Genomic DNA, 57,671 nt, shown 5'->3' with positions numbered 1-57,671 from the left:
GCCCAGATCCGGCGGCCGGTCTCGGCCAGGGCGTGACTGAGCAGGGCCATCCGGACCGCGGGGTCCAGGTCGGGGCCGGGGGCGGTGGCGGCGGTGAGGGCGTGCACGGCTTCGGTGACCGCGGCGGTGCTCAGGCCGGGCAGGTCGACGGTGCCCGCGATGGCGCCGGTGTCGCCGCCCACCGCCTGGCGCACCGCGACCCCGGCGCTGGGCCCGGCCATCAGGTACAGCAGGGTGCGCCGGGCCGGTTCGGCGATCTTGGCTCGCCCCGGCCGGAACCACGACACACCGGTCCCCCTCCACCTCGACTGTCCACTGTGGACACACATTCGATCTGGTCCGCGTTTCGCCGCCAGCATCGGCGAGGGTGGCCGAGATCCGCGACGGCCGGACACCTCATCGGTATGCCACGCGGGGTTTCCTGCCCTCATCGCCGCCCCATCGGGCAGGCGGTTCACCTGTCCGGTCCCGGCCATTAGCTTTGATTACCCCGATCCGGCTCCGGTAGCTGTTCAGGACATGTCCCGCGGAAGCGTCCTCGCCCTGCTGCTCAGCGCCGCGCTCGCGGCCAGTCCGGTCACGCCCGTGGTCGCCGCCCCGGCGACCGACCTGTCCCGCGCCGTGGTGGATTCCACGATGCGCCGTCACTCCCCCGCCACCCTGGGCGGCTGGGCCTACACCCAGGGCCTCTACCTGCACGGGCAGTACCTGGTCTACAAACGCACCGGCGACCGCCGTTACCTGGATTACCTGCGTGCCTGGACCGACCGGTTCGTCAATCCGGACGGGGAGATGAGCATCCGGTTCGACAACCTGGACGCCATGCGCGCGGGCACCCTGCTGATCGTGTTGCACGCCGAGACCGGGGACCCGCGCTACAAGCGTGCCGCGGACCGGATCCGGGGAGCCATCACCGGCTATCCCAGGACCGGCGACGGCGGCATGTGGCACAACAACGGCTTCGCAGGCCAGCTCTGGGCCGATGGGGTGTACATGGCGCAACCCTTCCTGGCCATGTACGGCAAGGCTTACGGCGACGAGACGTACGCCTACACCGAGGCCCTGGACAACCTGGCCGTCTACTTCCGGCACCTCAACGCGCCCAACGGCCTGCTCTTCCACGCCTACGACGAGCAGGGCGACACCTCGTGGTCGCAGAACCCGGCCAAACGTTCCGGGGAGCACTGGGCGCGGGCGATCGGCTGGTTCGGCATGGCCGCGGTGGACCTCCTGGACATCCTGCCCGGCACCCATCCCCGCCGCGGTGAGCTGATCGGCTACGTGCGCCACCTCGCCCAGGGCTTCGCCCGCTACCAGGACCGGGACACCGGCCGCTGGTTCCAGGTGGTGGACAAGGCCGCGGATCCCCGGAACTGGACCGAGACCTCGGCATCGGCCATGTACACCTACCTGCTGTCCAAGGGAGTTCAGCAGGGTTACCTGGATCGCCGTCACCTGGACAACGCGCAGCGTGGGTACCGCGGGGTGCTGGCGAAGGTGGTCGTGGACTCGCGCGGGGTGGCCGATGTGCAGGACATCGTGGAGGGCACTGGCGTGGGCGATGCCGGGTACTACTACCAGCGCAAGCGGATCACCAACGATCCGCACGGCCTCGGCGCGTTCCTGATCATGAACGAACAGCTCGCGCCCGGTCGATGATCGCCTTGACCTCCAGTCCGGCGGGCAGGGTGCCGAAGGCGTGGCCCCAATCGCCGCCCAGCCTGCTCGCGCAGAACGCCTCGGCCACCGCCGGGCTGCCGTGCCGAACCAGCTGAACTCCTTGTAGCAGCAACGCCATCCGCTCCACCACGCGCCGGGCGCGGGCCTCGATGTCGGTGAGGTCCGTCAGCTCGGCGCGCACCTTGTCGGCGAAGGCGTCCAGACGTGGGTCCAGGCCGTGCGCGGTGTCCACCTCGGCGAAGAACGCGTGCACGGTCTCGGGCTGGCGGCCCATGGCGCGCAGCGCGTCCAGCGCGGCCACGTTGCCCGAGCCCTCCCAGATGGAGAGCAGCGGGGCCTCGCGGTAGAGCCGGGGCATGCCGGACTCCTCCACGTACCCGTTGCCGCCCAGGCATTCCAGCGCCTCGGCGGCATGGGAGGGCCCGCGTTTGCACAGCCAGTACTTGGCCACCGCCAGCCCGATCCGGCGGAACAACGCCTCCTGCTCGTCGCCGCGCTGGGCCCGGTCGGTGGCCCCGGCCAGCCGCAGTGCCAGGCTGGTGGCGGCCTCGGACTCGACCACCAGGTCGGCCAGCACGGTCGCCATCAGCGGCTGGTCCACCAGGGCTTTGCCGAAGGCCCAGCGGTGGGTGGCGTGGTGCACGGCCTGGACCACCGCGGCCCGCATCCCGGCCGCCGCGCCCAGGCAGCAATCGAGGCGGGTCATGTTGACCATCTCGATGATGGTGCGGACCCCGCGGCCCTCCTCGCCGACCAGCCAGCCCGCCGCCTGGTCGTACTCGATCTCGGCGGAGGCGTTGGACTTGTTGCCCAGCTTGTCCTTGAGCCGCTGCAACTGGATCCGGTTGCGGGAGCCGTCCGGCAGGACTCTGGGCAGCACGAAGCAGGACAGGCCGCCGGGGGCCTGGGCCAGGGTGAGGAACAGGTCCGACATCGGCGCGCTGGTGAACCACTTGTGCCCCACCAGGCTGTACTCGCCGCCGCCGGACGGGGTGGCCCGGGTGGTGTTGGCCCGGACGTCGGAACCACCCTGCTTCTCCGTCATCGACATGCCCGCGATCAGCCCGCGCTTGCCGGACGGTTCGCGCAGCCCGAAGTCATAGACCGGGGCGGACAGCAGCGGCTCATAGCGGGCGGCCAGTTCCGGGGTGGCGCGCAGCGCGGGCACCGCGGCGTAGGTCATCGAGATCGGGCAGCCGTGCCCGGCCTCGACCTGGCTCCAGGCCAGGAACTTGGCCGCACGGGCCACATGCGCGCCCGGCCGCTGATCGGCCCAGGGCGCGGCGTGCAGGCCGTGGCCGACCGCGACGGTCATCAGCTGGTGCCAGGCCGGGTGGAACTCGACCTCGTCGATGCGGTGCCCGTACCGGTCGTGCGTGCGCAGCACCGGCGGGTGCTCCTCGGCCTGACGGCCCCATTCCTGGGCCTGCGCACTCCCGGCCAGCTCGCCCAGCTCGTGCAGTTCGGGTTCGGCCCAGCCGGCGCCCTCCCGGTGCAGCCCGTCCAGCAGCGCCGGGTCGGCGGCGGTGTCGTGGCCGGTCAGCGGCGGGACCTGGTTGGTGACCTCATGGGTGGACGGCATCGTCGACTCCGATCGCGCGTAAGCAGAAGGAGATCAGGTTCGGGATGGTGTCGGGGGTGGCGTGTCCGGCGGCCAGGGGGCCGACCAGGACTTCGCCGACCGCGCCGACCAGCGCGGCCGCGGTGACCGCCGGGTTCTGCGGCGGCAGCTCGCCGTCGCGGACCGCCCGGTCCAGGACCTCGGCCACGATGTCCCGGAAGGCGATCCGGAAGCGCAGCCGCTCCCGTTCCACCGCGGCGTCAATGGGTTCGGCCAGCAGCGCGTAGGCCAGCCGGGGTGCTTTCAGCGCGCGGCCGGCGAAGGTCTCCACCACCGCGATCACCCCGGCCCGGTGGTCCGGGGCGGCCAGCACCGCCTGCGCCACCGCCTCGACCTCGTGCCGCACCACCAAACGGAACGCCTCGGCGAGCAGGTCGGCCTTGGTCGGGAAGTGCAGGTACACCGAGCCCGCCGCGACCCCGGCCCGCTTGGCCACGGCCGCGATCGAGCACCCGGCGTACCCGGACTCGGCGAGGAGTTCCCTGGTCACGCCGAGGACGCGGTCCCTGGTCGCGGCGCGGCGCGCGTCGACCGAGGGCGTGCGGCGGTAGGCCATGCAAGGAGTGAACCGCGATTCAGTCCTTCACGCAAGCCAGTCCCAGGGAGGTCCACACGACCACGCCGCCGTCCCCGGTCGGGGTGTGCCCGGACACCGTGTCCTGCCAGGCGGGCACCGTCAGCTCGGCGTCGCCACGCAGCAGCCCGCGCACCGAGACCACCATCCGCTGCACATCCGTCCAGAACTGCAGCGTCACGCACTCGCCGCGTTCGGCGGCGATGTGCGCGATCAGGTCCGCGGCCACCGGCGGCAGCACTTGAGTGAGTCCGGGCAGCCGCCAGCTGTGGCAGACCTGCTCAGCCGCGGCCCTGGCCAGCAACTCCCCCGAGGGCGAGGCGGGCACCGGTAGTCGCAGTCGCCGGGCGCGCGGACCGGTCTCCAGCGCGGCCATCGCCTGGGGCACGCTGTCGCAGACCAGCACCCGCTCGGGCAGTCCGGCCGCGGCGAAGATCAGTCGCACCGCGGGGCTGGAGATGACCAGCAGCACCGGCACGCCAGGCCATTCCGCGGTCTCGGCCGCGACCACGTCGAAGACCACCAGCAACGCGGGCGAGACCACCCTGATCTCGCCCAGCTCCACCACCAGCGCCCGCGGGCGCTCCACCGCCAGCCCCAGTAGCAGCTCGCGTACCTCGTAACACGCGATCCGGTCCAGCTCGCCGCGTAGTCCGACGACCCGTACCCGCGCCTCGTCCCGAACCTCGACATCCAGAAAACCGGTGCCGTCCACCGGGCGCCTCCTGTGAGTTGCCCTGCCTTGCGGTACCGGAACGGTCACACGGAGTCGCCGACCGGCACATCGGGAGTACTACTGCATTTTGTGATATTTGCAGTTTGCATGTATCTGGAACCAACCACAAGAAAATGATCTTCTACGGAGAGTGCCGTAATGTGCACGCAATGTCCTCGGCGGCTCCGCTCGGCAACCTGCCGGTCGACATGACCAGCTTTGTGGACCGCACCCGGGAGACGGCCAGGGCCAGGCAGCTGCTGCACGACCACCGTCTCGTCACATTCACCGGACCGGGCGGGGTGGGCAAGAGCAGGCTCGCGGTGCGGGTGGCCGCACAGAACCGGCGGGCCTACCCCGACGGCGTCTGGCACGTCGAACTGGCCCCCCTGGACGATCCGCGGCTGCTCGCCCAGACCGTGTCCGACCGCCTGGGCGCCGAACGCTCCAGCGAACCGCCGCTGACCGCGATGCGCGAGTTCCTGCGCACCCGGCGGTTGCTGCTGGTGCTGGACAACTGCGAACACCTCATCGACGCCTGCGCCGAACTGGTCAGCGCGCTGCTGGCCTGCGCGCCCGGCCTGACCGTGCTGGCCACCGGCCGCCAGCCGCTCGGCATCGACGGCGAACACCTGCTGCCGGTGCCACCACTGGCCGTGCCGCCCGCGGACCGGCGGCTGACCCTGGCCGAGTTACGCGAGTACGGCGCGGTCCGGCTGCTGCTCATCCGCGGCGGACTCACCGTGCACGCGGCCAACCGGGAGCCGATCGCCCAGCTCTGCCGCCGCCTGGAAGGCATTCCCCTGGCCATCGAACTGGCCGCGGCCCGGCTGCCCGGCTGCGGCCCCGAAGCCCTGCTGGACCGCTTGGACCAGCGCTTCGAACCGCGCGCGGGCAGCGGCCCGGCCAACCCCCGGCAGCAGACCATGCTGGCCACCGTGGCCTGGAGCTTCGGGCTGTGCTCGGCCGCCGAGGGCCTGCTGTGGGAACGGCTCTCGGTCTGCGCGGGCGGGTTCGACCTGGCCGCCGCCGAGCAGATCGCCACCGGCCCCGGCCTACCCGGATCACAGGTGCTGGACACGCTCACCGGGCTGGTCGACAAATCCGTGGTGACCAGGGAGAACGACGGGCACCGCACCCGCTACCGGATGCTGGAGACCATCCGCCAGTACGGCCGGGACCGGCTGCTCGGCCGCGCGGAGCTGACCGGCAGGCGGCGCGCGCACCGGGACCACTACCTGGCCATGGCCCTGGACTTCCAGTCCGAATGGCACGGCCCCGACCAGGCCCGGTGGAGCCGGCGCTGCGACGCCGACCTGGGCAACCTGCGGGCCGCCCTGGAGTTCAGCCTGTCCGAACCGGGGGACGCGCCCGAGGCGCTGCGCCTGGTCACCGCGCTCGGCTGGTACTGGGCGGCCTGCGGGGCCGTGCAGGAGGGCCAGCTGTGGCTGAACCGGTGCCTGGCCGCCGCGCCGGAGCCGACCGAGCTGCGGGCGGGCGCGCTGTGGGTGGCCGCGCTGACCGCGCTGGTGTGCGGCGATCTGCCCACCGCGCGACTGCGGGTGGACGAGGGCGAGGCGCTGGCCCGCGGACTGGGCTCGGCGGCCACCCTGGCCTACGCGATCCAGTACCAGGCCACCATGGCGATGTACCAGGGCGAGACCGCCCGCGCCCTGGACCTCTACCGCGAGGCCCTCGACCGGCACCGGCGGGGACAGGACGCACTGGCGATCTGCCTCACCCAGATCAAGGCCGCGCTGTGCCACAGCACGCGCGCCACCCCCGGGTCGGCGGACCTGACCGCGGCGATCGCGCTGAGCCGGGCGGCCATCGCCGACGCCGAGGCGGCCGGCGAGGTGTGGCTGCGGTCCTGGGGCCAGACCCTGATGGGCCTGGCGCTGTGGGTGTCCGGGCGGCCGGCCGAGGCGGGACCGTTGCTGCTGGAGAGCATCCGGGCCAAACGCGCCTTCGCCGACCGGGTCGGCCTCGGCATGAGCCTGGAGGTGCTGATGTGGAGCGCCGCCGCGGCCGGGCGGGCGGCCGAGGCGGCCTGCCTGACCGGCGCGGTGGAGTCGGTGCTGACCCCGATCGGCACCAGCTTCTTCGCCATCCCCACCATGGTCCGCTACCGCGACCAGGCCACCGCGCGGATCCGGAAGTCCTTGTCCGCCAGGGAGTTCGACGCGGCCCGGCGGCGCGGTCTGCGGTTCGACCTGGCCCAGGCGGTGGCCTACGCCGAGGAGCTGCTCAGCACGCCACCGGCCCCGCAGGCGCTGACCCGGCGGCAGCTGGAGGTGGCCGAGCTGGTCGCGCTGGGGTTGAGCAACAAGGAGATCGCCCGCGAGCTGACCATCGCGCAGCGCACCGCGGAGGCGCACCTGGAGCACATCCTGGCCCGGCTGGGACTGCGGTCGCGGTCCCAGGTGGCGGCCTGGGTGGCCCAGCGGATCAGGCGGTGATCACCCTGGCCTTGTTCTCCCCCACCGCGACCACGTCGCCGTCGTGCAACTGCGCGCCACGCCGGGTCTCCAGGCGCCCGTTCACGGTGACCTCTTCCTCCTCGATCAGCGTCTTCGCCTCGCCGCCGTCCTCGGCCAGCCCGGCCAGTTTGAGGAACTGACCGAGCCGGATCATGTTGTCGCGGATCTCCACCGTGCGGATGCTGCCCATGTGCCCATCATTTCAGGTGCTCAGCCATTCGGCGGCAGCGCGGGCGGCTTCCAGGGTCAGCTGGTGCCCGCCTGGGTGGCGGAACGGGGTGACGGCGGCGCCGCGCGCCCGGAGCAGCGTGTCCAGGCGGTCGACCGAGTCGAGTGGGGCCATCTGGTCGGCGGTGCCGTTGGCCAGGAACACCCGGCTGTTGCCGAGGTCCGTGCCCGGATCGTCGGGCAGCGGGCACATCCCGGCGAACAGGGCGGCCTCGGACAGCACCTCCGGGCGCAGCAGCGCGGTGGCGGCGGCGATGTTGGCGCCGTTGGAGAAACCGACCGCGACCAGCCGTCGCCCGCTCAACCCGTACTCCTGCTGGGCGGCCAGGATGAACTCGGCCAGGTCGTGCGCGCGGCGGCGGACGTCCTCGTGGTCGAAGACGCCCTCGGCCAGCCGGCGGAACCAGCGGGCCATGCCGTGTTCGGACACGGGTCCGCGCGGGGCGAGCACCGCGGCCGCCGGGTCGAGGTGCCCGGCCAGGCCGAGGAGGTCGTCCGGGCCGCCGCCGGTGCCGTGCAACAGCAGCAGCACCGGTGCGGCCGGATCGCCCGAGCGGAACTGGTGTTCGAGGTTCATGCCGGCAGCCGCAGGGTCGGTAGCGCGTGCTGGATCTGCTCGCGGCTGGGCTCCAGCCACGGCGGCAGTTTCAGCGCGCGACCCAGTTCCAGCAACGGTTCGTCGGCGGCGAAACCGGGTCCGTCGGTGGCGACTTCGAGGAGGGTGCCGCCGGGTTCGCGGAAGTAGATGGAGCGGAAGTACTGCCGGTCCAGGATCTCGGTGACCCGCACGCCGCGGTCGAGGAGTTCGTCCCGCCAGGACACCTGGGTGGCCTCGTCCGGCACCCGCCAGGCCACGTGGTGCACGGTGCCCACCGCGACCACCCCGCGCTCCCCCTTGGGCTGCACGAGCACGTCGACGAGTGCGCCGGGACCGCCTTCGCCGGCCTCGAACCGCAGCCGATTGCCTTCCTGGCCAAGGAAACGCAGGCCGAGATCCTCGGTGAGGGTGCCCGCGGTGGCCTGTTCGGCGGTGACCGACAGGGTCACCGAGTGCAGGCCGCGAATGGCGTGCTCGGGCGGCACCAGGCCGTGGTCCCACGGATCACGCGGGTCTTCCTGGGGGTGCGCGACCAGGGACAGCTCCAGGCCGTCGGGATCGCGGAAGAGCAACGCCTCCTCGCCATCACGCCCCTTGATATCGCTGACCTGGGCGCCCGCCGCGGCCAGATGCTGCCGCCACCAGCCCAGCGAGGACTCGGGCACGGAGAACGACGTGGTGGTCGCCTGGCCAGTGCCGATCCGGCCCTGGGGAGCGTCCTTCCACGGGAAGAAGGTGATGAGCGAGCCCGGCCGGCCGGAGCCGTCACCGTAGTAGAGGTGGTAGGTGCCAGGGTCGTCGAAGTTGACCGTGGTCTTGACCAGGCGCAGACCCAGTGCGCGCAGGTAGAAGTCGACGTTGCGCTGGGGGTCGCCACCGATCGCCGTCACATGGTGCAACCCGCTGGTCTGGATGCTCATGGCGGCAACGCTACGCCCTATTTATCTTCCATGCAAGATACTTCTACGGAAGCTGTTCCCTGGCTAGACTGGCGGGCATGAGCAAGCCGGAGGACATCGCCGACGACGAGATCATCACCTGGTGGGGCTTGGTGATCGAGGGTTACCTGGCCACCCAGGAGCGGCTGATGAGCGAGATCGCGGCGAAGTTCGGCCTGCAACCGGCGCCCTTCGACATCCTGCTGCGCCTGGTCCGCTCCCCCGGCCACCGGATGCAGATGACCCGCCTGGCCACCGAGGCCGCGCTCACCAGCGGCGGGTTCACCAAGGTGGCCGACCGCATGGTCAAGGCCGGGCTGATCCGCCGGGAGCCGTGCGAGAACGACCGCAGGGTCACCTACGCGGCGCTCACCGAACACGGCCTGGAGGTGGCGGCGGCGGCCCGCCAGACGGGCGCGGACAACCTGCGCCGCACCGTGCTCACCCCGCTCGGGTCCGAGCAGGCCGCCGCCCTCGCCGAAGCCATGCGCACGCTGCGCGAGACCAACAGCACGCGCTCGACGGTGAGCTGAGGGGAAACGTCTCCCAGGACCGGGCCGGGCCTCAACGGGGTGGGGGCGCGGCGCTGGTGCGCGGGATCACCGCGTCAGCGCCTCGATGCCGTGCCACACCGGAAATCACCCGGTCGGGGAGCTTAATACTGTCTGCCCGTGGTCCCTGAGATCGTCGAGACCGGGGCGTTATTACGAAACGAGTCAGTCCAGTCCGCGGACAATGTGCGGCTCGAACGTGTCGTCGTCGATCAGCCACTGCGGGATCGGGCTGCGGCCCCGTCCCCCTGACCTGGGCGCACGCTCGGCCTGGACCGGGAGTCCGACCGTAGGCGCCGGCTCGGTGCGTTCTCGGACCTGTTCCATCATCTCGGCTACCGCCTTTCGTGTGTGTCGGCTATCACGTTAGAGGAAGAGTGGCCTTTCGCGCGCGGGTATATGCAGAACACTGGTCGAAATACGGATCGTTTATCACTCCTTCCGCCGCACGAGGTGGAGTCGGTTGATCATCTTCCGCGGGCACCCCATAGGGTGTTCGCGCAGACACGGAAGGTGGGCGGGATCGTGGGCGCGGTCGACTACTACGAGCTGCTTGGCGTCGGCCGGACCGCGACCGCGGCGGAGATCAAAACCGCCTACCGGGCGCTGGCCAAGGTCATGCATCCGGACGCCGGGGGCACCTCCGGCTCGTTCCGGTTGCTGCGCGAGGCATACGAGACCCTCAACGACCCGGACCGGCGCGCGGACTACGACCGCGGCGAGACCGAGGACGACTGGGACGAAGAAGAAGACTGGATCGACGAGTCCGACATCGAGGTCACCGTCGAGACCCCGGAGCCGCCGCGCCGCGGCACCCGGCAGCGCGCCCGGCCGTGGCCGCGCACCGGATCCACCCGGCGCACCAGGACTTTCGGCCCGGATCCCGAGTTCACCCCCGGCATGCCGCGGCTGGACCCGGACACGATCCCGTGGTGGCCCGAGGTGGACCCGGTGGAGCGGATCCGCCTGGTGCCGCCCACCGGTCCCGGCCACGGCCCCGCGTTCGGCTCGCTGGCCGTGTGGCTGCTGATGTGGGTGCTGTTGCCGGTGCTGACCGGGTCGGCGTGGCTGATCGGGTTGTGGCTGGCGGTCTTCGCCGTGGTCACCGGGGTCACCCTGCACCTGTGGCGCAACCAGCTGGCGGCCAGCCGCACCGACCGGGAGTTCACCGCGGAGTTCGGCATCCGCACCGTGTTCGGCCGTCCTGGCGCGGAGGAGGGCGATGTCGCCGAACAGCTCACCGCGCGGCTGCTCGGCCGGTATCTGACCCGGCTGCCCGGGGTGCGCATCTTCCACGGGCTGGCCTGGCCGGATTCGGTGTTCGCCGACATCGACCACGCCGTGCTGTGCGGGCGGCGCCTGGTGCTGATCGAGTCGAAGCTGTGGCTGCCGGGGCACTACACCGCCGATGACACGGGTGGCCTGCGGCGCAACGGACATGCCTACCGCGGTGGCGGCACCCGGCTGCCCGAGGGGGTGGAGGCATTCCGCGATCTGCTGCCCGAGGTGGAGGTGCGCGGCGTGCTGGTGCTGTACCCGAACCGGGCCGGGGAGATCACCACCGGCGAGGCGCCCGAGGTGCCCGCGCCGCCGATGAGTCCGGAGCAGTTCGTCACCGAGATCGGGCAGTGGCTGGCCGCGGAGCCGAGCACGGTGGACCGGGACCTGTTCCGGGTGGTGCTGGGTCAGGTCGTGCGGCCGGAGGGCGTGGCCGCGCCGCCCCGGCCACGGGAGGAGCCGTGACCGGGGCGGGCGGTCAGCGCACGGCTTCGGCGCGCCGGCGGGCCACCCCGGCGGTGTAGCCGGCCTGCTCGGCCTCGGCGACCGAGGCGAACCAGATGTCGCCCTTGGTGCGGTTGAAGTAGGGCGAATCCTCGGTGTGGTACCGCTTGGTGCGGGTGTTGCCCTTCACCGTCGCCTGGACCGGCTCGGGGATCACCTGGGCCGGGATCGCCTGCTCCGCCAAGGACAACGGCGGCTCCGGCGCGGGCGCCGGTTCCGGTGCTGCGGCGGGTGCGGCGGCGGGTGCGGCGGCGCGGCGTTCGGCGAGCGGGCGGACCAGGAGCAGCCAGCTCACCAGCCCGCCGATCAGGAAGGCGGCCAGGCACAGCAGGAAGACCTGCCAGAACAACCACATCATCGTTGCAGCTCCTAGCTGACGGTGACCCGCGCGCGGCGCAGGTGCGGGACGAAGGTCTCGGGGCCGGGCTCGACCCTGGCGACCGTGCTGACCAGTTCGCGCGGAACCCCTTGGGCCACCACGAGATCGCGCACCAGGTCGGCCCGGCGGCCGGCCAGGCGGCGCGGGTCCACGCCGGGCGGCTGTTCCTCGGAGGCCCAGGCGGTCACCGTGATCAGTGATTTGGGCGCCACCCGCAGCAGCCTGCCGATCCGCTCGACCAGGGCGGCGCCGTGGCCTTCGCCCCAGCGCACGGTGGCGGCCTCGAAGTTGACCCCGCCACTGCCGTCGATCATCCGCCCCACCGCGGCATCGAGGGCTCGAATGTCCACAGTGGACGGATGTGGCGGCGGTCCGACGGTCAGCCCGCCCGCGTGCACCGGGCCGAACTCGCTGCCGCGCAACCGTTCCAGGAGCACGTTGCGCTGGTCGGCGTCGGCGACCACGCCGCGTACGGTGACGCCGTCGGGCCGGATGGCCACGGTGAGGTCCGCGCCCCTGGCCTCGGCGGCGGCCTGGGCGACCGCGGCCAGCGCGGTGGTGGCGTAGGCGGGTCCGGTGCCGGGGACGGCCAGGGTCAGGTCGGTGACGCGGTGGCCGGGGCAGCGGGCGCTGATCTCCTCCAGCAGCCTGCCGGTGGCCAGCACGCTGTGCCCAGTGGCCGAGACGAGCAGTTCGCCGTCGCGGACCCGCAGCAGCACCGGGGTCGGCGCGAGTTCGCGCACCACCACCGAGTCCACCCCGGGCAGGTTGGCCACCATGGTGCTCACCGCGGCCAGCCGGTCGCCAGGTAACCCGGCCAGGCTCAGCTCCCGGCCCACCGCGGACACCTGGGCGTCCGGGTGCCCGGCGGTGCCGAGGGCGCCCTCGGCGGTGTGGGTCAGTTCGGCTTCGATCCGGGGGCCGGCCACCGCCACGCCGAGTCCGGCCAGCAGCGCGGGCACCGTGACCGCGGTCAGGGTCCAGCCGATCCACTGTGGACGGGGATGGTGCGGTGGCGGGTCTGCTGCTGTCTGGTCCATGGGGACCGGGTTGTAGCGAAACGCGCCAGGATTGCGCCAGCTCGCTCCGGGCTATCCTGGTGACACGCCGGAGAGTTCACCTGGTTCAGCGATCAGTGCGCCGGGAACCGTTGTCCGGTCAAGGAGTGGGGGAGGTCGGGTGCTCGTTCTCGGGGTGGCGCTGCTCGCACTGGGCGGACTGGCGTTCTGGCGGCTGGATTCCACCGTGCTGTGGATGGCGCCGAACACGGTGGGCATCGTGCTGACCGTCCTGGGCGGACTGGCCCTGATCGGTGGGATCATCCGCACAATCCGCCGTCGCAAGGGCCTGGGTTCGCCGAGCACGGTGCAGCGGGTGCGGGCGTTGCCGCGGATGCTGCGCGCGATGCGTCAGCGCCGTTATCCGGCGCCGCCGTGGTCCAAGCGGTTGTTCTGGATCGCCGGGATCATCTACATCATCTCCCCGATCGACCTGTTGCCCGAGGTGTTCCTGCCGATCATCGGCCTGACCGACGATGTGGGCCTTGGCGCGTTCCTGCTGGCCCAGTTGCGGGCGGAGACCGGCCGGTTCGTCGAGGTGGAGCGCGGAGGGCCCGTCCCCCCACTGAATTGAGGGAACGGGCCGCGCCCTGGGTCACCAGCCGGTGCGGCCGGAGCCGAACTGGTAGAGCGGGTTGCCGTACACCGGCGGCACGGGCCGTCCGGCGTCGATGTGCGCCCGGATCTCGGCGCGCTGGGCCGGGGTGGCGCCCAGGTCGTACGGGAGGTCCCAGGCTTCGTTGGCGTCTTCGAGGATGTCCTGGCCGCCGGGGCGGAGCACGTCGGAGAGCAGTCGGGGCAGCTGCCACGGCAACTTGCCGCTGGGTTGGAAGTCGCCGAAGAGCAGACTGGCCAAAGCCGGGCCCATCTCCTCGCCGCCGCGGTAGGTGAGCACGATCGCGCCGACCTGGTCCTGCCATTCGGTGATCACGTACGGCCTGGGCATGACCAGCGCGACCACCACCGGGATGCCGCGGCGCCGGAAGTCCTGGATCAGCGCGAGCTGGTCCGGGGGCAGGAACGGCTGTTCCTTCACCCAGTTCGTGCCGTGTGTGTAGGAGGTCTCCCCCACCGCGACCACGGCGAGTCTCGGGTTGGGCGCGGTGTCCAGGTGCACGGTGACCCCGGCCGCCTCGGCGCGGGCGCGGATCGCGGCGAGCATGGTCTGCGAGCCGTACTCCTCGTGGAAGAAGCTGGTCCAGATGCAGCAGGCGGCCTCGTCGTCGGCGCGGGGTCCGGCCACCACGATGTTGTCGCCGCGGGTGAGCCGCAGTGGCAGCACGCCGTCGTTCCTGAGCAGGGTCAGGGCTTCGCGGGCGGCTTGGTTGGCCAGCTGGACGTGGCCGGGCTGGTGGAACCGGTACGGGCCGTTGACCGGATCGCCGTAGGGGGCCTCGAAGATGCCGAGCCGGAACTTCAGCGACAGCACCCGCCGCACCGCGTCGTCGATGCGGGCCAGGGGCACGCCGGCGATGAACTGGCCGATGGAGTAGCCGGGTGCGCCGGGGTCGGCGCCGCCCATCACATCGGAGCCGGCGTTGGCCGCGCCGACCCAGGAACCGGACGGCAGCCAGTCGGTGGTGATCAGTCCGGTGTAGCCGAGTTCGCGCCGCAGGTAGGCCAGGATCTTGGCGCTGTCGCCCGCGCCGGGGCCGCCGGGATCGAGGAAGGAGCTGCCCGCGTAGCCGGGCATGATGTTCACCGCGCCCGCTTCCAGCGCGGCCCGGAACGGGATCAGGTGGTACTTGATGGTCACCCCGTCGTAGACGATCAGCGCCTCCCCACCCGCGCCCTCGCCCGGCCAGTGCTTCACGGTGGCCAGCACCGAGTTCGGGTTCAGTTCGGGGCCGCCCTGCAGGCCGGAGACGAGCGCGCGGACCTGGGCGGCGGCCACCTGGGCGTCCTCGCCGTTGCCCTCCTGGATCCGTGGGTAGAGCACCTTGGTGCCGACCTCGGCGATCGGTCCGAGGGTGCCGCGGGCGCCGACCTCCAGTTGTTCGCGGCGTTGCATATCGCCGAGCCGGTGGGTCAACAGGTGGTTCCCGGCGGCGGCGAGTCCGCTCTGGGTGGGGTAGGTGGTCTGGTAGCCGCTGACGGTGTCCCCGGCGGTGACGAACGGGATACCGAGGCGGGTTCCGCCGGCCGCCAGGAGGGTGTTGTGCAGATCCTGGGCGTCGGCGGGCCCGAAGTGCCAGCCGGAGTTGGGGAAGCGCTGGGCGTTGTAGAACAGCTGATACGCCTTCTCCTCGGTGGTCATCCGGCCGAGCAGGTCGTCCACCCTGGCCTGCACCGGCAGCCGCCAGTTCTCATACGGCTGGATCGCGCCGTCCCGGTTGAGGTCCCGGCTGCCGCCGATCAGGCCGATGCCGTCGGCGACGGTTTCCAGGGCAGGCCGGTAGAGGCTGAAGGTGTGCGTGGCCGAGACCTGGGTGCCGCCGCCGGTCACCGCGAGGACGTGCCAGCGGTAGGTCCAGCGGTCCGGGATGTCCCAGGCCGGGGTGTAGTTCGGCGTGGTGGTCTCGGCGACCTTGGTGTGCAGGTCCAGGAGGTTGCCGGGGGCGGTGTAGTCGTAGTCGGCGCGGCTGACGTTGAGCCACAGCTCATAGCGGGTCGCGCCGGGCACCGCGGCCCAGCGGAACTCCGGGCGGCGGGTGTCGGTGATCATGGCTTGGTCGCCGGGGGTGTGCAGGGCGAACCGGGCCGGGCCGCCGGGCGGGCGGGTCGGCGGGGACAGCAGCGGCGGGGTGCTGGCGGTGTTGTCCACGGTGCCGAGCACCTGGAGTTCCCACAGCGAATAGCCGTACCCGGTCGCCCTGGTGACGCCGGTCCAGCGCAGGTACCGGCCACTGCCCGCGGCGCTGATCCGTTCCACGCCGCCGGTGCCCTCGGCCGTGCTGTGCAGGGGCCGCCAGGCGTTGCCGTCGTCGGAGAGTTCGAGGCGATGTGCCTTGGCGTAGGCGCCTTCCCAGTGCAGCACCACGCCGGTGAGCTGGGCGCGGCCGCCGAAGTCGATCCGCAGCCACTCGTGGTCGTTGCCGAACTGACTGGACCAGCGGGTGCCCAGGCGTCCGTCCAGTGCGGCGGCCGGGGCGTTGCCGCCCTCGTGCGAGGAGGCGCTCACCTGGGCGTAGGCGGCGATGTTGGCACTGGGCGCGGCGCCGTAGACCTGGAACTCCCACAGCGAGTAGCCGTACCCGGTGGCGCGGCTGAGCCCGACCCAGCGCACGTACCGGGCCACGCCCGCCACGGCCAGGTTCTGCACGCCGGGGGTGCCCGCGCCGGTGTGCGGGCTGGTCCAGGCCGAGCCGTCGGTGGAGAACTCGATCCGGAACCGGGTGGCGTAGGCGGCCTCCCAGTGCAGGGTGATCCGGTCCACCGTCACCGGGGCGCCCAGGTCGACCTGGAGCCACTGCGCGTCGGCGGCCTGGCTGGACCAGCGGGTGCCCAGATCGCCGTCGGTGGCCGCGGCGGCCACCATGACCGCGTTCTCCACCGAGGAGGCGATGGTCGGTTTCCCTTGGGAGACAAGGACTCCCTCGGCTCGGGCGGCCCGGCCGCCGGCGAGCAGCCCGCCGCCGATCAGGGCGAGCAACAGGGTGAACACCAGCGCGGGATGACGGAGTGACCCGGGATGGGGTGCGGGGGGCATGGCGACTCCAGGCGTTCGACGACGATGTCGGCACACTGCTGAGAGCGCTCTCTCCGCGATTCTGGGCCGTGCTGAATCGAGTCGTCAACCGGTTCCGCCAAGGTTGCCGCGTTTGGCCGAAGTGCCTACGGCCGGGCGTCGAACTCCGCGCGGTGGCGCTCGATCCGCGGCGCGGTGCCCACGGCCCAGTCCGAGAGCGCGGACAGCGGGATCAGGAGGCTGCGACCCAGTTCGGTCAGCTCGTACTCCACCCCCGGCGGCACGGTCGGGAACACGGTGCGGGCCACGAGTCCGTCGCGTTCCAGGGCGCGCAGGGTGCGGGTGAGCATGCGGCGGCTGAGGCCTTCCATGGCGCGGTGCAACTCGTTGTACCGGTGTGGGCGCTGGTTCAGCAGGACCAGCACCAGCACGCTCCAGCGGTCGCCAATGCGCTGGAACACCTCGGAGACCGGACAACTCGCCTGCTCGTCCAGGGGCACCGGAGCGGGCAGTCGCGCGGTGAGCATCGAGGGCGGGACGGACATGGCTCCAGGTTAATTCACCGAACAAAAAGTAGACTGACCAGTTTCTGTTTTCGGTGCGCCGATTAGCCCGAAGGGACGCACCCCGGCCGCGTCCGCGGTGCGTAGAGTCGATCGGCGGATCATCGATTGCACTTGCGGTTTCGTGTCCTGACGTCGTACGCGGGGTCGACAGGACCCGGAACCGATAAGTCCGGTGACCACTTCACCCCTCCAGGGTACGGACCGGTCCGGACCAGGCGCCGGTCCCAGCTGCCCCCTTGGGCAGCGGAATGCGACCAAAGGAGCACCCACTGCCCCGAACGACAACGTTCGTAGGGACTTGAGGGGGCCGAAAGGCGTTTCTCTCACCTGAACCGACCATCCAGTCAGTACCGTTCTCGGTGTGCAGGCACCTTCCCGCCGGCCATGGTGGCCACCGCGCCGGGCTAGACCCGTGGACGCGGCGGCCGCGCTTGCCCTGCTCGCCATCGGACTGCTCCCCCCACTACTCGGTTCACTGTGGTGGCCCGCGGACGCCTACCCGCCCGCCGGGGTGCTGCTGCAGGCCGTGGCCAGCGTGCTGGTCTTCGCCCGCGCCACCACTCCCGCTGTGGCCACTTTCGGCCTCACCGGCGCCGCGGTCGCCGAACTGGCCCTCCCCGGCCTGCTCCTCCCACCCGACCTCCTCGCGGTCCCCTGGCTGGCCGCCGCCCTCACCGTCGCCGCCGTCACCATCCCCCGCCCACTCCAGGCGTACTGGTGGCCCCTGGTCGCCGCGGCCGCTGTACTGGCCGCCCGCCCGTGGCAACCGGAACTCGCCGAGATCACCACCGGCATCCTGCTCACCCTGGTCCCCGTGCTCCTGGGCAGGCACCTGCTGGCTCGCCGCGCCCTGGCCCGCGCCGAGTCCGAACGCGCCGAACGCGCCGCCACCGAGTCCCGCCTGCTGGCCGAACAGGCCCGCGCCGACCAGCGCGTCCGCCTGGCCGGCGAGATGCACGACGTGCTGACCCACCGAGTCAGCCTGATGGTCCTGCAAGCGGGCGCCCTCCGGATGACCGCTCCCGACGAGGCCACCCGCCAGGCCGCCGAAGACCTCCGCGCCGCGGGCTGCCACGCCCTGGACGAACTCCGCGACCTGGTCGGCGTCCTGCGCACCCTCCCCGCCAAGAGCGCCAACGGCGAAGCGGCGGTAGAAGCCCCCGCCACCGCCCTCCCCGACCTGTCCGCCCTGGTCGCCGAAACGGTCTCGGTGGGCATCGGCGTCGACCTGGTCCAGGACGGCTCCCCCGTGCACACCTCCCCCGTGGTGGGCCGCACCGCCTTCCGCATCGTGCAAGAGGCCCTGGCCAACGTCCGCAAACACGCGCCAGGCACCCAGGTCCGCGTCCAGGTCCGCTACGGCGCCGACCGGGTCTGGCTCAGCATCCGCAACAGCGCCCCACCCCGCCCGCCAACCCCGATCCACCTGGCCAAATCCCCCGGCCCCGCCACCGGCGGCGGCCTGCTCGGCCTACGCCAGCGAGTAGCCCTGGTCAGCGGCACCATCAACGCGGGCCCTCGCCCCGACGGCGGCTTCTCGGTAGACGCCATCCTCCCCGCCTACATGCCCTCCGGCTCCCACGCCGACCTAGCCCGCCACGTCCGCTAACCCCACCCCACCCCACCCGGCGTGTTGGCCGTTGTCGTACGGCGAGTTGGCCCAACTCGTACGCCCGGTTGGCCGAAGTGGGCGTACGAGTTGGGCCAAGTGGCACGGCCAACACTCGGGTGGCGGGCTGTCGGGCGGGCTGGGACCGCTCGCCCGACAGCACGCGATCAGCGGATTTCGCTGCGCAGGATCCGGTCGGAGCCGGGGCCCTGGCCGCCGTTGCCGTCGGCGTTGGTGGTGCCGATCCAGATGGCGTTGGCGCCCGGCACCTTCACCACCGAACGCAACCGGCCGAAGGTGGTGAAGTGGGCCGTGGTCGCGCCGGCGCTGGTGCCGTTCAGCTCGACCCGCCAGAGCCGCTGCCCACGCAGTGCCGCGACATAGGCTGTGTCGTTCACGATCGCCAGGGAGCTGGGCGAAGCCTCGGCGGTGGTCCAGGTCCGCTTCGGGTTCTCCATCCCGGCGACCCCGCAGTTGCCCTCGCACTGCGGCCAGCCGTAGTTGCGACCGGGCAGGATCAGGTTCAGCTCATCCGTAGAGACGTTGCCCAGTTCCGCCGACCACAGCCGACCTGCCGAGTCCCAGGCCAGGCCCTGGGCGTTGCGGTGCCCGTAGCTGTAGACCAGCGAGTTGAACGGGTTGCCGGGCGCGGGGGCGCCGGTGCGGGTGAAGCGCAGGACCTTGCCGGCCGGGCTGTTCAGGTTCTGCGCCAGGCTGGTGTTCTGCGCGTCACCGGTGGTGGCGTACAGGAACCCGTCCGGGCCGAACTTGAGCTGGCCGCCGTTGTGGAACCGGCTGGACGGCAGGTTGTTGACGATGATCTGGCGGTTGCTCAACGTGGTGCCGTTGAAGCTCATCCGCACGATCCGGTTCGCCTGCGCGCCACCGTCGTTGGAGGTGTGGAAGAAGAACACGTCCTGATCGCTGGCGCCGTTCCAGCCGGGCGAGACCGCCACGCCCATCAGGCCGCCCTCACCGCCGGTGGTGGTGCTGTTGGGCACCGTGCCGACCTGGGTCTTGCTGCCGTTGAGCCCGGCCCGGAACACCCGGAACGTGTCCCGCTCGGTCACCAGCGCCGACTGGCCGTCGGGCAGGAAGGAGACCGCCCACGGGATGGACCAGCCGGTGCTGACGTTGGCCGGGGGCTGCGGGTTGCCGCGGCCGGGCACCGGCGCGGTGTCCACGTCCAGGGCGTCCAGGTTGGGGCCGCCGGTGGCGGTGGCCCCGGTGGCCCGGATGGTGTTGGCCCCGGCGTTGAGCGCGGCGTTGACCGTCACGCTCTGGTAGTTCGTCCAGCCGTTGCTGGGGAAGGCCAGATCATTCGACACCAGGTTGCCGTTGACCGTGATGTCCAGTGGCCGGTTGGCGCCGCTGCCGTTGGCGTAGCGGAAGGCGAGCACCGCGTTGCCGGTGGCGGACGGGGCGTTCACCGTCCACTCGACGTAGCTGCCCGCCACGTTGTCGTTGTTGACGAAACCCGCGCCGCTGAACCCGGCGTGGTTGGACTCCACCAGTCCCTGGGAGATGGTGGCGTTCTCGGCCTCGTACCGGACCGGCGCCGCGCCCGCGGACAGGGCAGGCAGGACCAGGCCACCCGCCAGGACCACCACCGGCAGCGCCACTCTGGTAAGCGCTTTCAAGCCAGTTCTCATAACCGTTCCTCTCAAGGTGTGCAGTGAGGGAAAGCGGTTTCCCGTGGCGGCGGGAGTGTGCGGGAGAACCGTGCTACATGGTGCGGCAGCCGGACCGGCCGCCGCACCCGCCATTCGTCAGGTACCAGACCGGATCTGACGGATGGTGTCCCGGTACCAGAGCGCGCTGCGCTTGGGCGTGCGCTGCTGGGTCTGGTAGTCGACGCGGACGATGCCGAAGCGCTTGTCGTAGCCGTAGGACCACTCGAAGTTGTCCATCAGCGACCAGGCGAAGTAGCCTCGGATGTCCGCGCCCTGGTTGCGCGCGGCCGCGACCGCGCCGATGTGCGAGCGGAAGTAGTCGGTGCGGCCCTCGTCCTCGACGAAGTCCTCCGCGTCCGGCACGTCCACGAAGGCCGAGCCGTTCTCGGTGATCACCATTGGCACGCCGGGATAGTCCTTGCTCAGTCGCACCAGCAGTTCGGTGAACCGCTCGGGCACGATCTCCCAGCCCATCGCGGTGACCGGTTTGCCTTGCGGGATCTGGCGTTCCACCGGGTTGCCGTCGGCGTCGCGGGTGTTGCCGTGCTCGTCCCGGCCGGAGAAGACGTGGCCGGAGTAGAAGTTCACCCCGAGCACGTCGATGGGCTGGGCGATGATCTCCAGATCACCGTCCCGAACCGGCAGTTCGATCTTGCGCTCGGCCAGGTCGGCCACGATGTCGGCCGGGTACTGCCCGCGCAGCAACGGGTCCAGGTAGATCCGCGCGCCGAGGCCATCGGCGCGGCGGGCGGCCTCCCGGTCCTCGATGGCGTCGGTGGCCGGGGTGGCGGTGCCCATGTTGAGCGTGATGCCGAACTCGTGTTCCGGCTTGCCCGCGGCGCGCATCCGTTGGGTGGCAAGGCCGTGGCCGAGCAGCAGGTGGTGCACGGCGTGGATGGCGTCGGGGAAGTTCTGCCGTCCCGGCGCCTGGCGGCCTTCCCAGTAGCCGAGCATGGCCGAGCACCAGGGCTCGTTGAGTGTGGTCCACTCGCGCACCCGGTCCTGCAGTTTGTCAAAGACCAGCATGGCGTAGTCGGCGAAACGGTAGGCGGTGTCGCGCACCGGCCAGCCGCCCGCGTCCTCCAGCTCCTGGGGCAGATCCCAGTGGTACAGCGTCACCCAGGGCGCGATGTCCTTGGCCAGCAGCTCGTCGACCAGGCGGTCGTAGAAGCCGAGTCCCTTGAGGTTGACCGGGCCGGTGCCGCCGGGCTGGACGCGGGGCCAGGACACCGAGAAGCGGTAGGTGTCCACGCCGAGGGAGCGGATCAGCTCGACGTCCTCGGGCATCCGGTGGTAGTGGTCGCAGGCGACGTCGCCGTGGTCGCCCTCGTGCACCATGCCGGGGGTGCGGCAGTAGGTGTCCCAGATCGAGGCGGTGCGCCCGTCCTCGAACGCGGCCCCCTCGATCTGGTAGGCCGAGGTGGCCACGCCCCACCGGAAGGACGGCGGCAGGGTCCGGATCTGCTGCTCCGCCAGGCTTCCGGCCGGGGCCGCGGTGGTGATGTCCACGCTGTCTCCTTCTCGCTCAGGTCGGAACTCGGTCGCCCACGTGCACATGGCACGCCACGGTGCGTTCGGCGGTGCCGGCTGGCGGGCCGAGCACGGGAACCCGTTGCGCGCACGGCTCGAACGCCTGTGGACAGCGGGGGTGGAACGAGCATCCGCTGGGCAGCGCCCGGGGGTCCGGTGGCGAACCCGGGATCCCGGTCAGCTCCCGGCGCGGTCCGCGCAGGGCGGGGAAGGAGTGCAGCAGGCCGTCGCTGTAAGGGTGCAGCGAGTCCCGGTAGAGCTGCGTCGAGGGGGCCTGCTCGACGATGCGTCCGCCGTACATGACCGCGATCCGGTCGGCGAACTCCACCAGCAACGACAGGTCGTGCGTGATGAACAGGACGGAGAAGTCGAGTCGTTCGCGGAGGTCGACGAGCTGGCGCAGGATCTGCCGCTGGGTGACCACGTCCAGCGCGGTGGTCGGCTCGTCCATGATCACGATCTGCGGTTGCAGCGCCAGCGCCATGCCGATCATGACGCGCTGGCGCATGCCGCCGGAGAGCTGGTGCGGGTAGGCGTCGAGGCGATCCGCCGCGATGCCCACGAGATCCAGCAGTTCTTTCGCGCGGGCCCGGCGGGCGGCACGGGTGCTGCCCGGGTCGTGCGCCTTGATCACGTCGGTGAGCTGGGTGGAGACCTTGTGCACGGGGTTGAGCGAGTTCATCGCGCCCTGGAAGACCAGCGAGGTCTCCGCCCACCGGAACCTGCGCAGTTCGGGGACGGAGAGCCGCAGGATGTCCACGGGTTCGCCATCAGGGTCGTGGTAGATCACCTGGCCGCTGCGCACCACGCCGGGCGGGGGCAGCAGCCGGGTGAGTCCGTAGGCCAGGGTGGACTTGCCGCTGCCGCTCTCCCCGGCCAGGCCGAGCACCTCGCCGCGGTGCAGGGTCAGGCTGACCTCGCGGACCGCGCGCACGGCGTTGTCGCCCACGCCGTAGTCGACGTTGAGATCCTTGATCTCCAGCACCGGTTTGCTCATCGCGCACCGTCCTTTGCAGACTCCCCGAGGACGGGGGTGAAGCCGACCCGCATCCGGACCACCTTGCCGTCGGGCCCGCGGGCGCGCCGGCCGCCGGAGCTGCGCAGGCGGGGGCTGACGAACTCGTCGATGCCGAAGTTCAGCAGCGACAACGCGGTGCCCAGCAAGGCGATGGCGAGTCCGGCCGGCACGAACCACCACCAGGCGCCTTGGGCCAGGGCCTGCTGGCTCTGCGCCCAGAACAGGATGGTGCCCCAGTTCCACTCGGAGATGCCGGCGACGCCGATGAAGGCCAGGGTGATCTCCGACATCACCGCGAAGATCACCGTGCCGACGAAGTTGGAGGCGATCACCGCGGACAGGTTGGGCATGATCTCGAACAGGATGATCCGCCAGGTCGGCTCGCCGGTGGCGCGCGCGGCTTCGACATAGTCCCTGCGCCGCAACGACAAGGTCTGCGCGCGCAGCACTCTGGCGCCCCAGGCCCAGGAGGTGCAGCCGATGACCATGGCCACGGTGATGTCGCCGGTGCCGGGCAGGGTCGCGGTCACGATGATCACCAGGGGCAGCGCGGGCAGCACCAGGAAGACGTTGGACAGCATGGACAGGCTTTCGCCGACGGCGCCGGAGAGGTAGCCGGAGGTGACGCCGACGAGCACGGCGAGCACCGCGGCCACTCCCCCGGCGAGGAAGCCGACCAGGATGACGCTGCGCGCGCCGACCAGGATCTGGCTGAAGATGTCCTGGCCGATGTGGGTGGTGCCGAACCAGTGCGCGGCCGAGGGCGGTTCCAGCAACGCCGAGCTGCGCTGGGACGGGTCGTACGGCGCGATCCACGGCCCGATGATGGCCAGCAGCACGAAGAAGCCGAGGATGGTGAGGCCGATGAGGGTTTTGCTGTTGCTGGCGAAGCGGAATCGGCGCTTCTTACCCGCGAGGAGTCCTTCGCCCGGTGGCTGCGCGGCCGCGGCGAGCAGGTCGGTGGTGGGCATGGCCATGGCTCAGCCCTCCTTGCGGGTGCGCGGGTCGAGGGCGAGGTAGGCCAGGTCGGCGAGGAGGTTGGCGACCAGCACGGACAGCGTGATCACCAGGAAGATACCCTGCAGCAGCGGGTAGTCCTTGGCGCCGACGGCCTGGAAGAGCTGGAAGCCCACGCCGGGGTAGGAGAAGACGATCTCGACCAGCAGGGTGCCGCCGACGATGAACCCGAGGGACAGCGCGAGGCCGGAAACGTTGGGCAGCACCGCGTTGCGCGCGGCGTAGCTCAGGGCGACCCGGCTTTCGGAGAGGCCCTTGGCGTGCGCGACGGTGACGTAGTCCTCGGCGGCCACGGTGACCATCATGTTGCGCATGCTCAGGATCCAGCCGCTCATCGAGGAGATGATGATCGTCACCGCGGGCAGGATGCTGTGGTAGAGCGCGCTGCCGAGGAACTCCAGATCCCAGCCCGGCACCAGTCCCGCCTCGAATCCACCCGAGGCCGGGAAGGCGCCGTCGATGCCGGCGAAGAGGGTGATCGCGATCAGGCCGAGCCAGAAGTAGGGCACCGAGGACAGGAAGGTGGTCACCGGCAGCACCAGGTCCACCCAGGAGCCGCGCCGCCATCCGGCGAGCACGCCGAGGCCGGTGCCGATGAGGAAGCTGGCGATGGTGGTGATGCCGACCAGGATCACCGTCCACGGCAGGCTTTGCGCGAGCACGTCGGAGACCGGGGTGGGGAAGAAAGTGAAGGACAGGCCCAGGTCGCCGCTGAGCAACTGGGCGACGTAGTCCAGGTACTGCTCGAAGATGCTCTGATCGCCGTCGAGTCCAAAGAGGACATACAGCGACTGGATGTTCTCCGCGCTCATCGCGCCCTGCTGGCGGGAGATCAGCGAGGTGACCGGGTCGCCGGGGATGAGCCGGGGGATGAAGAAGTTGATGGTCACCGCGGCCCAGGCGGTGAACAGGTAGAACGCCAGGCGCTGGAGCACGAATCTCACGAGACCGGCTCCCCCGCGGGTTCCCCGGCCGATTCACGGGCCGGATCGTCCACCGCGTACAGCCAGCAGGCGGCCCAGTGACCGGCACCGTCGCCGATGTCGAAGCGGGGCGGGACCTCGGTGCGGCAGCGGGCCATCGCCTGCGGACAGCGCGGATGGAACCGGCAGCCCGCCGGCGGGTCGATCAGGCTGGGCGGCTCACTGCGCGCGGTGTCCTTGCCCAGTGCGGCCAGCGAATCCACCTTCTCCGGCACGTCCTGCTCGTGCACGCCGCGGTCCGGGTCGGGGGCGGAGTCGATGAGCAGCCGGGTGTAGGGGTGCGCGGGGCGCTGGGTGAGCGTCTCGCTGTCCCCGCCCTCCACGATCCGGCCCGCGTACATCACCAGGGTCTCGTCGGCGAAGTAGCGGGCCGAGGCGATGTCGTGGGTGATGTAGAGGATGGCCAGCTGGAGGCGTTCTTTGAGGTCCCGCAACAGGTTCAGCACGCCGAGCCGGATGGAGACGTCCAGCATGGACACTGGTTCGTCGGCAAGCAGCGCGTCCGGGTCAGCGCCCAGGGCGCGGGCGATGGCCACCCGCTGGCGCTGGCCGCCGGAGAGTTCGTGCGGGAACTTGTCGAGGTAGCGTTCCGGCGGGGTCAGCGAAACCCGGGTGAGCAGTTCCCGCAACGCGGTCTCCAGCTCGGCCCGGTTCGCACCGCCGTTGCCGTGGATCTTCAGGGCCCGGCCGAGGTGGTAGCGCACGGTGTGCACCGGGTTCAGCGAGGCGAACGGGTCCTGGAAGATCAGCTGCACTTTTTTGCTGTAGGCGCGGAACTTCCGGCCGCCGCGCACGGTGACCGGCTCGCCGTGCAGCCGGATCTCGCCGCTGGTGCGCGGGTAGAGCTGGGCCAGCAGCCTGGCCACGGTGGACTTGCCCGAACCGGACTCGCCCACCAGTGCGGTGACCCGGCCCCGGCGCAGTCGCACCGTGACCTCATCCACCGCGTGCACGGTTCGCGCCGTGCGGGTGAGCACCTCCCTGGCCGCTCTGCGGACCGGGAAGTGTTTGGTCAGGGCCTCGGCTTCCAGCACCACCGCCGTAGTGCCGGAAGCCGAGGCAATCGTGCTCTCACTCATCCCCGTGAGTCCTCCTGTCCTTCCCAGGCGCCGCTCAGGAGGCGGGTTTGAGGTGGAGCACGACATCCAGTGAGGTGCGCAGGCTCGGCTGAGCCGGCGCGTAGGGGTTGCTGTCCTCGGGCCAGCCGACCCAGTTCTTGGTGCTGTACATGCCACCCAGGTTGGCCGCGCCGGTGACCGCGACCGGCTGCTGCTCGATCATGATGCGCTGCACGGTGTTCAGCGCGGCCGCGCGGGCCGCGTCGTCACTGGCGTTGGCGTACTGGCGCAGCGCGGCGGTGGCCTCGGCGTTGCGGAAGCGGCCGTAGTTGCCGATGGTCTGCCCGGTGCCCAGCGGCTTGTACAGCTCGCTGTCCATCATGTAGCGGTAGGCCTGGTACGGGGTGGGGCCGTCCTCGGTCCAGTGCATGACGGCGTCGAAGTTGCCCGCCTCCACCGCCTCGGTCCAGGCGTCCTGGTTGGTCTTGTCCACGGTGGCGGTGACGCCGAGCCCGGACAGGTTGTCCTTGATGATCTCCAGCGTGGTCACGTAGTCCGACCAGCCGGAGGGCACCGACATGGTCAGCTTGACCGGCTTGCCCGCCGGGTCGAGCAGGGTGTTGCCGTCATAGCGGAACCCGGCGTCGGTGACCAGCTTCTTGGCCTCGGTCACGTTCGGGATCAGCGTCTTGCCCTTGTGCTCCGGCGCGATGAAGGAGTCCCCGTTGGGCGTGGGGATGCCGGTGACGTTGTCCACCTTGGGGTAGAAGTACCCGGCCTCGGCCTGGGTGAAGATGTCCTCGCGGTTGATCACCAGGTTGATCGCCCGGCGCAGCGCCGCGTTGTCGAAGGGCGCCTTCTCGGTGTTGAACCACAGGCCGTGGATACCGAGGGAGGCGGGGAACCACAGCTTGTGGTGCTGCGGGTTCTTGCTGGTGTAGACGGCCTTGTAGTTCGGGATGAACACGAAGGCCCACTCCGAGGCGCCGGAGGCCAGCGCGGTGGTCTGCGCGTTGTTGTCGTTGTAGGAGGTGTACCGGAGTTCCTTGACCTTGGGCAGTTCCTGCCAGTAGCTGTCCCGCGCGGTGAGCGTGACGGTCTGCTGGGTGAAGGACTTCAACGTGTACGGGCCGGTGCCGACCGGGTTCTTGTTCAGCTCCTGGGAGGGATCCTTGACCTGCTCCCAGATGTGCTTGGGCACCACCGCGGCCTCCAGGATCATCACCTGGTTGGTGTACTGGGACCGGGGGAAGGTCACCGTCACCGTGTTGCCGCTGGGGGTGATGTCGCCGAAGGGGATGGCGTGCAGGTTGAACGCCGGGTTCTTCTTGAGCAGCCCGAGGCTGAAGGCGACGTCCTCGGCGGTCATCGGCTTGCCGTCGGAGAACTTGACGTTGTCCCGGACGGTCAGGGTGAGCTTGGTGAAGTTGTCCGCCCACTCCCACTTGCTGGCCAGCCACGGCTTGCTGGGGTCGGTGGGGCGGACCTTGTTCCGCATGCCGAGCGGCTCGTAGATCATCCACCGGTAGCCGAGCGAGCCGGCCGCGGAGGTCTCCAGGAACGGGTTGTGGTTCTCCGGCTGCGGCCCGTTGGGCGCGCCGATGTTGAGCACCGCGCCCGGGTTGCCCCCGGCGCCGCTGTTGCCGGTGCCGCAGGCGACCAGGCCCAGGGCAAGGATTCCCGTGAGGGTCAAGGCCGCGATGCGCTTGACTCGCATGGGACCTCCTTCGACGTCGGTGGCGGTAAGCCGTTGCCCGCCAGTGGTAGAGCGCTCTCGCAGGTCAGCTTGTGCGAGGAGTCAACCGGCCGCACCCGGCCACGTCAATAACGAGAACATAACGTATCCCGTCTAAATTTAAGCCATGAAGTAAGCAGGACGGCGTGCCTGGGCGCGGGAGTTCCCCGTTTGGCCCACACTGGGCGCAGAGGTTGTTCACATACTTGGTTCATGTCGTGACAAATGGTCACGGCCCAGGTGCGGGAGGGGGGGATGAAGTCATCATGACGGCACGACGTTCCACGGTGCGGGATCTGCGCCGCAGCAACCGGTCGATGCTGCTGTCCAAGCTGTTCTTCGACGGTCCGCTCAGCCGTCAGGAGCTGAGCCAGCAGACCGGTCTGAGTGCGGCCACGGTCAGCAACGTCACCGCGGAGCTGGCGGAGGAGCGGCTCATCGTCGAGGCGGGACTGGTCGAGTCCGACGGCGGCAGGCCACGGGTGTTGCTCCGGGTGGACCCGGAATACGCCCATGTGGTGGGCATCGACGTCGGCGAGACCGGGGTAAAAGTCGAACTGTTCGACCTGGCGATGACCAGGCTGGCGGCGGTGGACCACGCACTGCCGTCCTCCCGGCCACGTCCGGCCGCGGTGGTCACCCAGGTGGTCTCCGGCCTGCGCGAGGTGATGGCGGCGGCCGGGGTCGGCGCGTCGAGCATGCTCGGCGTGGGCATCGGGGTGCCCGGCACGGTGGAGCAGGGCAGCACCCTGCGGGTGCACGCCCAGACCATCGGCTGGGACGGCGTGGAGCTGGTGAACCTGTTGCGCGCCAAGGGGGTCGAGCTGCCGCTGTTCATCGACAACGGCGCCAAGACCCAGGGCCAGGCCGAGCTGTGGTTCGGTGCGGGCAAGGGCGCCCGGCACGCGGTGATCGCGCTGCTGGGCTCCGGCGTCGGCGCGGCGGTGATCACCGACGGCGCCACCTACCGCGGTTCCACCTCCAGCGCGGGCGAGTGGGGCCACACCACCATCGTCTACAACGGCCTGGAATGCCGTTGCGGGGCAAGGGGTTGCCTGGAGGCCTACGTCGGCGCCGAGGCGATCCTGGAGCGCTACCGCAAGGCCAGGGGCGGCCGCGCGGTGCCCGGCGCGGATGAGCAGAGCAGCCTGGCCGCCCTGCTCACCGCGGCCGAACGCTCCCGCACCGCGGCCAAGGTCCTGGAGGAGACCGCGGGCTACCTGGGCGCGGGCATCGCGAACCTGGTCAACCTGTTCAACCCCGAGCGCATCGTGCTCGGCGGCTGGGCCGGCCTGTCCCTGGGCGCGGCGCTACTGCCGTTGATCGAGCAGTCCACCGCCGCGCACGCGCTGCGGCATCCCTACGGCCAGACCACGATCGAGGTCGGCCAGCTGGGCCCCGACGCGGTGGCGGTCGGCGCGGCCACCCTGCCGGTGGCCGCGATGCTGGATCAGGGCAGCGATCCACGGGAGGCGGCGGGCGACGACGCGGCCTGAAGCAGTTCCAGTCCGGTCGCGAAGGCGTCCTCGGCGCTGGTCTCGACATCCGGGAGCACGCCAACCCCTTCCCAGTTCGTCCCGGTGACCGGGTTGACCGCACGGGCGACCGGCACGGTCACCTCCAGGTGCGGATGCACCCGGAAACCCTCCCGAGGGTGCGCGCCGCCACGCGTACGCTCGCCCACCACGGTCGCCCGCCCCAGGTGCTTGAGGTCATAGGCCAGCTCCTCCCCGCCGGAGAAGGTCGCCGAACCGGTCAGCACCACAACGGGTTTCACGCCACCGAACCGCGGCCCCGGCACATGCGGCAACGTCCAGGACTGGGTGATCCGGTCCCCCGCCCGCTCGTGCATCGAGTTCAGGTGCGTCCGCTCGTCCAACAGGTAACTGCACACCAACGCCACCCCGTCCGGCGACCCACCCCGAACCCCACGCAGATCCAGCAACAACCCCCGCGTCCCCGCGACCAGATTCATCGCCGCCACCAACTCCTCCGCCCTGATCCCCGGATCCATCAGCAACGGCCCCAACTCCACATGCCCCACCACCCCCGGCAACAACCGCACCCCCAGCACGCCACCCATGGTCCGCTCCGCCTCCCGCCGGACCACCACCTCGAACAACTCCCCCGGTTCCGCGGGCAACTCCTCCCCGTGATGCAACAACCGCAGATGCAGGTCCTGGTTGCCTGCCTGGAGGTCCCTGGTGACCGCCGCCGCGAGCCCTTCGGCGCCGTCCACGTCGTCATACCGCCCCGCCGCGAGATTGCCGGTCAGCCGTTCACTCGCCGCCTGCCCCACCTCGGCGAACACGTAGTTCCGCGCCACAAGCCGAGCGGTCTCGGCCACGATCCGATGAATCTCATTGGTCTCCACGGCCCGGGAGTGAACCAGCCCCCTCGACAAAGCGTCAAGAACATTAGACACTTTCCCCCGTGCCCCGCCTCCCCCAGGACGAGGTGCTGGCGGTATCCACCCCAGCCCAGTTCAAAGCCATGGCCCACCCACTTCGCCAGCGCCTGCTGTTCGCGCTCGTACAGACCCCGGCGACGATCAGCCAGCTGGCCGGGTCGCTGTCGGTGGCCAAGGGCAGCGTGGCGCACCATCTGAAGGTGCTGCGGGAGGCCGGCATGGTGCGGATCGTGGAGACCCGGCAGGTCCGGGGCGGGACCGAGCAGTACTACCAGCGCTCGGCGCGGCGGCTGGAGGTGCCGGACGGGCTGGCGGGGCCGACGACGGCGTTGCTGCACGCGGTGGCGGAGGAGGTGGTGAGGTCACCGGATCCGATGCTGACGGTGCGGCACCTGCGGTTGACGGCCGAGCAGGCGGCGGAGTTCCGGGGGCGGCTGGAGGGGCTGGTGGATTCGTTGCGGGATGCGGGTGACGGGGAGACGGGGTACGGGGTGCTGGTCACGATGTACGAGAGCGGCTGACCCAGCTTCCACTTTGCCCATCAGGAAGCCAGGAGCCGACAACCCGATGCCCGTACTCGGCAAGGAGTACGGGCATCGGTCGCTGCTCACACCAGGTCGGCCTCGAACGTGAGGCTATGACTTCGTCGGTGCCCAGTTTCCAACGAAGAAGTACTCAATCTGCCTATCTGCACTCTCGTGCTCAAGCCCGACACCTTCCGTCATGGACAATAAGAAATGGACACACCTGACGAAGGCATGCAGATCTCCAGTCAGAGCATCATCAAGCCCGTTGATCACGATGGCAATCGGACCTCGATCCTCCGAGCGCTGCAGATCCCAAAGTCGACCACTATAAGCTGCCCAACTTCCGGCACCCAGTTCAGAAAATCCCAACACCCTACTTAGCTCAACAAGTAGAGCCCTCTCGATGTTTGTGTGTCTATCGGGGACCTCAGCCACGAAAACATGGAAGCCGAACCCAGGCAAAGCTTCGATCAAACGACCGCCGTCGGCAGTGTCGACGAGATACGGACGGGACCCCAGCCACGGCAGACTCGCCTCAAGGTCTACCCACAAGCTTGCGCTACCCGACTCTCTAACAACCACAGCACGGCCCTCAATTTGCGCGAATCCATCATCGTAGTGCCTAGCGTACCAAATTTCACCTCGACCACTGAAAACTAGTCGACCACTCGACTCCCTTGTTTCCCCAGGTCGAGTCGACAGAATGTCTGTCCTCACGTAGCGTTTTGACGAAACGGCAGGAAGACATTGCCGTCCATAGATGCCTGGATTCTTTCTCCTTCCACCTTGCCATACTCCAGAGGATAAGAAGCCGTCCTTGTCCATTAACCAGCCGACGACCGACTCTGTACACCGAGCGCTCGACCCAGGTTTCCGGGCGTGCCGAACAGTTGCCACAGAGGCGACCAGACCCAGAAATGAGCGGGCACCCGTCAAACTACGGATGCCCGCTCATCTGCTACTCAAATGGTCTCGCTCTTTTCGCTCGCTTCGTTTGCAAAGCGGCCGCAATCCACTAGCCGTGTCAGGAATTCCTCAAAGGATCCTGCGATTCGACGTGGGACTCGATCCTCATCGACGTATACAACAGCCGGCTCGCCATCAGGACCAGATTCTGAGTAGTCGAGCATCACCGTGTCATGACCAGCCGAGGGGGTATCGCAAATGACAACGCCGATTTCCGGTTAACCCCACTCGGCAATCATATCGGGACTCCCCTGGCCGGACGAGGAGTTGATTCCCCACTCGCCCTCTATGCCAAGAATTGCGCTGATCTGAATGTGGTCAGGAGCCCAGGAAGTCCCGAACTCCGTAGGACAGCAACGACTACGAGGGACTCCGCCGTTACGCTGGTACAGCACCTCAACGTAGCTACTGGGCAGGCGTGCACCCAGGTCATCCTCAGCCCTACGTATCATGTCGGCTTCCAAGGGTGGGCCCGTGTAGTAGTCATCATCCTCGAAGAGTCCAGTCATGATCTACCTACCTCCAGAGAACCCGCTGGTGTGCCCCGTTAGCCTATGCGGCCCTCTCTCAACGATTTGCATCAGGCCAGCATCTTGGTAATGATTCCAAGTGTAGCCGGCTGGAGTGCCACTTAATCTGGCTGCCCGATTAGCAAGAGTCTCATCTCTTGTACGGTTACCCGTCAGGTTGGTCCGAACGTCAGCCACACAAGGATGCCGAATACTTGAGAAGTCGGGGAGCCCGTTGTTATCGAAGGGAATACCAGTCTTCGGGTGGACACTCCCTGCCAGAGACCCGTTTCGAACATCCGGCACCCCATTCGACGCACAATTACACTTTGTCGGATGCCCTTGAACCGCCCCACCATAGTTGTGCACCAGCACCGACGTGGTACCAGTCACCACATAGTACGTCACGATGTAAGAAACCCGCTGACTCAGGCTACACAGACACCTAACTGCACTACACCGAATGCTCACCGGACCGAAATTCTTCAACCTCGGCCCATTCCCAGCGGACAATGTCTCCGAGATTCTGAACAGTTGCCCAAAGGAATTGCGCCGACTCGCCCACTGGAACATGCACGGCAACATGACGGTCGCCACTCCACTCAGCAACCGCCCCAGACTCGGCCAACACGGACAGAACCTGCCCCCGGCCGGACTGGAAGAGTGAATCTACCACCGACACGGGGAAAAATATCCGCAGAATTCGATTCCCAGAAGCGCGCACCAGTCGCACTACATGCTTACCGTCCTCGTCAAGGGAAACAATATCTCCCAACGAAAGTCCGTAAACCCTGAAAGGAAGGCAACAGACTTCATACTCACCATCACCGACAGGGCGAAGCCAAAGCTGCTCCATCATTCCCGCGAAGCCGAACGGGGCCAGGTCAACCATCGCCGCATACCCCTGCTCAGGCCTATTAGCAGGGTCATCATGCACGATATAGGCGATATCCGGGCTCATCAATACCTCTCACAGTGCCAGGGGTGCAGATCTGTCACTATACTGGACCGTCGCAACAGATCCACACCCCAGTCATTAAGCTACCTTCTTTGCACGTGCGGCGGCCAGTGCGGCGGAGGCCAGGGACCATGATAGTTCGGCGGAAAATTCAGCGGAGCACCATTATCCCTCTTGGAGCTGTTGCAATGCTTACAGACTGGCGTCAGGTTTAGATCAGTCCGGTCGCCGCCTCTAACACGTGGCTGCACGTGATCCACCGCCTGAGCCGGATTCTGTCTGCAATATGAGCACAACGGCGTCGGAAGACTCGGGTCCGCATTGACTCCAATGTTGTAATCCCGAAGATCACCTGGAGAAATGCGCTGCCCAGCCCCGAAACCGCCACTGGAACCCGCTGGGATGTCATAAATTGGTTCGCCGTTTGGACCACAACCACTTGGGGTGTTGACATTGTGCGACAAGATCGGCGTACTCGCCGCGAGAACGTAGTAGGTATGGATGCCATCCACTGTCAGGTTGTGCACCCGCTGAACGGCAGCCCGATACTGAGCCCCAACCACTGTGGCTCGCACGCCTTGCGAGTCAAGTACCGCATCGCCAGGTCGCAAGTCAGCCGCATCTGTCCAACGGCCCTGGTCGTCAACCCAGAACGGGTGCTTGTCCGTCGCAACGACCTTGCCCACCGCGTCACCGCTCGGGCCATCGGTGTCCACAGTGATCTCGACCAGATTCTTCAAACCCGCGCTGGTGAGCGTCGCTACGACTTCCCGTGCCTCGGTACGCCCGGTCTCCGGATCGGTCGCCAGCACCGTGTCCCCGAGCACCAGGTCCTCAATCGCCCGAGTAGTCCCATCCGCGAGCAACACCAGCGTCCCTGGCACAAAGCTGTGGCACGGCGGCTTGGCGCGTTTCCCCGCGCTGGCGGCCGCATCCGCGGCGGTGTCCAGCGTCTTGACCGCCGGGCCGAGTCCCCTCGTACCCAGAATCACCTCGGCCACGGTGCCCACCGTGAGACCCGCGAGCCTGCCGTACTCGCCGTTCTCCCACGCCATCTTGAACGGCTCGATCATCGTGTCGATGACCTTGCCCGGATCCTCGATCATCGCCACGACGCCCTCGGCCATCTGCGAACACGTGGTACCGCCGATCGCCGCGACCGATCCCGAGCCGGCGCCCATGCCACAGTCCGCCGCAGCGGTAGCTACGGCGTAAACCCCCTGGACCGCGTTCACCGCGACCTCGCCAACACCCTCCACGAAGTCGAGGGTGTGATCCCAGAAGGACTCCGGCTTCGGCTTGTAGACCATCATTCGGATCGTCTTGGGCGATGGCGACGGCGACGGGGCGGCGTCGCCGGGTCGGTAACGCGCGTTGCGCTGGGACCGGGCGATACGGGTGTTCTCCCCCGCGACTCGCTGAGCCCGGCTCACCCCCGGCGGGGTGACCACGTTGTGGTTGACCCCGCCCTCGTAGCAGTTCGGCCGGCAATCCATCGCCAGGCCGCTGGGGTCGGAGAAGGTCACCGGGTTGCCGTTGGCGTAGGAGTAGCCGTGCATCTGTTGCGGATCCGCCAGGTCCATCAGCGGGTCCACCGAGATGAACCGGCCCAGGGACGCGTCGTACTCCCGGGCGCCGATGTGGGTCAGTCCGGTGGCGTCCCTGGTGCCGCCGACGAATCCCTTGTCGTCGGGCCAGGAACCGGGTTCGGTGCCGCGTGGGATGCCGAACGGGTCCTGGTATCGCTTGTCCACCGCCAGGGTCGTGGCGTTCACCGACACCCCGGAGGTGCCCTGGTGGTCGTTGAACATCAACGACAGGCCCGAGACCGAGCCGCGGACCGCGACGGTGGCGCCGCCGTGGGAGTAATAGCGCTTGGCGGTCACCTCGCCGTTGTCCGGCAGGCTCAGCTCTGTTCCCGGCAGGTACAGGGTGGTCCGGCCGGGTTCGCGCTTCAGCAGCCGGCCGCCGTCCGGTCCGTACTCATAGGTCGAGGACTTGCCGTCAGCCTCGGTGACCTTGGCCAGCCGACCCTCCGCGGTCCAGTCCATGGTCTGGAGGGAGCCGGAGACCTTCCTGGTCGCCGTGTTGCCGGTGGCGTCGTAGGTGAACTCGTCCTTCGCCGTGCCGTTCGGGCCTTCCCTGGTGACGCCGCGCACGGTGTGCGGCTGCGGCTTCGTCGGGTCGGGGTGCTGGAAACGGCGGGTCACCGGGCCCTGCGCGGTGTGCTGGGTCTCGCTGGTGCGGTTGCCGACCACGTCGTAACCGAAGTCCGACCAGTACGGCGCGGCGCCGCCGAGTTCGCCGACCTGTCGCGGATCGGTGCGGCAGTCGCCGGTGCCCGGGGTGAACGCCTTGGTCATCCTGCGCAGGTGGTCGTAGCGGAAGCACTGCGTGTCCCACTTGCCGCCCTCGGGCACGTCGGCGATGCGGGTGATGTTGCCGACCGGGTCGTAGGTGTAGTTCCGGTCCGCCATCCGCGAGCCCGGCTTGGCGTTGCGGTCGAGCACCGAGCGTTCCAGCCGGTGGGTGCTCGGGTCGTAGAAGTTGGTCAGGAACGCGACGTTGGCGCCTTCGCCCAGGGTCACCCCCCGGGTTTCCCCGAAGGCCGTGTAGAGATGTTCCTGGGCGTAGGTGTTGATGCCGCTGGTCTCGGTCGGCATCCCGATGTCGTTGTAGCTGTGGGTGATGCGCTCCAGTGGCAGGCCGCCGGCCTCGGGCAGGATCGTGGCCCCGACCTGTCCGGTGACCGGCTTGTACTCGGTCCGGAAGGTGTAGTCGCCGGCGAGTTTGCCCTCCTGCGCGGGGATGTTGACCACGGTGCTCAGCGGTCTGCCGGTGTCGTCGTACTTGCCGACCCGGGTGGTGTACGCCTGGCCGCCGATGTAGCGGGTCGAACTGGTGGGCAGTCCCTTCTTGAGGGTGTCGTAGGTCCATTCGGCCTGCAGGACCGGACCGGACGCGGTCTCCTCGTGCAGCGCCCGCTTGCGGTTGACGTCGTCGTAGCGGTACGAGAGCGTCTTCTGCCGAGCGTCGGTGGTGGCGGCCAGCCGGTCGTACTGGTCGTAGCGGTAGATCGTCCGGCCGCGGTCGGGGTCGTGGTCCTCGGTCTTGCGACCGAGCTGGTCGAACTTGTACTCCCAGACGTTGCCCGCGGCGTCGGTGACCTTGGTCAGTTCACCGAAGGTGGTGTAGCCATAGGTCATGGCGTCGTAGCCGCCGGTGGGCTGCCCACCGTGGTACTGACGGCGTTCGACGATCTGGCCGCGGGCGTCGGAGATCACCGTCGTCGCCACGCCACCCGCCGGCGGAGTGACGTGGGTGCGATCGCCTTCGTAGCGGGTGGTGGTCTGCCACAGCGGTTCATCGTGCTTGCGCTGGACCGACGCGGTGACCCGCCCCAGCCCGTCGTACTCGGTCGTGTTCTGGTTGGGGATCAGGTTGTCCTTGACCCCGTGCAGGGCCTTCGAGACCGGATGCTCGTTGTGGTAGGCGCCGTTGGTCCTGACCACGAGCCCACGCGAGTCGTGCCAGGTGTCGGTGATGATCCGGCCGGTCTCGGTAGCCTGGTGCTGGGCCTGGCGCTCCCGGAGCAGACCGTCGTAGAGCTTGTAGGACTCGGAGTAGGACCCGTTCTCGCGAATGGCCTTGGTGGTCACCACCGTCGGCCCGTCGGTCCGCAACTCGTAGCTGAACTCGGTGCTCGGCTTGTCCGGGTTGGCCAACTTCGGCCGGATCGGCGTCCAGACCTTCAGCACCCGGCCGAGCGGATCGTGCTTGAGGTCCGACCGCTCACCATTGGCGCCGATCTCGGCGACCGGTGTGCCCCAGGCAGGCTCCAGGATTCGCTTGTTCTGGTGGCCCAGCGGGTTGGTGACCGTGATCTCCTTGACCGGCTTGCCCTCGGCCGGGCTGTAGCTGGTCCTGCTGCGCACCCCCTTGACGTCGACGGCTTCGGTGGACCGGCCGTAGACGTCGTAGGAGGTCGCGGTGAGCTGCTGGTACTTCGTTCCGTCCCAGCGTTCGGTCGCGGTGACCAGGCCGCTGGTCACCGCGACGCCGAAGTCCTTGTTGTCGTAGCGGGACCGCACGTCGCTGACCAGATCGCCGGGTTTGCCGGTGCCCGCGGCGCAAGGCAGCGCCACGGTGTGCACGCGAGAGGCCAGGCCGAGCACCCAGTTGCCCTCGTTGCGGGCGTAGCTGGTGCGGGTGCACCGTTCATCGCCGGTGACGGCGAGGTCGCCGCTCTCCTCGACCATCTCGGCGATGCCGAACTTGTCGAAGGACGTCGTGGTGCTCGTTCGTCGCCAGGTGCCGTCGCCCAGCAGGGTGCGGTGGCGCACCGCGCCGATGTTGACGATGAAGGACTGATCGTCGCCGTGGGTCGCGGTCGGCCCCTTCAGCTCGGGCACGTTGATCGACCCGGCCACGGCCTTGCCCTCGTTGTACTGGATCGCCTCCAGCACCTGTCCCTGCAGCAGATCGTGGTCCACGGTAGGGCGTTTCTCCGAGTCCAGCACCGAGACCTTGCGCTTGCCGCCGGGCTGGAAATCACCGTCCATGCCGCGTAGGTAGAAGGTGTCCGTGATCGACTGGGTCGTGCCCGGATCGCCGCTGATCGTGCGGATCTCGCCGTGCCCGCGCCAGGAGGACCAGGTGCGGTGCTCCGGTTTGGCGAACTCGTTGTCGTCGTAGTGCCAGGCGGCGTCGTTGTCCTTGTACCGGTACGCGGTCGTCACCGGCCTGGATCCACCGGTACGGTCGTCGTCGACGACGACCTCCACCACGTACTTGTGGAACCAGTCCAGGATCGGGTCGACCGCACCCGGTGGCGCCCACCAGATCGGGTAGCACCGCTGGGTGTTCGACTCGGGCTTGGCCGGCATTCGGTCGGCCCGGCGGCAGTCCGCATCGGTGTACTTGATCTCAGTGTGTCCACCGGCTTCACCGGTGATCGAGGTCAGGCGGTACCGGGTGAGCGGTGGAATGCCTTCGGTGGCGTCTACCCGGTTGGCCTTGGACGTGCCGCCGAACTTCACCTCCGGCTTGGCCACCGTGCCGTCGACGTGCCCGGTGTGGGTGACGCCGGCCAGCCACAGTGCCGGGGCAAGTCCGTCACCCGCGGCGGGGAAGGTGTGCCGCAAGGTCCAGGAGTCGACCGGCCGGTAGTCCTGCGGGCCGGTGGCATTGTCCTTGCGCAGTTCGGTGACGATCTTGGCCAGCCGTTTGCGGCTGAAGAACGAGGGCGCGTAGTTCCCCGTGCATTCCTTGCCAGGATCGCAGATCTGCTCGAACGGCACGTCCGGCCAGGACTTGGCGTTGTCCTTGTTCAGCTGGCCGGGGTCGCAGGTGATGGCGCCCTCGGGCACACAGCGCTCGGCGGGCTCGAACCGGATCCGCATGGGCGCGTCCTGGTACACGCCGCCTGCGCGCAACCCGTACTCGATCCGGTTGATGTTGCCGGCCCGAACGTACTTGGTGGGGGCGTCCAGCGACATATCGCGCGAGTAGTGGTTGATCTCGGTGTCGTAGTAGTAGGTGGTGACGTTGCCGAGCCGGTCCACCACGTAGTCGAGGTTCCAGCGCCAGGCCTGCTGGCAGAAGGACTCCGGGTAGGAGTTCCGGACGTGGCAGGGCTCCTTGTCGTGGTTGCCGTAGACCGGGGTGGTCCAGGTCGAGTTGGTCTCGTCCTTGCCCTCGGTCCAGCCAGGCAGCCGGTTGCGTCCGAGGAAGAACTGGGTGCCGTCGGTCGTGGTGACCTTCCAGTGCTCACCGTCATTGTCACCGTTGGTCGCGCCCTTGAGCAGCTCGACGTAGGAGCCGTCGTCCTTCTTGGGACGCCAGCGGTTGTTCGCCTCGTCCTTGACCAGTTCGGACGAGGTGCCGCCGAGCACCAGGGTCGCGTTGTCCTCCACCCAGCAGGAGTCCCCGGTCTCCCGGCTGCCCTGGTTGCCGCCCTTGTCCTCGAAACAGCTCTTGTACCGCCGTTCGATGAACCCGCCGGGACTGAGGTCCCAGCCGTCACCGGCCCAGGAACTCTGGTTGTTCGTGGCGCTGGTGCGCCCGTCCAGTGATCCCGACGAGTAGCCGAGGGTCACCTGCGGTGGGGCGCCGCCGATGGCCGGTGGCACCCGGATCGGCAGCGAGTAGCCGAAGTCACCGCTGGAGCTGCCGGCGGACCAGCTGCCGGAGGGCGCGAGCGAGGTGGCTTTGTAGGTGCCGGCCGAGCCCTTCGGCGCGGCGGTGGCCGCGAGCACGGATCCGCCCGCGGCGGCACCGGCCGATCGACCCTCCACAGTGGACTGATCGAGCGGAATCCGGGCGGTGACCTTGCGATCACTCGCGTGGTTGTCGGTGCGGACCGGGGTCACCACCCGGCATTCCCGCTTCTCCGGCGTGGTCAGCACACAGCCTGGTAACTGCACCAGGCGGAGCCGGGTGCCGTAGTCACCACCGAAGGCGTCGGCGAAGCCGCCGTAGTCGACCTGAACCGACACGGTCGAACCCGCGGCGCCCCCGGCGTCGGTGACCTTGAGCAGAACCCCGTTGAGACCGGCCTTCTCCGTCGCCTTCTGGTCGAAGGTCTCGACCTTGACCTTGCTCTCGACCGCGCTCCTGGCCTGCTGGTTCCGCTGCACCAGGCCGATCGCCACCGGTAGTGCGCCTGCCTTGCGATGTTCGATGCCCGAGGGCTGTGGTTCGGCGGCCCGCCCTTGCGGTGGCATGTCCGCGGGCAGCACGACCTCGGCGGCGCCGTTGGCGGGCCAGGTCGGTTTGGGCAGCGACTTGACGAGTTTCTTGTCCGACTCGCTGTGCGGCATCGGCCGCACCGGAACCGGGCCGCCGGGGATGGACACGTCCTTCTGGAGTTCCGGCCGGACGCCTTGCCCCGGCGCCGCGGCGGGCGCCGCGACTGCCGAGACCGTGGTGGAGAACAACACGAGGCCGAGCGCGACGCAGGTCGAGCGGCGGAACAAGGTTCGTCGTCCCATCAGGAACGCACCGCCAGCTGCCGCAGTTCATTGCGCGTCGGGATACCGGAGAAGATCTTCACGTCGTCCACGGAGCCCTTCCAGTAGTTGGTTCGCTGCCGCTCCCACTGGGCCCGGCCGATCAGTAGTTCGGCGCCGGCGCCATGCCAGCCGGTGACGTTCTCCACCGAGCCGACCGGATCGCCATTGAGGTAGACGTGTGCTTTGCCGCTCGCCAGGTCGTAGACACCGGCCACATGCACCCAGGTGTTCGTCTGTGCCTGTCCGGGGGCACTCAGGGCGTGCCACCCGCAGGCCCGGTCACCGGCGCAGGAGACCAGGAAGCCCCATTGCTTCTCCTCGTGCCGGTACTCCAGGACGAATGGCGAGAAATTCGGATCGCCCAGGCTGACCGCCGCCTGTGCGTGCTCGGTCAACTCCTCCAGGCGCACCCAGGCCATCACGGTGTACGAGCGGTCGGTGCGGATCGCCGGTCGCGGCGCGGTGATGTGCCCGCCGTTGGGGCCCGTTTCCCCGTTGAAGCGCACCTCGGTGTAGTCGTCGCTGACCCAGGTGGAGCCGCCGTGCAGCGTGCCGGTGCCACCGGTCACCCGGTCCCGGGTTGTCGTGCCGCTGCCCTCGTTCATCGCGTAGTGGGAGCGCAGCACCGCCTGGTTGGCCAGGGTGGCGGCCTCGGCGGGGATCAGCAGCCGGTCGTAGACCCTGACGTCGTCGATCTGCCCTGGGAAGTGGTCCACTGTGTTGCCGCCGAACTTGGCCGCGCCGACGACCAGGTCGCCGGTGGCGTTCCAGCCCTGCACGACCGCCTCGCCCTGCTTGACGCCGTTGACGTAGAGGACCAGCTTGCCGTTGGCGGCGTCGTAGGCGCCGATGAGATGGGTCCACGCGCCCAGTTGCGGCGGATTCGCCGACTCCACCCGCGGTCCGCCCGGCCTGCTGTCATCGGTCATGGCGAAGGCCCACCGGTCCGGGCCGTCGGCGTACTGCAGGTAGAAGCTGCTGGCAGGCCGATCCGCGGCGTGGCTCTCCTGGCTGATCACGGTGCCCCAGCGGTCGTCCTTGTCGAGTTTCACCCAGGCCGAGACCGAGAAGCTCTTCGCGGTGTCCACGAAGGCGGGCCTGCGGAGGTGCTCGCTGCTGCCGTTGAGGGTCGCCGACTTGCCGAGGTAGCCCTCGGCGGTGGTGGAGGGAGCGCCTGATGCCGACAGTGGGCGGTTCTTGCCGGAAGCGTCGGCGAGGTCGCCGTCCAGTCGCCAGTGCGCGGCCAGACCGGCAATGGCCGGCTCATGCCTGGCCACGGTGAACTCGTAGCGGATGATGGGCGAGACGTTGCCTGCCCGGTCGACCGAGACCACCGACAACCACTGTGGCCGTTCCAGGGTCGGGGTGAACCGGATCGCGGCGTCGCCACCGATCCGGTCGGCGTTCACCCGGATGCTCGGCTGGTGACCGCCCTGCTGTTCGGTGAAGTCGTAGAGGTAGTGCTCGACGTCGTTGGTGCCGTTGGCCTTGAGGTGGAAAGTCCCGGTCTGGCCCGCACCACCTGACGGCTGGCCTGCCGGGTAGTCACCTGAGGACACCGCGGGCGGGCCCGGCTTGACGTTGTCGATGGTGAACTCGCACATCTCCGACCAGGAGCTGGCCTCGTAGTCGCCCGACCACAGGTGCCAGGTGTAAACCTCGCCGTCAGTGATCACCCCCGGTGGCACCCGCACCTCCGCGAAGGATCCGGACGGCACGTTGCCGATCTTGGTCTCGTTGCCGTCCCAGGTGTGCTGCTCCGGAGTGCCCTTCAGTACCCGGAAACCGGCATCGAGCATGCCACCGTCCTGATCGGACAGTCGTGCCCGCAGCCTGGGCGTCTTGGTGAACACGACCGGTCGGTTCTCGCCCCGCACACACGGGATGAGCCCGGTCTCCATGCCGAGTTCCACCGGCGGGTTGGGCGGGGTGTTGTAGTTGACGATCAGTCGCGGGTTCAGGTCGAACCGCCGCCAGTGGTCCTCATTGCCCTCGTTGGCGGCTTGGAGCAGGAAGGTGAGGTTCGACCACCGTTCCTGCACACCGGTCCGCACCAGATCGGTCACCTTGATCTCGGCGCCGCTGGCTCCTGGGCAGTGCTGACGGTTGTTGACGTTGGTGAAGTCACCGAGGTGGCCGGTCCGCCGCGGCTGCGCGTTCCAGGTCGTGCCGGGATCGATGCCACTGGTCACGTGGACCTGGGTGGGCCTGTCCGCCGCACAGCCACCGGAGTGGATCACGTCGGCGTTGAACCACGCGTCGTGAATGATCTTGCCGTGCATGTCGCTCAGCTTCAGCTCGACGTAGGAGCGCGACTTGACCCACTTGCGGGCCTCATAGTCATAGGCGTAGCCGGCTTTGAGATCACTCAGCTTGCCGTCGGTGCGGTCGAAGTTGCGCTCGTTCGGCCACTGGTCCTGCACCACCACGTGATGGTTGCGCTGCCCGGTCCACCAGTACTCGGGATCGACATAGACCGGGAACTTCGTCTCGGCAGCGGCGAGGAACCCCGCATCGGGAACCACGGCCAGCTTGGTCCCGGACAGTTCGACGCCCATCGCCGCCTCGCGGCCGCCCTCCCCCGGGCCGGTCAACCGGTCGGCGTGAGTCCCGGTGCCGGTGGAATCCCACATGCGGGACGCCTCGCCGGAGAACACCAGCTTTCCGTCGCTGTCGACCGCCTTCAGGTCGGTACCGGTCTGCACCGGCGTGTTGCCGCGGCCGGTCGGAGTGGCCAGTCCGAGGGTGACGTTCCTGGTGTGGGAGTTGAAGACCACCCTGCGCACCTTGGGGTTCTTCGCCGCCTCGGCGTTCTTGACCACCAGCAATTGGCTGAACCCGGTCAGCGTGGCCCGTACGACGAGATCCGCGCCGGGCAGGACCTCCCGGTAGGTGGCGGTCCGCCCGTCCAGCACCGGGGCGGGCAGGACGCCTTCCCAGCCGAGCCCGACCTCGCGGCCGTCGCGACCCAGCGTCGCGAGCGCCTGGGCGCCACCGCCGGACAGCCGCAGGTCCACCGGAGAGGCGGCCGGTTCGACCAGACCGTCCGCACGCGTGCGCAGGGACAGGTCGATCGGCACCCAGGTGTCACCACGCTTGGCCCGCACCGGCTTGATGTGCTCGGTCAAGGTGAAGCTGCCATCCGGGTTGGCCACGACCTCAGTGGTCTCCGTGGTCTTCGCGGTGACCTTGACCGGCTGGTTCTGCCTTCTGGCGGCGTTGCTCGCCGCGGTCTCGGTGGCAGCTTCCCGGACCGGCGCCGCGGGTGCGGCGACGGCCGGTGTGGCCACTGTGGACAGTGCTACCGCAGCCGCCGTCGTGATGACGGCAGCACGAATCACGCGCTGCACAAGGCAGCGCTGCGCGCCGAACCTCAAACCAGCTCCCCCTCAAGAACCACGTGGTCTCAACGACCAGAACGTGGCTGCGCCCCCCAGACGCGCGGCCAGAAACCGCGGGGCGAACTATAGGCAGCTTGTTCGCACAGTTGCGATAGACCGAACAGGGTAACTACGCGAAGCTACGACGATTGCCACAGCGTGTAACGAACACCTTCGTAGCTACAACGCGACGTCGCTGCCTGCCAGCCTGACCGGGACCCGTACCCGACGAAGGGGCCAGACCGTGTTACGAGCCGTAGCCCTGGGAATCGCGCTGACCGCCACCCTGGCAACCCCCGCCACCGCCACCCCCACCACGCCCCCGCACTGCCCGCCGCTCATCCAGGGCACCGGCCCCAGCATCCATCCCGAGGGCGTCGCCTACGACGCCGTGCGCGCCAGGTTCCTCATCGGCTCGATCACCCACGGCACCGTCTCCACCGTCGGACCGGACAACCGCGCCGTCACCCTGGTCGACGACCAGCGCCTCATCACCACCATGGGCCTGGCCGTGGACAACCTGCGTGGCCGCGTCCTGGTCACCAACGCCGACCTCGGCCGCGGCGACCGCACCACCCCGGAAACCAGGAACCAGCTCGCCAGCCTTGGCATCTACGACCTGCGCACCGGCAAGGCGCTGCACTACCTCGATCTCGGCAAGCTCATCCCCGACACCCAGAACTTCGCCAACGACGTCGCGCTCGGCCCCGACGGCACCGCCTACGTGACCGACTCGCTCGCGGGCGCGGTCTACCGGGTCACCCCTGACGGGCGGGCCGACGTCCTGGTCCGCGATCCGCAGCTGGCGGGTGCGGTGGGGGCGGGCTGGGGGCTCAACGGGATCGTGTGGACGCCGCACGGGCTCGTCGGCGCGTTGTCGGCCAAGGGCGCCCTGGTGCGGATTCCGTTCCGCGACCCGGCGAAGTTCCACCTGGTCACCCTGGACGCCTCGATCGGGAAGCCGGACGGACTGCTGGTGCGGCCGGGGAACCGGTTGCTGGCGGTGGACAACACCACGGCGAACCGGATTGTGGAGGTGCGTTCGGCCGATGGCTGGCGGACGGCGAGCGTGACCGGGTCCACGCCGTGGGCGGACAAGGCGCCGACCACCATGGTCAGCACGCACTGCGGGCCGTACGCGCTGGCCGGGCGCCTGGATGTGCTGCTCGGGGGTGGGCGCAGTGACGAGTTCGTGCTGCGCCGGCTGGGCTAGACAACTTTGCCGATCGGGTAACGGCGGTGGGCAGGCGGGTGGCGGGGTGACCGCGGGTCACCGCACGGGCTGATTCCGGCGCACGGCGGCGTTGTCGACGGTGCGGACGAGCGACATCCTCTTCTGCGTCACTTTCGCGGGCCGGAAACATCGGGGCGGCCGACCATCCGCCTGGACGTGGAGGGACCGTGAACCAGTCACCGACCCCAGCCGCCCGCCACCGCACCTGGTCCTGGATCGCGGCGGGGGTGCTGTTCGCCGCGTTGCTGCCCGCGTTGCCCGCCTCCGCCACCTCCACCCCCGCTCCCCCGGTCGCCTGCACCGCCGAGGAACGGGCCGAGGACCTCCGCAAGGAACGGGACCGGGTACTGCCCGCGCTCGAACAGGTGCGCACCGTGCGGAACTGGGCGCAGCTCGGGCTGCTCGCGGCGACCGGGTGGGGTGCGCTCGGGCACGGGTTCATCAGCTTCAAGGGCGCGGGGGTGGCCATCGCGCGGACCGACTCTCCGTTGAGCGGATCACACGTGGTGATCCCGTTGCCGGTCGGGTCAAAACCGTTGCTGCCGTTGAACATGCCGGATCTGCTCTTCTACGCGCCGAACCCGGAGTCCGGCACCGTCCTGCACCCGCACAGCCCCGACTTCCCCTACACCCTGGCCGGCTGGGGCTATTGGGACCTCTACCACCTGGAGCGGCATCCCACCGGGCGCGGACCCCTCTGCCTGACCCGGCGGGACTGGCACGTGCACGAGCGGGGCATCCACGACTTCGCCACCTTCGGCTTCGTGCCGGTGCCGCCGCGGGAGAGCTTCCAGGGTGAGTCCAGTGGGGCGGAATTGGTGCCGCCGTGGGAGTTGCTGCGCAATCCCGGGATCGTCCACAAGCGAGCGTGGAACACCCACCTGTGGCTCACCCCGGACGCGACGACGGTGACCCCCGCCTTCGCCAACCCACATCAGCACATCCGCGGCCAGGAGCTGCGCTACGGCGAGTGGTTCTTCCCACCGCCGAGCCGGTGATCGGCGCTCGCCGAGCCATGTCAAGATGGTGGCATGGGGTGGAGCAGGGGCGGGCGGCTGGGGGCCGTCGCGATCGGTGCCGGTCTGTTGCTGGCGGTGGCCGCTGACGGGTCCGGGGTGGCCGCGAGCAGGGCGAGCGGATTTGGCGAGCAGGTGCTGGCGCGGGCCGAGACCTGGTACCGGCAGAACCTCCAGTACTCCCAGGAACGCTGCTACCAGACGGGAATCGGCTATGCCGACATCGACTGGGGCGGACCCCTGGGTGGCTGCCGGTGGCCGTACTACCGCACCGACTGCTCCGGGTTCGTCTCCATGACCTGGGGCCTGCGGTCCAGCTACGCCACCCCGCGCCCCGGCGACAGTCCGGATCTGGCCGATGTCGCGCACCGGATCCAGCTACCGCAGCTGCGCGCCGGGGACATCCTGGTCGCCGACGGCAAGCACGTCCGGCTCTTCGAGCGCTGGCTGGACTACGCCGCGGGCCGGTACCGCGCCTACGATTTCGGCTCCACGCCGGTGAAACACCAGGACTACGTGTGGGGCGCACCGGGCGAACACGCTTACCGCCCGATGCGCACCAACGCTCATCCTTAGCTCGTGACGTAGAACCGGTACTCGGTCACCGGGGACAGGTTGCCCGCGCGATCCTTGGCGTAGACCCGCATCCGCTGGCCGTGCGCCTGGGTCGGCGCGTACTCCACGGTCAGCGTGCCGTCGGCGTTCGCGGGCGTGCTGCGCATCCGGTCGCCGACACCCCAGTAGTAGGCGGCGATATCGCTGACACCGTTGGGACTGAAGGTGAACTTGCCGGTCACGCCGATGCCGCCGTGGCCCGGTTCCTCGTCACCGGCCGGGTAATCCGTGGACACCACGCCGGGCGCCTTGTCCGGGCGGGTGAAGTCGGTGCTGAACCGGCAGGGCACGCTCGGCGGCGAGATCGCGTTGAACGGGTCCGCCGCACGCAGGGTGAGTTCGTAGGTCTCGTTGTCCCGCAGGAAGTTCGCCGGCACGTAGCCGTGCGCGTAGTCGGTGGACCGGAAGTCCCCGTCCACCTCCACCCGGTGTGCCGGGTCGGTGGTCGAGGCCAGGGTGAACTTGGCGAGGAGCTGTTCGTTCGGGTCCGGATCCGACATGGTGCCGATCATCCGCGGCTTGGGGTCGCTGATGAACTGGTGCTCGGCCACGCAATCCCGCTTGGTGGACCCGGTCATCAGCGCCAGCCCGGTCGGCGCGTTCGGCGCCCGGTTGTAGCGCACCACCAGTGCGAGCCGCTCGTAGGACCGACTGTCGGCCGGGTTGAGCTGCGCGGCGCCGGACATCCGCAGCGCCAGGGTGATGCTGGATTTGCCGGAGTTCACCGCCTCGCGCACCAGCTCGTCGGCGGGCCAGCCCACAAAAACACCGGCGCACGGGCCGACGGAGTTGGGCCCGGCCAGTTTCCTCCGCTCCCTTGGCGGGTTCAGCCAGGTCGGCTCGCCGTGCCCGTCGACAACCCACGCCTCGGTGACCCTGGTCCGCTCGCAGTCGCCCGCGGTCTCGATCGCGGACAGGTGCGCGGTCAGCAGCTCCGCGCCGTGCATGCCGGTCAGGTCGAAGGTGAGGTAGACCTTCGCGGAGTGGAAACCCTGGTCCAGCCAGGAACCCACCCGCGCCTTGTCCTCGGTGACCGGGAACGTGCGCAGTGGCTCGGCGAGGTCGGTGTGCACCATCTTGGCCGCCTTGAGCGCGGCGTAACTCCCCCCGCTGGGCAACGGATCCGCCGGCGCGGCCTGCGCCGGGACGGCCAGCCCCGCGCTCAGCGCCGCGGCCACCACCGCGACGGAGATCAAACGAGCCCTCATGTGTTGCTCCTCCCCTGACCGCCCACGCTCGGGCGGTTCCGGGGAGTAGCACCCCAAAGGCGAACCCCGGGTTGCCCAGACAACCCGGGGTTCACTCGTTCAGCCTAGGAAGGGTGCGCGGCGAGATGGTTGAGGAGCAACGGAATCGTCTGATTGGCGCATTCCTCGGGCAGCCAGTGACTCGCCCCGGCCAGGATCTCCAGGCGGTAGGGCGCGTCCACGAACTCGCCGGTGCGCAGCGCGGCGCCCCGGCCCAGCGCGCGGTCCGCCGAGCCCCACAGGTACAGCGTGGGCGTGCGGATCCGGCCCGCCGGGATGGTGAGTTTCTCGTCCACCGCGCGGTACCAGTTCAGGGTGGCGGTCAGCGCGCCCGGTTCGGACAGCCTGCGCACGTTGCGCGCCACCAGGTCCGCGGCCACTTTGCCCTCGTAGGCCGCGCGCAGCCGGGCCGCGTCCTCGGCCAGCAGGCTGGCCTCGGCCTGGCCGTCGGGGAGCTGGAAAAAGCGGACGTAGTCCAGGCGGCTGTGCTGGTCCGGGTCGGTCTCCTGTTGCTGTTGCAGCGCAACGGGATGCGGGGTGGCCAGCACGGAGAGCGAGCGCAGCCGTTCGGGGTGCGCAGAGGCCAGCGCCCAGGCGATGAGGCCGCCCCAGTCGTGCGCGATCAGGTGGAAGCGGGCCGCGCCGAGCGTGTCGGCGAACGACAGCGCGTCGGCGACCAGCAACGGGACCGTGTAATCGGTGATCTCGGGTGGGCGGGCGCCGACGGCGTAACCGCGCTGGTCCACCGCCACCGCCCGGTAGCCCGCCGCGGCCAGGGCGCGCACGTGTTCGGTCCAGCAGTCGGCGAACTCCGGCCAGCCGTGCAGCAGCAGCACCAGTTCGCCGTCGGCGGGGCCCGCGGCGATGGCGCTGTGCCGGTGCGGGCCGTTGTCCAGGGTCAGGTGTTCGATCACGCGGTGCCCACCAGGTCTCGGATGTGGTTCAGCCAGGTCTCATGATCACTCGCGCGGCGCATCAGGTGATCTTGCACTTCGGGGTGCGGCAGGATCAACAGCCGTTCGTCGGCCATCCCCGTGATCACCGTCTCGGCGACGCGCTCCGGGTCGGCAGGGGAACTCGGGCAGACGCAGGACACCCGCACATTGTCCTTGGCGTGGTTGAGGTTGAGCCACTCGGCCAGTGCCACCGCGGCGTGCTGGACCACGGTGTGCACCAGGGCCGAGGGCTGGGTCAGCAACCCGGCCGCCGAGGCGGCGAGCACCAGGTAACCGCCCGTCAACCGCATCCGGGGCACCAGCGCCCGCGCCGCCCACACTGGGGAGAGCACGTGCGCCCGCCACAGGGTGTCCCAGATGTCGTCTGCCACCTCCGCGCCACCGGGCGGGCCGGTCAGGCCCGGGTTGGCGCAGTAGACGTCGATATCGCCGTTGCGGCGGACCGCGCCGTTGATCAGCGCCAGCACCTCGGACTCGTGCCCGGCGTCGAAGCGGTGCGCGGTCACCACCGGACCGGCCGCCGCGGCCACCGCGCGCGCCCCGGCCAGGTCGAAGTCCGCGGCCACCACCGCCCGCGCCTCTGCCCGCGCGAACCGGTGCACCAGCGCGGCGCCGAGCGGACTGGCCGCCCCGGTCACCACGATGTGCTTCCCGCTGATCCGCATGCGGGCACACGGTACGAGCGTGGCCGGAACCGGTCGAGCCGCCCTCGTTGTGCCGCTGCGACATTCTCGAACCCGGTGGTCGGACCGCTGCTCCGGCAGGACCAGCGGAAAGCGTTTCCTCCGTTGGTAGGACACGACCTTGCCGGAACTGCCCGCACACACGTGTGCATCGCGCGGAAACGGGCGGTGCGCAGCAACTTCCCTGAAGTCGAATCTGTCCGGAAGTGCCAGTCACAGCGCACCTCGGCTCGTCAAGACGGCTTACCCCGAACGGCCGCAGCGTCCACGAATCGTCCCGGTGTCTGAGATGAAACCGGCGCCTCTCCCGGCGGCGGGTGGCCGTGATTACCGTCCCCGGCCATGACCGAACCGCGGCCCGCCCGCGCGATCAGCGAGGACTGGCTGTCCGTCCTCATCGGACTCGCGCTGCTCGTCCTCGCCCTGACCGGGGTCATCCCGCCCGGACTGGTGCCGTGATGACCACCACCGCCCCCACCCGCTCCCGCACCCTCGGCTACGCCGCGCTCGGCGTGCTCGTGGTGCTCGCCCTGTCCGCGCTGACCCGCTACCTCTCCAGTGCCGTGCCCGCGCTGACCAAGGGCACCGCGCTGGCCGGGATCGGCGCCTCGATCGAGTTCCCGGTGTACGCGATCCTGCTGGGGCTGCTGGGCAACGCGGTGCTCTCGGCCACCGGCCTGCGCGAGCGGCTCTCCGGTGGGTTCCGCACCGAGTTCTTCATCAAGACCGGTCTGGTGCTGTTGGGCGCCTCGATCAACCTGGCCGTGATCGTGCAGGCCGCCGGACCGGCGATCATCCAGTCGCTGCTGCTGATCACCATCGTCTTCGGCTTCAGCTGGTGGCTGGGCGGGCGGCTCGGCCTGGAGGACAAGCTGCGCGCGCTGCTGTCCAGCGCGGTGGCCATCTGCGGGGTGAGCGCGGCCATCGCGGCCGCGGGTGCGGTGCAGGCCAAGAAGGAACAGCTGGCCTACAGCGCCAGCCTGGTGATCGTCTTCGCGCTGCCCTCGATCTTCGTGCTGCCCTGGGCGGCGGCCGCGCTCGGCCTGCCGCCGGAGGTCGCCGGGGCCTGGATCGGCGGCAACATCGACACCACCGCCGCGGTCACCGCGGCCGGCTCACTCACCGGACAGAAGGCGCTGGAGATCGCCACCATCGTCAAGGTCACCCAGAACGCGCTGCTGGGTGTGGTCGCGGTGGCGCTGACCGCCTACTTCGCGCTGAAGGTGGAACGCAGCGGACCCAGCGCGCGCTCGGCGGGAAGCCAGCTGTGGCAACGGTTCCCGAAGTTCGTGCTCGGTTTCCTGGCCGCCTCGGTCCTCACGACCGTCTACATCGGACTGGTGCCCGCGGCGGAGAGCAAGGCGGCCATCGGCGTTGCCAACGACCTGCGCACCTGGTTCCTGATCCTGGCCTTCGTCAGCATCGGCCTGGAGTTCCGGGCGGGCGCATTGCGTGCGGCGGGCTGGCGGCCGGTGGGTGTCTTCGGCGCGGCGACGGTGGTCAACATCGTCGCCGCCCTCGGCCTCGCGTTGCTGCTGTTCGGTTAGGTGAACAGCCGCTGCACGAAGGTGATCACCGACTCGGCGGCACTGCGGAGCATGCCCAGGATGCCGTGCACGCCACCGGCGGCACCTGTGGGGTCGTTGACGATCAAGTAGATCACCAGAATGACCGCCAACACCACGATCAGCTTCTTCACGTTCACCGGCTCGAGTCCATCCTCATCACTGCCCGTCAACTCAGGACGCGCAACAGCCTCCCATCGAGGGACCGCGAACGTCGAACCGACACCCCGTTGGCTTGCACACACCCGTCTGGGGGAGAGTCTAATTTGAAACCGGTCCTCATCGGGTGGAATTCAGGATTCCAGATCCACAACCCCCGTCGGCGATCATCCATCCGACCATCGGACAATGCCCTGACCTGCGGCGATGATCGTTCGACAGTAACTGATTGCGGATGAAAACAGGTTTTTCCTCCCGCTAGTTCCATTCCACCGATGCAACAACTCGACCGAACGGGTCGGTCTCTGCCACAAAGACCGGATGCTCTCCCCCGTCCCGGTGCACGCCCAGGTGGCGGCCGGTCCCTGGCAGGCACGTCAGTGGTTCTGGCTCAGCTGCGGCGTCTTCGGTGTGCTCGGCTTCGGCAGCGCCCTGCTCGGCCCGACCCTGGGCGACCTGGCGCAGACCCTGGCCATCACACTGCCACTGGCCGGGTCGATCCGCTCCGGCCGCCAGCTCGGCCAGTTCCTCGCCTCGGTGAGCTGCGCCTGGCTGGGCGCCAGGCTGTCCACCGCGCTGCTCGGACTGGCCGGGTTCCTCTGCTACTCCGCCGGACTCCTGCTGCTGCTCCTGCCCGCCGGGCTGCCGGTCGCGGTCCTGGCCGCCGTGTTGTGGGGCCTGGGCCAGGGCGGACTGCACGTGGTGTGCAACGCCGAGGTGGTGGCCCGGATGGGCGATCAGGCGCCGCGGCACGTGGCTCAGCTGCACTTCTGGTACTCCCTGGGCTCCATCGCCGGACCGCTGCTGGTCTACCTGTGCCGGCTCACCGGGCACTGGGGCGCGGCCTACGCGCTGGCCGCTGGCACCATGGCGGTGCTGGGCAGCCGTCTGTTCCGGCACCAGGCCACGCCCGTTTCGGAACTGAACCGGGCAGCCAAGCCGCGGCTGCCGATCGGGCTCGCGGTGCTCGCCGCGCCGATGGTGGCGGTCTCCGCGGTGAACATGATGAACGCCGGACTGGCCGACTGGTCCTACCAGAACGCGGTGCTGGTCGCGTCCGCCGGACCGGCCGCGGCCACCGCGGTGACCTCGGCGTTCTGGATCAGCGTGGCGGTGGGCAGGCTGATCTCGGTGCGCCTGGTGGACCTGCTGGGCACCGGCCCGCTGCTGGTCGCCTCGGCCGCGGTGGCCACCGTCGGCACCGGCGGCATCGTGCTGTGGGGGCCGCACATCCCCAGCCTCACCGCGGCCACCGCGCTCGCCGGACTCGGCATCGCCCCGCTGTACCCGCTGGTCACCGCCCTGGGTGCGGCCGCGACCGACTCCCCCACCACCGCCGCGGGGGTGCTGTCCGCGGCCGCGGCGGCCTCCGCGGCACTCGGGCCGATGGCGCAGGGCTTCCTCGGCGGCGGACAGGACGGCGGGATGGTGCTGGTCGCCGCGCTGGCGCTGCCGCTGGTGATCGGCGTGGTGCTCACCGTGCGCCAGGACCGGGCGCGAAAAGTCACCCTCCCGGGTGCTCATGGAGCAGGTCCGGGCCGCCACCCGGGCGCCTAGATCACGCGAAACAGGCAGCAGGCCGGGCCAGGTGGATCGATTACCTGGGGAAACCCCAGGTCCGACGCGGCCAAGACGGGCAGCAAACGGGCATAACCACGCCAGGCTGTGGCGCTGGCCACAGCGTTTCAGTGGTGTTACACCTATGCACCAAGCCCGAACGGGCACAGTCGAGCCCGGGTTCGACGCCCGAACGGACAAGGAGGTCTGGATGCAGGCGGAAGACCGCAAGCGACGCATCCTGGCCAGGGCCCGAGCCGACGGCAAGGTCGACGTGATGGCCATGGCCAGCGAGTTCGGGGTCGCGCCGGAAACGGTGCGCCGCGACCTCAAGACCCTCGGCGAACACGGGCTGCTGCGCCGCACGCACGGCGGCGCGCTGCCGGTGGAAAGCGCCGGGTTCGAGACCGGACTGGCCTTCCGGGCCGCGTCCATGGTCCCGGAGAAGCAGCGCATCGCCCGGGCCGCGGCCGACCGCCTGGACGAGGCCGAGACGGTGTTCATCGACGAGGGCTTCACCCCGCACCTCATCGCCGAACACCTGCCTGCCAACCGGCCGCTGACCGTGGTCACCGCCTCGCTGCCGACCGCGGCGGCGATGTCGGAGCAGCCCAGCGTCACCGTGCTGTTGCTCGGTGGGCGGGTCCGCGGCCGCACCAAGGCCACCGTGGACCACTGGGCGATCCGGATGCTGAGCGAACTGGTCATCGACCTGGCCTACATCGGCGCCAACGGCATCTCCCGCGAACACGGGCTGACCACCCCGGACCCGGTGGTCAGCGCGGTCAAGGCACAGGCCATGCGGTCCTCCCGGCGGAAGATCTTCGTCGGCGTGCACACCAAGTTCGGCGTGGCCAGCTTCAGCAAGTTCGCCTCCGTCGGCGACTTCGAGGCGATCATCACCGACACCACGCTGTCCCCGACCGAGGCCCACCGCTACGCCCTACTGGGCCCCAAGGTCCACCGCGTCTGACCCACCCACCCCACTGGCCGTTCTCCTACGCCGACTTGGCCCAACTGGTACACCCACTTGGGCCAACTCGGCGTACGACTTGGGCCAACTCGTCACACTTGAAAGGAAGACGATGAGGTCTCCTCTCCCACGCAGGCTCGGGGCGATCGCGGCGTGTTCGCTACTGCTGACCGCGGGATGCGCGGGCGCGGGCGGCGTCGGCGATCCGGACGACCCGAACTCGATCAACGTGCTGATGGTGAACAACCCGCAGATGCTGGACATCCAGCGGCTCACCGCCCAGCACTTCACCAGCCGCTCCGGGGTGAAGGTGAATCTCACCGTGCTGCCGGAGAACGACGTCCGGGACAAGATCAGCCAGGACTTCACCAGCCAGGCCGGGCAGTACGACATCGCCACCCTGTCCAACTACGAGGTGCCGATCTACGCCAAGAACAAGTGGCTGGCGCCCCTGGACCCGTTCATCGCCGCCGATCCCGGCTTCGACCAGCAGGACATCCTGGAGCCGATCCGGCAGTCGCTGACCGCCGCCGACGGCAAGGTCTATGCCCAGCCCTTCTACGGCGAGTCCTCCTTCCTGATGTACCGCAAGGACATCCTGGCCGCCAAGAACCTCACCATGCCCGATAAGCCCACCTGGCAACAGGTCGCCGACATCGCGTCCAAAGTAGACGGTGCGGAAGCTGGCATGAAAGGCATCTGCCTGCGCGGCCAGCCCGGCTGGGGACAGCTGATGGCGCCGCTGACCACCGTGGTCAACACCTTCGGCGGCACCTGGTTCACCCAGGACTGGCAGGCGAAACTGGACTCCCCCGAGTTCACCGAGGCCACCAAGTTCTACGTCGACCTGGTCCGCGACCACGGTGAAGCCGGTGCCCCGCAAGCCGGTTTCGCCGAATGCCTGAACAACATGACCCAGGGCAAGACGGCCATGTGGTACGACGCCACCTCCGCCGCCGGGCTCCTGGAGGCCGCGGACTCCCCGGTGCGCGGCAAACTCGGCTTCGCCCAGGCCCCGGTGGTCAAGACCAAGAGTTCCGGCTGGCTCTACACCTGGGCCTTCGCCGTGCAGCAGGCGTCCAAGAAGCAGCAGGCGGCCTGGAAGTTCCTGTCCTGGGCCAGCGGCAAGGACTACGAAACCGTGGCCGGGCAACAACTCGGCTGGTCCAAGGTCCCCGACGGCAAACGCGCCTCCACCTACCAGCGACCGGAATACCTGAAGCTGGGCGGTTCCTACGCCGATGCCACCCGCACCGCCATCGCCACCGCCGACCCGCGCAACCCCGGTGTGCAACCCCGCCCCGCCTACGGCATCCAGTTCGTCGGCATCCCCGAGTTCACCAACCTCGGCACCCAGGTCTCCCAGGAGATCAGCTCGGCCATCGCCGGGCGGGAGAGCGTGGACGAGGCCCTGAAGTCCGCGCAAGGCCTGGCGGACAAGGTCGCCGCCAAGTACCGGAAGTCCTGAGAGGAGGAACGATGACCACCCTCGACACCCGCCCCAGCCCGGTCACCGGGCCGCCCGCCCAGCCACGCGGACTGTCCACGGCGGCCCGCTGGGCCCGGCGCGCGCCCCTGCTGCCCGCGCTGATCTTCACCATCGCGGTCACCCAGCTCCCGTTCGTGGCCACCCTGGTGATCTCCTTCCTGCAGTGGAACTCCCTGGCTCCGGAGAACCGCGGCTTCGCCTGGCTGGACAACTACCTGGCCGTGGTCACCGACCCGAACCTGCGGTCCTCGGTGCTCACCACCATCCTGCTCACCGCCAGCGTGGTGCTGGTCAGCCTGATCCTCGGGCTAGGGCTGGCCCTGTTGCTGGACAACAAGTTCCGCGGCCGCGGCCTGGTCCGCACCATGCTGATCGCGCCGTTCCTGGTGGTCCCGGTGGCCGCCGCGCTGCTGTGGAAACACGCGCTGTACAACCCGGAATACGGGCTGTTCAACGGGATCCTCGGCATTGAGCTGGACTGGATCAGCGAGATGCCGCTGATCGCGGTGATCGCCTCGCTGGTCTGGCAGTGGACGCCGTTCATGATGCTGATCCTGTTGGCGGGCCTGCAATCCCGTCCACTGGACGCGGTGGAGGCGGCCTCCATCGACGGCGCCAGCGGCTTCCAGGTCTTCCGCTACCTGACCCTGCCGCACCTGCGCCAGTACCTGGAACTGGGCGGGCTGCTCGGCTCGATCTACATCGTGCAGAACTTCGACGCGGTCTTCACCATCACCTCCGGCGGCCTGGACACCGCGAACCTGCCCTACACCATCTACCAGACCTTCTACCAGGCACACGATTACGGAGCGGCCTCCGCGGCCGGGGTGGTCGTGGTGATCGGCTCGATCATCATCGCCACCTTCGCCCTGCGCGCGGTGTCCTCCCTGCTGAAAGACGAGGTGACCCGATGACCCGCCGCGCCTGGCGCCCGTGGGGCGCGCTGGCCTGGTTCGCCGGCATCCTGTTCTTCCTGCCGGTGGCCTGGATGGTGCTGACCTCGCTGCACAGCGAGTCCGACGCGGCGACCAACCCACCGTCGGTGCTGGCCCCGCTCACCTTCAGCGGGTACGCGGAGTTCTTCGGCGCGGACGGCGGCGCGAGCCCCTGGCCGCCACTGCTCAACTCGGTCACCGCCAGCGTCGGCTCGACGATTCTCGTTCTGCTGCTTGCCGTTCCGGCCGCCTACGCGCTCTCCATCCGGCCGGTGCGGAAGTGGAGCGATGTGCTCTTCTTCTTCCTCTCCACCAAAATGCTGCCGGTGGTCGCCGGACTGCTGCCGATCTACCTGATCGCCCAGTACACCGGACTGCTGGACAACATCTCCTTCCTGGTGGTGCTCTACACCTCGATGAACCTGCCGATCGCGGTGTGGCTGATGCGTTCCTTCCTGGCCGAGATCCCCAGGGAGATGCTGGAGGCCGCCGCCCTGGACGGCGCGGGCCTGATCACCACGCTGCGCCGGGTGGTCGCCCCGGTGGCCATGCCCGGCATCGCGGCCACCGCGTTGATCTGCTTCATCTTCAGCTGGAACGAGCTGCTCTTCGCCCGGGTGCTGACCGGGGTCGTCGCGGGCACCGCGCCGGTCTTCCTCACCGGGTTCGTCACCAGCCAGGGCCTGTTCCTGGCCAAGATGTGCGCCGCGGCCACCGTGGTGTCACTGCCGGTGCTGATCGCCGGTTTCGCCGCCCAGGACAAGCTGGTCCAGGGCCTGTCGTTGGGAGCTGTGAAGTAATGAAGGCCGCCGTCATCACCGGAGTCGGTCAGGTCGAGGTCACCACGGTGCCCGATCCCACTCCCGGCCCCCGTGAGGTCGTCGTCGAGGTCTCCGCCTGCGGCCTGTGCGGCACCGATCTGCATATCCTGCAAGGGGAGTTCGCGCCCACCCTGCCGGTGATCCCCGGGCACGAGTTCGCCGGTGTGGTGGTGGAGACCGGCAAGGACGTCACCGAGGTCCGCGCCGGCGACCGGGTCGCGGTGGACCCTTCGCTGTACTGCCACGAATGCCGCTACTGCCGGCTGGGCCGCAACAACCTGTGCGAGCGCTGGGCCGCCATCGGCGTGACCAATCCCGGTGGCGCGGCCCAGTTCGCGGTGGCCCCGGTGGCCAACTGCGTCAAGCTGCCCGAGCACGTGCGCACCGAGGACGCGGCGCTGATCGAACCGCTCTCCTGCGCGGTCCGCGGCTACGACATCCTCAACTCCCAGCTGGCCAGCCGGGTGCTCATCTACGGCTCCGGCACCATGGGCCTGATGATGCTCGAACTGGGCAAGCGCACCGGCGCGGCCAGCATCGAGGTGGTCGACCTCAACCCGGACCGGCTGGCCACCGCGGCGCAGCTCGGCGTCACCGGCACCGCCACCAACGCCGACGAGCTGGACCGGCCGCAGGGCTGGGACGTGGTCATCGACGCCACCGGCAACGAGAAGGCCATCCAGGACGGCCTCGGCCGGGTCGCCAAGGGCGGCACCTTCCTGCAGTTCGGCGTCTCCGACTACTCCGCGCGGGCGGTGATCGAGCCGTACAAGATCTACAACCAGGAGATCACCATCACCGGCTCGATGGCCGTGCTGCACTCCTACGAACGCGCCGCCGACCTGTTCGCCGCCGGCGTGCTGGACCCGGAGATCTTCATCAGCCACCGCCTGCCCCTGGCCGACTACGCCGAGGCGCTGGAGTCCTTCCGGCGCGGCGAGGGCCGCAAGATCCAGGTCCTGCCCGGCGCCTGATCCGAGGGCGCCCCCGCTGTCCGCCGCGGTGGGGGCGCTCCGGCCACCGCCTCAGAGGAACATGATCGAACCCCGCCGGGACACGTCCAGGGTCACGTCCTTCAACGTGATCTGGCGGCCGCTGGCCGACACGGTCCGGTACTGGCACTTGAACTCGGTCTTCTTGCCCGGCTCGACCAGCTGCGCGGCCGGCAGCTGGTCGCAGCGCAGCTCATCGCCCCGCCGCTGGTACTGCTCGGCGAACAGCGCGTGCACCGCCTCGG

47 protein-coding genes (2 of these 47 cut by a window edge) are annotated in these 57,671 nt (G+C 69.4%); 18 read left to right on the top strand and 29 right to left on the bottom strand.

Going from position 1 to position 57,671, the window contains the following annotated elements:
- A protein-coding gene (locus MZC64_RS11725; protein ID WP_247757290.1) for a hypothetical protein crosses the window boundary here: on the bottom strand, positions 1-287 show its start. 619 nt of this gene lie to the left of the window's left edge; only the first 287 of its 906 coding nucleotides appear in the window; the start codon lies at positions 285-287; its stop codon lies off the left edge, out of view.
- Between the two features lie 232 nt (positions 288-519).
- Between MZC64_RS11725 and MZC64_RS11720 the strand changes: the two genes are divergently transcribed.
- Complete coding sequence (locus MZC64_RS11720; protein WP_247757291.1) at positions 520-1,659, top strand: glycoside hydrolase family 105 protein; 1,140 nt, start codon at positions 520-522, stop codon at positions 1,657-1,659.
- On the opposite strand, the gene MZC64_RS11715 is transcribed toward MZC64_RS11720, so the two are convergent.
- The 3 genes from MZC64_RS11715 to MZC64_RS11705 are packed head-to-tail and all read right to left on the bottom strand — an operon-like array spanning position 1,628 to position 4,590.
- The gene (locus MZC64_RS11715) at positions 1,628-3,262 is read right to left on the bottom strand and encodes an isovaleryl-CoA dehydrogenase (RefSeq protein ID WP_247757292.1); all 1,635 of its coding nucleotides are present in this window, start codon (positions 3,260-3,262) and stop codon (positions 1,628-1,630) included. The two genes, MZC64_RS11720 and MZC64_RS11715, sit on opposite strands and share 32 nt — an antisense overlap.
- Complete coding sequence (locus MZC64_RS11710; RefSeq protein WP_247757293.1) at positions 3,246-3,857, bottom strand: TetR/AcrR family transcriptional regulator; 612 nt, start codon at positions 3,855-3,857, stop codon at positions 3,246-3,248. Before MZC64_RS11710 ends, MZC64_RS11715 begins: the two co-directional genes overlap by 17 nt.
- Positions 3,858-3,876: 19 nt before the next feature.
- Positions 3,877-4,590 carry an STAS domain-containing protein gene (locus MZC64_RS11705; RefSeq protein WP_247757295.1) on the bottom strand — a complete coding sequence of 238 codons (714 nt, stop codon included), beginning with the start codon at positions 4,588-4,590 and terminating at the stop codon, positions 3,877-3,879.
- Positions 4,591-4,760: 170 nt separating this feature from the next.
- Between MZC64_RS11705 and MZC64_RS11700 the strand changes: the two genes are divergently transcribed.
- Positions 4,761-7,049, top strand: a complete 2,289-nt coding sequence (locus MZC64_RS11700; protein WP_247757296.1) for a LuxR C-terminal-related transcriptional regulator — start codon at positions 4,761-4,763, stop codon at positions 7,047-7,049.
- On the opposite strand, the gene MZC64_RS11695 is transcribed toward MZC64_RS11700, so the two are convergent.
- Genes MZC64_RS11695 through MZC64_RS11685 form a run of 3 tightly spaced genes read right to left on the bottom strand, consistent with a single transcriptional unit; the run spans position 7,039 to position 8,816 of the window.
- Complete coding sequence (locus MZC64_RS11695) at positions 7,039-7,260, bottom strand: RNA-binding S4 domain-containing protein (RefSeq protein ID WP_247757298.1); 222 nt, start codon at positions 7,258-7,260, stop codon at positions 7,039-7,041. The genes MZC64_RS11700 and MZC64_RS11695 overlap by 11 nt on opposite strands.
- A gap of 12 nt (positions 7,261-7,272) precedes the next feature.
- The gene (locus MZC64_RS11690) at positions 7,273-7,875 is read right to left on the bottom strand and encodes an alpha/beta hydrolase (protein ID WP_247757299.1); all 603 of its coding nucleotides are present in this window, start codon (positions 7,873-7,875) and stop codon (positions 7,273-7,275) included.
- Complete coding sequence (locus tag MZC64_RS11685; protein WP_247757301.1) at positions 7,872-8,816, bottom strand: ring-cleaving dioxygenase; 945 nt, start codon at positions 8,814-8,816, stop codon at positions 7,872-7,874. The genes MZC64_RS11690 and MZC64_RS11685 overlap by 4 nt, the downstream gene beginning before the upstream one ends.
- 77 nt (positions 8,817-8,893) lie before the next feature.
- Between MZC64_RS11685 and MZC64_RS11680 the strand changes: the two genes are divergently transcribed.
- Both MZC64_RS11680 and MZC64_RS11675 read left to right on the top strand, forming a co-directional pair.
- Positions 8,894-9,367 carry a MarR family winged helix-turn-helix transcriptional regulator gene (locus tag MZC64_RS11680; protein ID WP_247757302.1) on the top strand — a complete coding sequence of 158 codons (474 nt, stop codon included), beginning with the start codon at positions 8,894-8,896 and terminating at the stop codon, positions 9,365-9,367.
- A gap of 531 nt (positions 9,368-9,898) precedes the next feature.
- Positions 9,899-11,128: a DnaJ domain-containing protein gene (locus MZC64_RS11675; protein ID WP_247757303.1), complete on the top strand. Its 1,230-nt coding sequence runs from the start codon at positions 9,899-9,901 to the stop codon at positions 11,126-11,128.
- A gap of 13 nt (positions 11,129-11,141) precedes the next feature.
- Here the strand turns inward: MZC64_RS11675 and MZC64_RS11670 are convergent, their stop codons facing one another.
- Both MZC64_RS11670 and MZC64_RS11665 read right to left on the bottom strand, forming a co-directional pair.
- On the bottom strand, positions 11,142-11,525 hold the full coding sequence (locus MZC64_RS11670; RefSeq protein WP_247757305.1) for a hypothetical protein: 384 nt from the start codon (positions 11,523-11,525) through the stop codon (positions 11,142-11,144).
- 11 nt (positions 11,526-11,536) lie between these two features.
- Positions 11,537-12,586 (bottom strand): hypothetical protein, encoded by a 1,050-nt coding sequence (locus MZC64_RS11665; RefSeq protein ID WP_247757307.1) that lies wholly within the window; start codon positions 12,584-12,586, stop codon positions 11,537-11,539.
- A 139-nt stretch (positions 12,587-12,725) separates the two neighbouring features.
- On the opposite strand from MZC64_RS11665, the gene MZC64_RS48605 reads away from it, so the two are divergent.
- Positions 12,726-13,178: a DUF1232 domain-containing protein gene (locus MZC64_RS48605; RefSeq protein WP_247757309.1), complete on the top strand. Its 453-nt coding sequence runs from the start codon at positions 12,726-12,728 to the stop codon at positions 13,176-13,178.
- 21 nt (positions 13,179-13,199) lie between these two features.
- On the opposite strand, the gene MZC64_RS11655 is transcribed toward MZC64_RS48605, so the two are convergent.
- Positions 13,200-16,253 carry a discoidin domain-containing protein gene (locus tag MZC64_RS11655; RefSeq protein ID WP_247757310.1) on the bottom strand — a complete coding sequence of 1,018 codons (3,054 nt, stop codon included), beginning with the start codon at positions 16,251-16,253 and terminating at the stop codon, positions 13,200-13,202.
- A gap of 125 nt (positions 16,254-16,378) precedes the next feature.
- The gene (locus MZC64_RS11650; RefSeq protein ID WP_247757312.1) at positions 16,379-16,777 is read right to left on the bottom strand and encodes a helix-turn-helix domain-containing protein; all 399 of its coding nucleotides are present in this window, start codon (positions 16,775-16,777) and stop codon (positions 16,379-16,381) included.
- 433 nt (positions 16,778-17,210) lie between these two features.
- Between MZC64_RS11650 and MZC64_RS48600 the strand changes: the two genes are divergently transcribed.
- Positions 17,211-18,407 carry a histidine kinase gene (locus MZC64_RS48600; RefSeq protein WP_247757314.1) on the top strand — a complete coding sequence of 399 codons (1,197 nt, stop codon included), beginning with the start codon at positions 17,211-17,213 and terminating at the stop codon, positions 18,405-18,407.
- A 167-nt stretch (positions 18,408-18,574) separates the two neighbouring features.
- On the opposite strand, the gene MZC64_RS11640 is transcribed toward MZC64_RS48600, so the two are convergent.
- The 7 genes from MZC64_RS11640 to MZC64_RS11610 form a co-directional block, all read right to left on the bottom strand.
- Entirely contained in the window at positions 18,575-20,059 is a 1,485-nt protein-coding gene (locus MZC64_RS11640) for a PQQ-dependent sugar dehydrogenase (protein WP_247757316.1), read from the bottom strand.
- A gap of 117 nt (positions 20,060-20,176) precedes the next feature.
- On the bottom strand, positions 20,177-21,589 hold the full coding sequence (locus tag MZC64_RS11635) for a GH1 family beta-glucosidase (protein WP_247757318.1): 1,413 nt from the start codon (positions 21,587-21,589) through the stop codon (positions 20,177-20,179).
- A gap of 16 nt (positions 21,590-21,605) precedes the next feature.
- Complete coding sequence (locus MZC64_RS11630) at positions 21,606-22,607, bottom strand: ABC transporter ATP-binding protein (protein ID WP_247757319.1); 1,002 nt, start codon at positions 22,605-22,607, stop codon at positions 21,606-21,608.
- Positions 22,604-23,605 (bottom strand): ABC transporter permease, encoded by a 1,002-nt coding sequence (locus MZC64_RS11625; RefSeq protein WP_247757321.1) that lies wholly within the window; start codon positions 23,603-23,605, stop codon positions 22,604-22,606. Before MZC64_RS11625 ends, MZC64_RS11630 begins: the two co-directional genes overlap by 4 nt.
- 3 nt (positions 23,606-23,608) lie before the next feature.
- Positions 23,609-24,589, bottom strand: a complete 981-nt coding sequence (locus MZC64_RS11620; RefSeq protein WP_247757323.1) for an ABC transporter permease — start codon at positions 24,587-24,589, stop codon at positions 23,609-23,611.
- Positions 24,586-25,707, bottom strand: coding sequence for an ABC transporter ATP-binding protein (locus tag MZC64_RS11615; protein ID WP_247757324.1), 1,122 nt, complete (start codon positions 25,705-25,707; stop codon positions 24,586-24,588). The genes MZC64_RS11620 and MZC64_RS11615 overlap by 4 nt, the downstream gene beginning before the upstream one ends.
- A 34-nt stretch (positions 25,708-25,741) precedes the next feature.
- Positions 25,742-27,403, bottom strand: coding sequence for an ABC transporter substrate-binding protein (locus MZC64_RS11610; RefSeq protein WP_247757326.1), 1,662 nt, complete (start codon positions 27,401-27,403; stop codon positions 25,742-25,744).
- A gap of 284 nt (positions 27,404-27,687) precedes the next feature.
- Here MZC64_RS11610 and MZC64_RS11605 point away from each other — a divergent pair, with 284 nt between their 5' ends.
- Positions 27,688-28,917: an ROK family transcriptional regulator gene (locus tag MZC64_RS11605; protein ID WP_247757327.1), complete on the top strand. Its 1,230-nt coding sequence runs from the start codon at positions 27,688-27,690 to the stop codon at positions 28,915-28,917.
- On the opposite strand, the gene MZC64_RS11600 is transcribed toward MZC64_RS11605, so the two are convergent.
- Positions 28,872-29,795 (bottom strand): S41 family peptidase, encoded by a 924-nt coding sequence (locus MZC64_RS11600; RefSeq protein WP_247757329.1) that lies wholly within the window; start codon positions 29,793-29,795, stop codon positions 28,872-28,874. The genes MZC64_RS11605 and MZC64_RS11600 overlap by 46 nt on opposite strands.
- A 59-nt stretch (positions 29,796-29,854) precedes the next feature.
- Here MZC64_RS11600 and MZC64_RS11595 point away from each other — a divergent pair, with 59 nt between their 5' ends.
- Positions 29,855-30,352, top strand: a complete 498-nt coding sequence (locus MZC64_RS11595) for a winged helix-turn-helix domain-containing protein (RefSeq protein ID WP_247757331.1) — start codon at positions 29,855-29,857, stop codon at positions 30,350-30,352.
- Positions 30,353-31,542: 1,190 nt separating this feature from the next.
- Here MZC64_RS11595 and MZC64_RS49100 read toward each other — a convergent pair.
- The 5 genes from MZC64_RS49100 to MZC64_RS11580 form a co-directional block, all read right to left on the bottom strand.
- Positions 31,543-31,833 carry an SMI1/KNR4 family protein gene (locus tag MZC64_RS49100; RefSeq protein ID WP_374205695.1) on the bottom strand — a complete coding sequence of 97 codons (291 nt, stop codon included), beginning with the start codon at positions 31,831-31,833 and terminating at the stop codon, positions 31,543-31,545.
- A gap of 3 nt (positions 31,834-31,836) precedes the next feature.
- Positions 31,837-32,406 carry an HNH endonuclease gene (locus MZC64_RS49095; RefSeq protein WP_374205694.1) on the bottom strand — a complete coding sequence of 190 codons (570 nt, stop codon included), beginning with the start codon at positions 32,404-32,406 and terminating at the stop codon, positions 31,837-31,839.
- Positions 32,288-32,794, bottom strand: coding sequence for a DUF4265 domain-containing protein (locus MZC64_RS11590; protein ID WP_247757332.1), 507 nt, complete (start codon positions 32,792-32,794; stop codon positions 32,288-32,290). Before MZC64_RS11590 ends, MZC64_RS49095 begins: the two co-directional genes overlap by 119 nt.
- 80 nt (positions 32,795-32,874) lie before the next feature.
- The gene (locus tag MZC64_RS11585; protein WP_247757334.1) at positions 32,875-39,783 is read right to left on the bottom strand and encodes a polymorphic toxin-type HINT domain-containing protein; all 6,909 of its coding nucleotides are present in this window, start codon (positions 39,781-39,783) and stop codon (positions 32,875-32,877) included.
- Entirely contained in the window at positions 39,783-43,094 is a 3,312-nt protein-coding gene (locus MZC64_RS11580) for a LamG-like jellyroll fold domain-containing protein (RefSeq protein ID WP_247757336.1), read from the bottom strand. Before MZC64_RS11580 ends, MZC64_RS11585 begins: the two co-directional genes overlap by 1 nt.
- A 334-nt stretch (positions 43,095-43,428) precedes the next feature.
- On the opposite strand from MZC64_RS11580, the gene MZC64_RS11575 reads away from it, so the two are divergent.
- From MZC64_RS11575 to MZC64_RS11565, 3 genes are all read left to right on the top strand, one after another.
- On the top strand, positions 43,429-44,397 hold the full coding sequence (locus MZC64_RS11575; protein ID WP_247757338.1) for a hypothetical protein: 969 nt from the start codon (positions 43,429-43,431) through the stop codon (positions 44,395-44,397).
- Positions 44,398-44,585: 188 nt separating this feature from the next.
- Positions 44,586-45,416 carry a hypothetical protein gene (locus MZC64_RS11570; RefSeq protein ID WP_247757340.1) on the top strand — a complete coding sequence of 277 codons (831 nt, stop codon included), beginning with the start codon at positions 44,586-44,588 and terminating at the stop codon, positions 45,414-45,416.
- 33 nt (positions 45,417-45,449) lie between these two features.
- Positions 45,450-46,010 (top strand): hypothetical protein, encoded by a 561-nt coding sequence (locus tag MZC64_RS11565; RefSeq protein ID WP_247757342.1) that lies wholly within the window; start codon positions 45,450-45,452, stop codon positions 46,008-46,010.
- Here MZC64_RS11565 and MZC64_RS11560 read toward each other — a convergent pair.
- From MZC64_RS11560 to MZC64_RS11550, 3 genes are all read right to left on the bottom strand, one after another.
- On the bottom strand, positions 46,007-47,257 hold the full coding sequence (locus MZC64_RS11560; RefSeq protein WP_247757343.1) for a hypothetical protein: 1,251 nt from the start codon (positions 47,255-47,257) through the stop codon (positions 46,007-46,009). The two genes, MZC64_RS11565 and MZC64_RS11560, sit on opposite strands and share 4 nt — an antisense overlap.
- Before the next feature lie 104 nt (positions 47,258-47,361).
- Complete coding sequence (locus MZC64_RS11555; protein ID WP_247757345.1) at positions 47,362-48,210, bottom strand: alpha/beta hydrolase; 849 nt, start codon at positions 48,208-48,210, stop codon at positions 47,362-47,364.
- Positions 48,207-48,917 carry an SDR family oxidoreductase gene (locus MZC64_RS11550; protein WP_247757346.1) on the bottom strand — a complete coding sequence of 237 codons (711 nt, stop codon included), beginning with the start codon at positions 48,915-48,917 and terminating at the stop codon, positions 48,207-48,209. The genes MZC64_RS11555 and MZC64_RS11550 overlap by 4 nt, the downstream gene beginning before the upstream one ends.
- 476 nt (positions 48,918-49,393) lie before the next feature.
- Here MZC64_RS11550 and MZC64_RS11545 point away from each other — a divergent pair, with 476 nt between their 5' ends.
- A complete protein-coding gene (locus tag MZC64_RS11545; RefSeq protein WP_247757348.1) occupies positions 49,394-50,482 on the top strand; it encodes a YeiH family protein in 1,089 nt (362 codons plus the stop codon).
- On the opposite strand, the gene MZC64_RS11540 is transcribed toward MZC64_RS11545, so the two are convergent.
- Positions 50,479-50,640 (bottom strand): hypothetical protein, encoded by a 162-nt coding sequence (locus tag MZC64_RS11540; RefSeq protein WP_247757350.1) that lies wholly within the window; start codon positions 50,638-50,640, stop codon positions 50,479-50,481. The two genes, MZC64_RS11545 and MZC64_RS11540, sit on opposite strands and share 4 nt — an antisense overlap.
- 340 nt (positions 50,641-50,980) lie before the next feature.
- On the opposite strand from MZC64_RS11540, the gene MZC64_RS11535 reads away from it, so the two are divergent.
- From MZC64_RS11535 to MZC64_RS11510, 6 genes are all read left to right on the top strand, one after another.
- Positions 50,981-52,216, top strand: coding sequence for a sugar MFS transporter (locus MZC64_RS11535; RefSeq protein ID WP_247757352.1), 1,236 nt, complete (start codon positions 50,981-50,983; stop codon positions 52,214-52,216).
- A 211-nt stretch (positions 52,217-52,427) separates the two neighbouring features.
- Positions 52,428-53,189 carry a DeoR/GlpR family DNA-binding transcription regulator gene (locus MZC64_RS11530; RefSeq protein ID WP_247757353.1) on the top strand — a complete coding sequence of 254 codons (762 nt, stop codon included), beginning with the start codon at positions 52,428-52,430 and terminating at the stop codon, positions 53,187-53,189.
- A gap of 112 nt (positions 53,190-53,301) precedes the next feature.
- Complete coding sequence (locus MZC64_RS11525) at positions 53,302-54,657, top strand: sugar ABC transporter substrate-binding protein (protein ID WP_247757355.1); 1,356 nt, start codon at positions 53,302-53,304, stop codon at positions 54,655-54,657.
- An 11-nt stretch (positions 54,658-54,668) separates the two neighbouring features.
- Complete coding sequence (locus MZC64_RS11520) at positions 54,669-55,592, top strand: carbohydrate ABC transporter permease (protein ID WP_247757356.1); 924 nt, start codon at positions 54,669-54,671, stop codon at positions 55,590-55,592.
- Positions 55,589-56,413 (top strand): carbohydrate ABC transporter permease, encoded by an 825-nt coding sequence (locus tag MZC64_RS11515; protein ID WP_247757358.1) that lies wholly within the window; start codon positions 55,589-55,591, stop codon positions 56,411-56,413. The genes MZC64_RS11520 and MZC64_RS11515 overlap by 4 nt, the downstream gene beginning before the upstream one ends.
- On the top strand, positions 56,413-57,408 hold the full coding sequence (locus MZC64_RS11510; protein WP_247757360.1) for a zinc-dependent alcohol dehydrogenase family protein: 996 nt from the start codon (positions 56,413-56,415) through the stop codon (positions 57,406-57,408). Before MZC64_RS11515 ends, MZC64_RS11510 begins: the two co-directional genes overlap by 1 nt.
- Before the next feature lie 51 nt (positions 57,409-57,459).
- Here the strand turns inward: MZC64_RS11510 and MZC64_RS11505 are convergent, their stop codons facing one another.
- Positions 57,460-57,671, bottom strand: partial view of a hypothetical protein gene (locus tag MZC64_RS11505; protein ID WP_247757362.1) — the end only. The gene runs 445 nt beyond the window's last position; 212 of the gene's 657 nt are visible here — the last part of the coding sequence; the start codon falls outside the window, past its right edge; the stop codon is at positions 57,460-57,462.

The organism is Crossiella sp. S99.2, from assembly GCF_023094165.1.
Classification (GTDB): Bacteria; Actinomycetota; Actinomycetes; order Mycobacteriales; family Pseudonocardiaceae; genus Crossiella.
The sequence above is the reverse complement of the archived record's forward strand: the minus strand, read 5'-3'. Positions and strand labels throughout refer to the sequence as shown.

Excerpts from the sequence above, each read along its gene's own strand:
- MZC64_RS11720 (WP_247757291.1), top strand. The coding sequence starts at position 520 with ATGTCCCGCGGAAGCGTCCTCGCCCTGCTGCTCAGCGCCGCGCTCGCG.
- MZC64_RS11715 (WP_247757292.1), bottom strand. The coding sequence starts at position 3,262 with ATGCCGTCCACCCATGAGGTCACCAACCAGGTCCCGCCGCTGACCGGC.
- MZC64_RS11710 (WP_247757293.1), bottom strand. The coding sequence starts at position 3,857 with ATGGCCTACCGCCGCACGCCCTCGGTCGACGCGCGCCGCGCCGCGACC.
- MZC64_RS11700 (WP_247757296.1), top strand. The coding sequence starts at position 4,761 with ATGTCCTCGGCGGCTCCGCTCGGCAACCTGCCGGTCGACATGACCAGC.
- MZC64_RS11695 (WP_247757298.1), bottom strand. The coding sequence starts at position 7,260 with ATGGGCAGCATCCGCACGGTGGAGATCCGCGACAACATGATCCGGCTC.
- MZC64_RS11690 (WP_247757299.1), bottom strand. The coding sequence starts at position 7,875 with ATGAACCTCGAACACCAGTTCCGCTCGGGCGATCCGGCCGCACCGGTG.
- MZC64_RS11685 (WP_247757301.1), bottom strand. The coding sequence starts at position 8,816 with ATGAGCATCCAGACCAGCGGGTTGCACCATGTGACGGCGATCGGTGGC.
- MZC64_RS11680 (WP_247757302.1), top strand. The coding sequence starts at position 8,894 with ATGAGCAAGCCGGAGGACATCGCCGACGACGAGATCATCACCTGGTGG.
- MZC64_RS11670 (WP_247757305.1), bottom strand. The coding sequence starts at position 11,525 with ATGATGTGGTTGTTCTGGCAGGTCTTCCTGCTGTGCCTGGCCGCCTTC.
- MZC64_RS11665 (WP_247757307.1), bottom strand. The coding sequence starts at position 12,586 with ATGGACCAGACAGCAGCAGACCCGCCACCGCACCATCCCCGTCCACAG.
- MZC64_RS11655 (WP_247757310.1), bottom strand. The coding sequence starts at position 16,253 with ATGCCCCCCGCACCCCATCCCGGGTCACTCCGTCATCCCGCGCTGGTG.
- MZC64_RS11650 (WP_247757312.1), bottom strand. The coding sequence starts at position 16,777 with ATGTCCGTCCCGCCCTCGATGCTCACCGCGCGACTGCCCGCTCCGGTG.
- MZC64_RS11640 (WP_247757316.1), bottom strand. The coding sequence starts at position 20,059 with ATGAGAACTGGCTTGAAAGCGCTTACCAGAGTGGCGCTGCCGGTGGTG.
- MZC64_RS11630 (WP_247757319.1), bottom strand. The coding sequence starts at position 22,607 with ATGAGCAAACCGGTGCTGGAGATCAAGGATCTCAACGTCGACTACGGC.
- MZC64_RS11625 (WP_247757321.1), bottom strand. The coding sequence starts at position 23,605 with ATGGCCATGCCCACCACCGACCTGCTCGCCGCGGCCGCGCAGCCACCG.
- MZC64_RS11615 (WP_247757324.1), bottom strand. The coding sequence starts at position 25,707 with ATGAGTGAGAGCACGATTGCCTCGGCTTCCGGCACTACGGCGGTGGTG.
- MZC64_RS11610 (WP_247757326.1), bottom strand. The coding sequence starts at position 27,403 with ATGCGAGTCAAGCGCATCGCGGCCTTGACCCTCACGGGAATCCTTGCC.
- MZC64_RS11605 (WP_247757327.1), top strand. The coding sequence starts at position 27,688 with ATGACGGCACGACGTTCCACGGTGCGGGATCTGCGCCGCAGCAACCGG.
- MZC64_RS49100 (WP_374205695.1), bottom strand. The coding sequence starts at position 31,833 with ATGACTGGACTCTTCGAGGATGATGACTACTACACGGGCCCACCCTTG.
- MZC64_RS49095 (WP_374205694.1), bottom strand. The coding sequence starts at position 32,406 with ATGTTCCAGTGGGCGAGTCGGCGCAATTCCTTTGGGCAACTGTTCAGA.
- MZC64_RS11590 (WP_247757332.1), bottom strand. The coding sequence starts at position 32,794 with ATGAGCCCGGATATCGCCTATATCGTGCATGATGACCCTGCTAATAGG.
- MZC64_RS11585 (WP_247757334.1), bottom strand. The coding sequence starts at position 39,783 with ATGGGACGACGAACCTTGTTCCGCCGCTCGACCTGCGTCGCGCTCGGC.
- MZC64_RS11565 (WP_247757342.1), top strand. The coding sequence starts at position 45,450 with ATGGGGTGGAGCAGGGGCGGGCGGCTGGGGGCCGTCGCGATCGGTGCC.
- MZC64_RS11560 (WP_247757343.1), bottom strand. The coding sequence starts at position 47,257 with ATGAGGGCTCGTTTGATCTCCGTCGCGGTGGTGGCCGCGGCGCTGAGC.
- MZC64_RS11550 (WP_247757346.1), bottom strand. The coding sequence starts at position 48,917 with ATGCGGATCAGCGGGAAGCACATCGTGGTGACCGGGGCGGCCAGTCCG.
- MZC64_RS11545 (WP_247757348.1), top strand. The coding sequence starts at position 49,394 with ATGACCACCACCGCCCCCACCCGCTCCCGCACCCTCGGCTACGCCGCG.
- MZC64_RS11535 (WP_247757352.1), top strand. The coding sequence starts at position 50,981 with ATGCTCTCCCCCGTCCCGGTGCACGCCCAGGTGGCGGCCGGTCCCTGG.
- MZC64_RS11530 (WP_247757353.1), top strand. The coding sequence starts at position 52,428 with ATGCAGGCGGAAGACCGCAAGCGACGCATCCTGGCCAGGGCCCGAGCC.
- MZC64_RS11525 (WP_247757355.1), top strand. The coding sequence starts at position 53,302 with ATGAGGTCTCCTCTCCCACGCAGGCTCGGGGCGATCGCGGCGTGTTCG.
- MZC64_RS11520 (WP_247757356.1), top strand. The coding sequence starts at position 54,669 with ATGACCACCCTCGACACCCGCCCCAGCCCGGTCACCGGGCCGCCCGCC.
- MZC64_RS11515 (WP_247757358.1), top strand. The coding sequence starts at position 55,589 with ATGACCCGCCGCGCCTGGCGCCCGTGGGGCGCGCTGGCCTGGTTCGCC.
- MZC64_RS11510 (WP_247757360.1), top strand. The coding sequence starts at position 56,413 with ATGAAGGCCGCCGTCATCACCGGAGTCGGTCAGGTCGAGGTCACCACG.